This is a genomic window from Methylobacterium sp. P5_C11, assembly GCF_054049775.1.
Window position 1 is genome coordinate 1 of sequence record NZ_JBFULS010000012.1, and the last position, 56,511, is coordinate 56,511.

Here is a 56,511-nt window from a genome sequence, read left to right on the forward strand (position 1 = left end):
GGACGGCCCTCTACGCGGCCATGCCGATAGAAGTGACGCCTGAGCGCCCGTTCTCCGCGAAGATGGCTAAGATCGCCGAAATAGTTCCTGTAAAAATTCGGATCGAATTCACTTTTTGCGTGCCCGAGACTTGCTAATTGTTCTGCTAGATCTGCCCAAGTGCGCTTAATTTTCCTGGGTAGTCGTGGCATAGGTGGTTCCTAGATATCAGAGAAGCTTCAAAATCGAATAACACCGCCTTCGGGGGCCGTCGGCGAAGAATTTGTTTGTTCAAATTCAAATTCTAATTTAATTCTTCTCCTGAGATGTTCATTATCTGTCCTTTCATGGGTTTCAATATTCTCTTGGTTCGCGTTCCGACTGAAGCCTCGGGCGGACAGAGCTTGGGTAGGGTTTTGCGGACTTGCGAGCGACTGGCCGACCATCCGGACTTCAGGCAATCCTCTGCGTTGCTGAGGAGCGCTTTCGGAAAGACGGGCTGAGGCGATCGTTAGGTGACCGTCTGATGAAGCACTATATCTCTGGCTGTCATTTTGTTTGCTCCGGATGGCGTGAGCGGTGGGGACGCCTGAGGTTGCACCGCTCCCACTTATGAGCCTCTGGATCCTGGGTTGCCCTGTTTACGTATATCGTGGGCGGGGTGCTACAGGGTGGGCACGTGCTCCGCAATACCCCCGATATGCAGCCCTTGGGTGCGCAAAATTCTCCTCGTCCTGCTCGCCGCTTCGGCGATGTCGGGCTGCACCTACCTGCCTGCGGCAGGTGCGATTCAGGCGGGCGCGGAGGTGGTCACCGCCGGCGGCGCCGTGTTGGCACGCTACGAGATCATCGAGGTTACGCCCGCCGTGGGCGAGGCCCTGCGCAGCCGGCCGCTCGACAGCCTGCTCGTCTCCTTCGACCACCGTCCCTCGTCCGAGCGGGTGATCGGCATCGGCGACGTGGTTTCGGTCTCGATCTGGGACGCCGGGTCTGGCGGCCTGTTCTCCGGACCGCTGGTCGCTGACCGCTTCTCGGCCGGGTCCGGGTCCGGCCTCACCCCCGACTTGACCCGCCCCGGCTGCTTTTGTGGTGCCAGAAGATTATTTGGTCGGGATGAACTCTGCTGTTTACTTACTTTTTCGATGAAAACAGACCCAAGTGGCATTAGAAGCGCTTGACCGCAGTACGCTCTTTAAATCCCCGCCTGCCAAGCGCCGGGTCCAGCCCGTAATAGTCGCGCATCAGGTCGCCGTATTCGGCGGCCAGGATCGGCCCTTGGCGCCGCCCGTTCGCCGTGATGTCGACGGCCAGCAGCCGGTCGTTGCAGGCGGCGGGGTCGCTGGCCAGCGCGTAGGGCAGCAGATGGCCCCTGTGGTCGGCGCGCAGCCGCTCGCCCGGGGCGCCGAGGTCGAAGGCCGCCACCGGCAGGCCGGTGCGCAAAGCCAGGGTCAGCGTGTACGAGTAGGTCTCCGGCCAGATCGCCGGGAGCAGAACCAGATCGGCCGAGACCCGGCCCACGAGGTCGAGGGTCTCGTCGTCCGCCCAGTGACAGCCGGTCTCGGCAATCTGGAGGGCCGCCCGCGCGACTCGGTCGAGGGTCGGGTCGTCGGCGGAGTTCCGCCCCGTCTCGGCGACGCCGGCCCGCTCCAGGCTGCCCGTCAGGGCGGGGTCGGAGTAGCCCACGATCGAGAATTTTAGCGGCAGGTTCCGCTTACGTGCGTCCGAGGCCAGAGCCTGCAGCAGCAATCCGCCCTCAGGGAGGCTGATGCCGCCGAGCACCGCGACGCGGCGGACGCGGCCGGGCCGCTGCAGCGCGGTCGCGCGCACCGCCCGCTCCGGCTCCGGATGCGGCCGCACCGTGACCGCGAGATCCGGGTACACCGTTCGGATCCGGTCCGCCGTGTCGCAGGACGGCGCGAACACCCGTGCCGCCCCGGAGAGGAACGCCCCGAACGCCGCCCGCCGCTCGCCCGGATCCGGCTCCTCGAACCCGTCCGCGTCCACCGCCAAGCACGACCGGCACTCGGTGACCGGCGCCAGGCCGCAGTAGCGCCCGTCGGGCTGGACCAGGTGGTTGCGGTGGCACACCGGCGAGTAGTCGTGCAGCGTCCACGCGTAGGGACGCCCCGAACCCGCCACCACCTCCATCAGCGCCCGCGCCGCGCCCCAGCGCAGCCCCGCCAGCGAGTGCACGTGGATCAGCGCCGGCGCCAGCTGGGCGACGAACCCGGCGAGTTCCTCGGCGTCGCGCGGCAGGTACAGGCTGTCGAGATTGGGCAGGTACAGGAACTCGGGGCTGCGGTAGGAGACGTGAACCTCGAGGTTGCGGGTCCGGTCGATCTGCAGCAGCACCACGCTCAGGCCCTCGGCCCGGGCCTGGGCGATCATGTCGTCGATGTGCCGCTGGATGCCCCCGCCCCAGGAATGGGTCACGTACAGGAGCGCCCGCCCCGAGAAGTGCCGGGCCAGCCGCGCCCGGTCGAGCCGCCCGCGCCCGCGCCGGCCGGGATCGGCCTGGACGAACTGGCCGACCCGGGCCGGGTAGTCCGGGTGCTTGGCGAGCAGSGCCGCCTGGCCCTGGACGTACTCGCCGCCYKCGTCGAGCCCGAACGAGATCTGGCCGGCATGGTGGACGAACACGTCCTCGGCCAGGAGGTTGACGAAGCCGGCCTTGATGGCGCGCAGGCACCAGTCGTTCTCCTCGCCGTAGCCCTTGCCGAAGGCCTCGGCGTCGAGGTCGCCGACGGCGTCGAGCGCGGCGGCGGTCATGTACATGCAGAAGCCGACGCCGGTGGGCACGGGCACGGCTTGGCCGCGGTTGATCTGGGCGGCCATGCGGTCGAGATCGGGCCGGGCGATCTCCAGCGGCATGGTGTTGTTGGCGTTGAAGCGCGGGTAGGAGCAGATCGTGGCGTTGTTGGACAGCGGCGTGACGCTGCCCACRGGCGGGCGGTCGSCGCCCTGCGCGACCTGGGCCGCGGGTTCGGCATGGGCCACCARCCGGTCGAGCCAGTCGCCGAAGACCTCGGCGTCGGAGTTCAGCAGGACGACGGCGCGGCCCTGGCGGAGGCTGAGGGCGCGGTTGACCGAGCGGACGAAGCCGAGGTTCGTTGCGTTCTCGACGAGGTGGAACAGGCCGCGTCGGGCGAGGGCGGCCAGCTCCGCGGCGAGCTCCGGGTCGGGAGAGCGGTCGTTGACGGCGAGCAGGGTGAAGGGGGTGGCCTGGGGCTGGGCCAGGCAGGCGTGGATGGCGCGCAGGGTCTCGCCGCGGCCCTTGTAGACCGGGACGATGACGACGACGCGGGCCTGCTCGATCGGCAGGGCCTGGGGAAGGCCGTCCCACGCGTGGGCCGCGGGGGCTTCCATCGGCGGATAGGTGCCGAGATCCTCGGGGGCGGCCATCAGCCCGGCGGCCCGGCCCGTGCGCACGTAGTGCAGGAACGGCGACTCCCCCGGACCCAGGAGATGGCCGTAGGTGTCCCTGTAGAAGGCGACGGAGAAGTCCTTGCTCGGATCGCGCCCCTCGTGCTGGCCGTAGGCGACGAAATGGGCGAGCGGGCCGCCGGGGGCTCGGGCGGCGTCGGGGTTGCGCTCGGCGTAGAAGGCCGCGTCGAAGAACGGCGCGACCGCCCGGGCCTCGTCGGCGAGGGCCGCCTCCCGCGAGTCGGGCGTGCCGTAGCGGGGATGGAAGGCGCCGGCCGAGAGGTCGGTGCCGTGCAGGAGCGCCGTGGCGAGGAAATGGGCGAGGGGCGCCAGCCCGGTCTCGCGCACGCCGCCATGGGCGTCGCAATAGGCCTGTCCGTCGAAGTCGGGTCTGGGATTGCGGCCTTTCCGCCAGCCGGTGTCGCAATAGTCGCGCACCGCGTCGTCCGCCTCGGACAGACCGTAGCGCGCCCGGTAGAAGGCATGGTCGAAATGCCCCGCCACCAGCCGGGCCTGCAGATCCAGCAGCCTCGCCCGCGTCGCGGTCTCGCGCCCGATCGCGCCCAGCCAGCCGGTGTCCTCGACGGGCGCCCGCGCCGGCCGCAGGCCGCAGACGCCGAGCAGCGCCGCCAGGGTCGAGCGCCCCGGTCCCGGATCGCGCAGCTCCCGCCAGCCCGCCTCGGCGAAGTGCAGGTACGGCTCCCGCCCGCCCACGTCCGGGTAGGTCGCCCGGTACCAGGCCGCGTCCACCGCCGGCAGGTTCAGCCGGTGCGGCCCGGCGAACGGTTCGGCGCCCGTCAGCCGCGCCTCGGCCACGACGCGGAAGAACGGATCGTCCGTGACCGCCCGGCTGCCGGCGCGGGCCTGCACGAAGCCCGCCGGGTCGAAGTCGGGCCGCGGGCTGACCCGCGCCCGCCAGCCCTCCGCCACGTAGTGGCGCAGCAGCGCGTCGTCYGAGGCGCCGGCCAGCGCCTCSGCYTGSGGSCCRGGCAGGYGCYGCCGGTAGTGGGCGGCGTCGAAGTAGGGGGCGAGCGTCKCSAYCCGCAGGGCGAGSGCSGCGTCCGGGTCCGGCCGGGCGCGTCCGCCGTGCAGGACGTAGTGCACCAGCGGGTTCCGGGTGGCGTAGGTGATCCCGYGGGTCAGGCAGTAGGCCAGGGTGTCGAAYTGCGGGGCCGGCTCGCGGCCCTCGCGCCAGCCGGAGGCCATGTAGTGGTCGGCCGGGTCGACGCCGGCGGCGGCGATGTCGGGATTGTTCGCGCGGTAGAAGGCGCCGTCCACGAGGCGGCGGGCGAGGCGCTCGGCCGCGGCCGTGTCGGRGGGCGGCAGCGCCCGGCCCTGCCCGGTCTCGCCGTGCCCTGCTTTGCCCCGCCGGCGGGCGAGGGCGTGCAGGAGCGGGTTGATGCCCGCGCGCGCGAGGTGGGGATGGGCGGCGAGATAGTCGGCCGAGGAGAAGTCGGGCCGCGGATCGCGGCCCTCGCGCCAGCCGTGGACGAGGTAGTCGCGCACCGGGTCGGCCGTGATCCCGTACCAGCTCGCGTAGAACGCCGCGTCGACATGCGGGGCCAGCGCGGCGACCTGAGCGTCCGCGGTGATCACATCGTTCGCCGCCGGAAGGCCGTTGCGCACCACCAGCCGGAACAGAGGATGGCTGCGCGCGCGAACAGCGTGCCCACGGGCGCGGCGGTACAGGCCGACGATCCGCTTCAACGCGCGGCTCGCGCTGCGTCGCGCGCCGCGCCTGCCTGTCGGCGATCCGCGGCCTCCAGCACGATGCGGGGCGCCTGACCCGAGGCGCCTCTCGCCCCGGCGGCGCTTGAGTCGAGACCTGAAGCTCGGATGAGCATGTGTTCGCGCGGGCTGATTGCAGACGTGATCGAAGGCGTCCCGGCGTCTCGAACGAGGCGCCGGATCGACGGTTTACCGCCCTAGCGGAACAGGCGCACTGGGTAAACAATGGGCTGCCGCGTTCGCTGCGCAGAACCGGTCCGGGGTGCGGAGTGGTTGCCCTTCCCCTGTTTCATCGCTGGTCGGATCAGATCAGGTCCGCACGCCACGTCACGTTCTCGCGCACGATCCGCGCGGGATTGCCGGCGGCCACGCAATGGGGCGGCACCGTCCCGGTGACGACGGCGTGCGCGCCGATGATCGCGTTGTCGCCGACCACCACGCCCTTGAGGAGCGTGGCCTGATTGGCGATCCAGACGTGGTTGCCGACCCGGACGGGCTTGGCTGGATTCAGTCGCGCGCCGGTATCCCGGGTGATGATCGAGTGGAAATCGCTCGTCGTCATCCAGACGCCCGACGCGATGGAGCAATCCGTTCCGATCTCGATCGCCCTCCCCTCGACGGGGTTGAGATGGACGAGCCCGGTGAAGCCGGTCCTGTCGCCGATGCGCAGCATCGAACCCGGGCCGATATAGATGTTGGCCATCGACAGCCGGACATCCTCTCCGACATCGAATCGGCAGTTGGACTCGATCACGATGTGCATGTCCTTGTCGGACACGCAGCCCCTGCCTATGCGGATGTAGTTGTTGTCGCCGTTGATGTAGATCTTGCCCGCTTGGCTGTGCTGATCGCGGGGGTCGACATCGACGACATTATTCTCCCCCTTGTCGAAAATATTCAAAGACATAATTCGCTCTGCGGGATCTATGAATACCCCTGGGGGCGACGCGGCCGACGTCCGGAAGCGGACGGACGCGCATCGAACCCGCGGAAGAATGCTCGCCGTCCGACATGACCATGACCGTATCGGCGTGCCGAGATCGGGATCCGTCGACATTCGGCGGATGCGCCCATGACCCCGAGCCGGCAACGGCGTTTCAAGATGTCTCTAAGCCATCGGGCGCCGTCCTCACAACTCGCGCGGGCGGATCGGGCGCTCCTGACCGGGCCGGTCGGCGCGGCTCCGCACGGCTGTTGACGCCGGAAGGGTCCTATGACGTATGCCGTCAGCCAACGAAATCATGCAATGAGGCCGTCCGGTGGCTGAGGACAACACCCTGACGAAGGCCCTGGTCGACGTGCGGGCGCGCAGGGCCGCGCTGCAGAGCGACTACGACCTGATCGCGGCCGAGCTGACCAAGCTCCGGGCGGCGGAGGCCGCGCTGACCGCGATCGTCGAGGGAATCCCGCTGGACGCCTCCGGTCTTCACGCGCCCGAGGGGCTGCGGGCCTCCGCGGCCGAACGCGCCGCGCCCGCCTCTGGCAGACGGCGCGGCGCGCGCGGCCCCCGGGCCAACTCGGCCAAGGGGCGGCTCAAAGCACTGCTCGGCTCGGCCGGCCCGCAGGGCCTCTCGCATGCTGAGATCGCCGAGCGTCTCTCGGACGTCGCACCGAACACCCTCAACACCTATCTCAGCATGCTGGTGACCGGCGGCGAGGCGATCCGGAACGGCGAATTCTTCACCGCCGCCGCCGCGCCCGACGAGGCCGCGGACGATGAGACCGAGGCCGATCCGGACACGGATGCCGAGATCCGGCACGACACCGCCGCGGAGTGAGGCCGGCTCCGGGCGACGGCGTCGGTGCCGTCCTCAAGGGCAGGGCGACGCCATCCAGGCGACACCACGAAAACCGAGGGCGCGCTGTCCCGGCTCACTGTGCCGCGCGCAAGGAGGCGGCGCGGCGCATGGCTCTGTCGAAGGCTGTCTGAAGGAGCCGGCGCGCCTCCCGATCAGGCGGCCGCCGACATCCGCCGGATGATCGGCAGCATGAGCGCGCTCGGCGCGGCGGCCGGCACGGGGAAGATCGTGGCCGTCTGGTCGGTCTTCACCCGGGGCAGACGCTCGATCACGGTCCGCAGGTTCGGAAGCGTGCGCCCCAGGGTCGCGGCCAGCGTCTCGCCGGCGATCTTGGCCATGACGTATTCCAGGGTGTCGCGGGGCGCCTCGTCGATGGCGCTGGTCGACGGGTAGAAGGCCGCCACCGCATCGCTCCGCCCGAGGCAGAACTGGCTCAGCTCGTAGAAGGCGGTGTTGTAGACGCGCATCATCTCGTCCAGGCAGGCCGGCTCGAAGGGCGCGCGCTTCTGGCGAAAGATGCGGGGCGTCGCGAAATGGTAGAGCTGCGACGGGCGCATCGCCAGCGCCGCGAGCTGCGCGGCGGCCGGCTCGGCGGCGTCGTAGCGCAGAACTTGGCAGCGCCCGCCGGCGTCGCGGATCTCCCGGGCGATCGTCTCCGCCTCGTCGGCGCCGGACGCGTACGTGATGCAGGCCGCCCCGCCTCCGGCGGCGATCAGCTTGGCGGTTGCGGCGCCGAGGCCCCGCGATCCGCCGACGATCAGCGCGGACACTGCGGCGAAGGCGCCGGGTTCCACCAACGCCGCGAGGTCCTGCAGACTCTCCTGCTCCACTGGCCGCGGGCGGACGAAGCCCTCGACCCGGGCGACGAGGCCGGGACCGACGGCGTCCAGCGTCACCGATTGCAGCATCGGTTGGAACCGCTTCACCGCGTAGCCGAGGCTCGAACCGGTGCCCCCGTCGGTGACGGTCACGTCGATCTTCGAGAGGATCGAGTGGAGGCCGGGCACGAACATGCCGACGAGGGTCGAGAGGCCGCCCAGGGCGGCGACCCGGCCGGGGCCGAGGGCGCGGGCGAGGCGCGGCGCCAGCGCGGCGATCGCCGCCGGGTCCGGCAGCGTGAAGGCGCCGGCCAGCCCCGTCGGGGCCGCCGGATCGCGGGCGACCGGCTCCGCGGGGATCGCAACCGGCGCCGTCTCGACAGCCTGAGCCGGGGCCCGCTCCGCCGCGAAGGTCGCCTGGATCGTCAGGGTGCGGACGCCGTCCACCGCCAGGGACAGGCGCAGGTGCCGCGCGTCCGCCGCGTGGATCGTCAGCACGGTGCAGTCCCCGACCAGCACGAAGCGCTCGAACCGCATCTGCAGCGTCGAGAGCCGGTCGAGGGGATGGGCGTCCGCACAGGCATCGAGAGCCCAGAGGGCGGCATGAACGCCGTGGACGGCCCGCTCGCCGGCGAGCGTCCGCCGGGCCATCCGCGCGTCCATGTGCATCGGGTTCACGTCGCCGGTCGCCCGCGCGAAGGCGGCCTGGTGCGCCTCGGTCCAGGTCCGCGTCGTCGCGGCGGCGTCGTCCGAACCGGATCCGTTCATCGCGCAGCTCCTCCTCGGCCGGCCCCCGCCCCGGCCGGGCTGGCCGGCCGCCGGATGCCCGGCCCCTTGCTTTATGACACGCGATCTCGCAAGAGGGCGGCGCTCGCACGCACGGAAAGGGGCCGGTCGATCGCCGGAGGGCAGGCATCCGCAGGGTGTCGCAGGGACCGGTATCGAGGATGACCACGGCTCGCGCCCTGTCGATCGGTTTCGTCGGAAACGTCGTCACCAACCCGTTCGGGAAGGTGGCGGGCCGCCTCGCGGATCTCGCCACGGTCTCCTGCGAGCATCTCCCCATCGGACAGATCGAGCAGGTGCTGGCGGGTCCCGCCGCCGCCGACGTCCTGATCGTGCATCTCGACCACCGCTGGTTCTTCGACGTCGCCCCGGACGAGGCGGCCGTCGACCGCGCGCGCGGCCTCGCGGACTTGGTCTCGGCGCGGCTCGCCCGGGCGCCGGGGACGATCATCCTCAACACCGTGCCGTTCGTGCCGGTCTCGTCCGTCGAGAGCGACCTCCACGACCAGCTGGCGGCGCTGGCGCGGGTGAACGCGGTGCTGTTCGACCTCGCCCGGGCGCAGGAGCGGGTCAGCGTCGTCGACGCCGCCGGCGGCCTGGCGCTGCTCGGTTTCGCCAACGCCTTCCGCGAGCGCAACCGGTACATGTACCAGATGCCCTACGCCCCGGCCGCCGTGGACGCGCTCAACGAGCGCTACGCCGACGCCGTCGCGGCGCGGCTGCGGGCGCGGCGCAAGGTGGTGGTGGTCGACGCCGACAACACCCTCTGGGGCGGCGTCGTCGGCGAGGACGGGGTGGAGAACCTGGAGGTCGACAGCGACTATCCGGGGATCGTCCACACCCAGCTCCAGCGCCAGCTCCTGCGCCTGAAGGACCTTGGGATCTTGCTCTGCGCGGTGACGAAGAACAACGAGGAGGATTTCCGCGCGGTCTTCGCCCAGCGCGCGATGCCGCTCCGCCTTGACGATTTCGTGGCCTACCGCAGCAACTGGACGGAGAAGAGCGAGAACATCCGCGACCTCGCGGCGACCCTGAATCTCGGCCTCGACAGCTTCATCTTCCTCGACGACAACCCCTTCGAGATCGAGGAGGTCCGCGCCCGGCTCCCCGGGGTCGAGTGCCACCTGTTCGACCGGACGCGCCCCGAGCAGGCGCTCACCCTGCTCGACGGGATCGCCTCCTTACGCGCCCGGAACGTCACCGCCGAGGACTTGGCCAAGACCGAGCAGTACCGCGGCGAGGCGCAGCGGCAGGAGCTTCAGCGCTCGGCCGCCTCGATGGACGACTACCTCGCCTCCCTCGAGATCCGGGTTCATATCGCCCGCAACAACCCGGGCTCCCTGCGGCGGGTCACGCAGCTGATCAACAAGACCAACCAGTTCAACCTGACGACCCGGCGCTACACCGAGGACGAGGTCGCCACCGCCATGCAGGAGGGCGGCGTCTACGCGGCCCGGGTGGTCGACCGGTTCGGCGACATGGGAATCGTCGGGGTCGCCATCGTCCGGGGCGGCGAACTCGAGACGTTCCTGATGAGCTGCCGGGCGCTGGGACGCCGCATCGAGGCCCAAATTCTGCGCCACGTCTGCCGGCAGGAGGGTGATCGGAACCTCAAGGCCCAGTATCGCCCGAGCGCGAAGAACCGGATGGTCGAGACCTTCCTCGACGACAACGGCTTCGAAACCCTCAGCGCTAGCCCCGAGGGCAAGACGTACCGACTGACACGAGGACCGGATGACACCCCCTACATCCACATCGTCGCGGAGTGAGCGCGGCGCCGTCGAGGCGGCGGCCCGGGCCACCTTCGCGCGCCTCGTCGAGACCTGGGGGCGCCCGGAGCTGGAGAATCCCGGACCCGAGGACGACGTTTACGAGCGGCTCGACTCCTTCGCGGTGGTTGAGCTCCTCCTCGAGACGGAATCCGAGATCGAGCGGACGGTCGGCCGCTACGTGCCCCTCGCCAACGAGAGCATCCTCGACAGCACGAAGTCGCCCCTCCGCCGCTTCCAGGGCTGGATCGACTACGTCGCCGAGACGGTCGAGCATGGCTGACCTGCGGTTCTCGCGCGCGACCCTCGCTGGGCTCGTCACCACGGTCGGCGCGCGCGTCCAGGCCTTCGACGACGAGGCGGCCGCCCTGGGGCTCGCCCCCGAGGAGGCGGAGCGCCTCAAGCGGGCCATGGGCTTCTCGACCCGGCACGTCGTCGCCGATCCCGGCACCACGACGGCGGATCTCTGCCTCCACTCGGCGCGCCATCTCCTGGGCGGACTCGGCCTGCAGCCCGACGCCGTCGACGGGCTGGTCCTGGTCACCCAGACGCCGGATTACAGCTCGCCGTCGACGTCGATCGGGATGCAGCACCGCCTGGGCATGCGGACCGACACGCTCTGCTTCGACATCCGCCTCGGCTGCAGCGGCTTCGTGTACGGGTTGTCGGTCGCCTACAGCCTCGTCGAATCCGGCCTGAACCGCGTCCTCCTCTGCGTCGGCGACGTCGCGAGCCGCATGGTCGCGACAGGGGACCGGTCGATCACCCCGATCATGGGCGATGCCGGCGCCGCGGTGCTGATCGAGCGGCGGGAGTGCGAGAGCTTCTTCCAGCTCCACAGCGACGGCTCCGGGGAGAAGGCGCTGTTCATCCCCCATAGCGGCTTGCGGGCCGACGCGGACGACGCGGACAAGCCCGCGACCATGCACATGGACGGGGCGCAGGTCTTCAACTTCACCCTCAAGCGCGTCCCGCCGCTGATCGAGGGCATCCTGGCCTTCTCGGACACGCGCGCCGAGGACGTCGACTTCCTGGTCCTGCACCAGCCGAACAAGTACATCCTCAAGAACCTCCAGCGCCGGCTGGGGGTCGACGACAGCAAGCTTCCGACCGGCACCCAGTCGGTCTACGGCAACCAGAACTCGGCCTCGATCCCCGGCACGATCTCGGGTTTCCTCGCGGAGGCCTATGCGGGCCGGCAGGTGCGGTCGCTGCTCGCCGGCTTCGGGGTCGGCCTGAGCTGGGGGGCCTGCACGATCACCACCGACCGGATCTTCGCGCCCCCGGTCCTGACCTACGAGGAGACCACCCGATGACCGAGGGCGCATTCCTGGATGAGCTCGGCACGATCCTCGATCAGCCGGGACCGCTCGCCCGCGGGCAGAGCCTCGGGGCGATCGAGACCTTCGACTCGTTGGGCATCCTCAACATCATGGCGCTCTACGATACGCTGGGCCTCGAGGTGGATCCGCAGCGGATCGCCGGGGCGGCGACCACCGACGATCTGATCGCGCTGGCCGGCGCGAAGCTGCAGGCTTAGGCGATGGCGGGGCCAGGGGGGCACGTCCTCGTCGTCGGGGCCAGCAGCGGCATCGGCCGCGCCGTCGCCGAGCGCCTCCACGCAGGCGGAGCGCGAATCACCGCCCTCGCCCGGCGGGCGGACCGGCTCGCGGAGCTGGAGGCGCTCGGCTGCGCCGCGGTCGCCGCCGACGTGACCGACCTCCCGGCGATCGGCGGCGTGCTGCAGGCGGCGGTGGCCGAGCGGGGGCTTCTGACCGGGCTCGTGTACTGCGCGGGCGTTCAGATCATCAAGCCGATGCGAAGCCTCGGCGTGGAGGAGGTCGAGCGCCTCTACCGCACTAACCTCATTGCGCCGACCCTGTTCGCGGCCTCCTTCGGCAGCGCCCGCGTCTCGGCCCGGGACGCGGTGTTCTGCGCGGTCTCGTCCGTCGCCGCGCAACGGCCCGAGCCGGCGATCGTGCCCTACGCCGCCTCCAAGGCGGGACTCGACGCCCTGATCAAGGGACTCGCCCGGGAACTCGCCCCCCGGCGCGCCGTCGGCGTCGCCCCCGGCTGGCTCGACACCGAGATGACCCAGGCCCATGCCCGCCTGTACGGCGCGGAGTTCAAGGAAGCGCTGGACAAGCGGAGCCCCGTGGGCGCTGCGACCGTCGAGTCGGTGGTCGACGCCATCGTGTTCCTGATGTCGCCCCAGGCCCGGCACGTCACCGGTGAGACCCTGCGGGTCGACGGCGGGGCGATGCTGTGACCGGGCCGGCGCAGCGGCTCGCGCTGATCGGCGGCGGCGGCTTCTCCAAGGAGATCGCGGAGGTCGCACGTGCCCTCGGTCACACGGTCGAGGCGACCTATTCCACCTCTCCCGAAGTCCAGGTCGGCCAGTACCGCGGTTATCTCGACGCGTTGCTCGCCGACCGGGCGGAGTTCGATGGCGTCCTCCTGGCGGTCGGCGGCGTGAGCCGGCGCGCGATCCGGGCGCGGGCCGAGCTGATTGCGTGGCTCGACCGGCACGCCCTCCCCTGCCCTGCCCTTGTCTCGCCCCGCGCGATCGTGAGCCCGGACGTCGCGGTCGGCGTCGGCGCCTTCGTGGCGCACGGGGTGATCGTCAATGCCGATGCCCGGCTCGGGCGCTTTTGCGTGCTGAACTCGGCGGCCATCGTCGGCCACGACACGGTTATCGGCGACAACACCACGATCTCGCCCGGCGCCTTCATCGGCGGCCGCTGCGCGATCGGCGCCGACAGCCTCGTCGGGCCGCTCGCCAAGGTTCTCCAGGGGCTCATCCTCGGCCAGGGCGTGACGGTCGGTATGGGCTGCAACGTCCTGCGCGCGCTGCCCGATCACGCCACGATCTGGCCCCGACCGGACATCGCCGCGCCGGCTCCGAAACCGGCCGATCCGGCCTGATCGAGGTTCGATTGCTGGGCACGGTCGGCCACTCTAAGCTATTCGTTTCACGATGATCGGGCTGCTGTCCGTGCATCGGCAGGAGTCATCATGAGTGCGCAGCCGCGGCCATTTGAGCAGCCGATCTACGTCACCCGCCCGATGCTGCCGGAACTCGCCGTCTTCACTCGGCATCTCGAGGCGATCTGGAGCAGCGCCGTTCTCTCGAACGGCGGCCCGCAGCACGTCGAGCTCGAACGGCGCCTCCAGGCGCATCTGGGTGACGGCCACATCGCGCTGTTCAACAACGGCACCAACGCGCTGATGACCGCCGTCAAGGCTCTCGACCTCGCGGGCGAGGTGATCACCACGCCGTTCACCTTCGCGGCGACGCCGCACGTGCTCTCGTGGCACGGCATCGATCCCGTCTTCGTCGACATCGAGGAGGGGTCCATGACCCTCGATCCGGAACGGATCGAGGCGGCGATCACGCCGCGGACCACGGGCATCCTCGCCGTCCACGTCTACGGCAATCCCTGCGACGTCTGGACCATCGAGCGCATCGCCCGCAAGCACGGGCTGAAGGTGCTGTACGACGGCGCCCATGCCTTCGGGACCAAGGTCGAGGGGCGGGCGATCGCCGCTTATGGCGACGCCACCATGTTCAGCTTCCATGCCACGAAGCTGTTCCACACCGCCGAGGGCGGGGCGATCGTGATGAACGATCCGGACCTCAAGCGCCGCATGGAACTCCTGAAGAATTTCGGCATCGCCAACGAGGTGTCGGTCCCGGCGGTCGGCATCAACAGCAAGATGAACGAGTTGCAGGCGGCCCTCGGCCTCTGCCTCGTCGATGCCGTCGCCGGGGAGAAGCTGAAGCGCTTGGCAGTGGCGGAAGTCTACGATCAGCACCTCGCGGGCCTGCCCGGCGTGACGCGGCCCAAACTGGCCGATCCGGCGGTGGACAGCCTTCAGTATTACTGCCTGCGCATCGACCCGCGGGAGGCGGGCATCACCCGCGACGCCGTGTATGAGGGGCTGAAGCACTACAACGTGTTCGCGCGCCGCTATTTCTACCCGCTGTGCAGCGATTACCTGCCCTATCGGCCTCTGCCGAGCAGCGCCCGGGAAAACCTCCCGGTGGCCAACCGGGTCGGCGAGCAGGTGCTGTGCCTGCCCCTGTTCGGCGATCTCGGCGTGAGCGCCGCCGAGCAGATCTGTGCCGCGCTCCGCGCCGTGATGACGGGGCCGGACCGGCGCTGACCGGGCCGTCTCGAGGCGGGCTCGCCGGTCCCGCCGATCAGGCCTCGCGAAAGACCTTCAGCGCGTCTGACAGGTACGCCGGATCGACACTGAAGCTGCCGTGGGAGACGTGCAGCGGTGGGCGCCGCACGTCCATCCCCGCCTTGAACTGCGGGTGCGTCCCCGGCAGCGCATAGTACCGCGCGCCCGCGAAGTCAGACAGGCTCTTGAACAGGGACATCTGGACCGCGAAGGGCGAGACGATGCCCAGGATCTTCGTTTTGGGCGTGCAGAAGATCAGGTTCGAAAAGGCGGCGCCGACCGGACCGGCGATATGGGACGCGGTCGCGAAGGTAACGACCTGCTGTGCGAATCTCATCTTGGCCGTGTCGACGATCTCGAACCCGTTTGCCCTGAAGAACTCGGTGATCTCCTCCGCGTTCTCGATGTTCCGGCCCTGGAACCGCGCCAGAAAGATCTTCCTGTTCCGCGGCGTCCCGGCCGGGATGGCGATCTCCGCCAAGACCCGGTCGCGCAGCCAGGCCAGGCTGTCATGGTTGACGGCCGAGACCTGCCAGAACGGCGTCTTGGGGCAGTCCGGCACGTACGTCATGGTCGACGGCACGTGCAGCCTCGCGACATCGATCCGCGTCCCGCGCCTGTGGCGCACCAGCGCCCGGCCCGGAAAGACGATCTCCAACAATTCCAGCTGCTGCGGATACAGGTCGTCCGGGACGATCAGCGGCAGGTCGTCGAGCTCCGCGATCTGCTCGACGATGTAACCCTTGGTGACGTACTCGATCAGGAAGTGGAAATAGTTGACGCCGCAACGGCCGCCGAGGAGGACGGCTTCCGGAATCGTTGCCTCGGCGGTGGCGGGGCGCTTCGCGAAGATCGTCTCGGTGGACCGGATCAGATTGAGCGGATGGGCCGTCACGAATTCGTGCTGCCCGGCCACGAAGCTCATGCGCGGGTCCGCCGCGGGCTCGGAGACCAAGAACGCGTCGCCGACCGCGATCTGAAGGGATCCGAACAGCTGGGCCTGTTCGAGGGTGGCGCACCACAGGCTCGGGCGCTTCACCTGCCTGTTCCGGGCCGCCTGTCCGGACAGGATCACCTCCGGATCCGTAAACGCGAAATCCCCCTCGGGGGCGATGATGCGTCGCGTGCCGGCATACGGGGCATCTGCGTAGATCCGGGCGATCCTCATGGGCTGCCCGACCTCCGCGGCCTGCAGGCTCGCGTAGAGGCGGAACACGAAGAGGTACAGGAACGGGCGCACGCGCCGGCCGCGGCCCTGCAGGATGATGATCTGCTCCCGCAGGAGGTCGAGGAAGTCCGACCGGACGACGCCGAACAGGAGCGCGACCGTCACCAGCACCCCGGAACCGGCGAGCAGGAGCTTCTCGAACCGCTGGCTCGGCGACCGCATCGGGACGCGGAACCCGTACTCGGCGAAGTGGGACACCGGATCGACCCCGGCCAATGCGACGTCCCGATACCGGCTCAGGTAGAATTGCCGGTCGACGAGCGCCCGGGCCAGCCAGATCTTCAAGGGTGTGGGTGCTTGGCTCATCGGAGTGTGTCCTGCATCCCGTTCAGCGGCGTGCCGATCCGGCGTGACACCGGACCGGCCCGCTACAGGATCGCTCCATGGTGCCGGACCACATCGCCCTTGTCCGCCAGGAAGCGGGCGTAGCGCTCCCGCTCGAAGACGAAGTAGAAATTATCCGCGTCCTCCGACACGATCGTCGCGCCGGTGCCGACGTGAAACCCGATGACCTTCGTGTTGCCCTTCCGGACATCGAAGTGGCTCTGATCGAACCCCAGGCCCGAGAAGCCGATCTCGTAGATGGCAAGCGCCGAGTAGCTGGCGAGGCCGGGAACCGGCGGCGGGGGGATGATCCAGCTGCCCCAGGAGAAGGAGTCGCGTCCCTCCTCGCTCCGGATGTCGTAGAGCCGGATCAGGCCGCGCCGCTGACCCTCGTGCATGATGACGAAGTAGAAATCTTCGCCGCGCTGCTCCCGGGATTTGTACGCCTCTATCCACTGCGCCTGTTCCGCCACCGAGGGTGCGGGCCTGTTGAGATAGCGACCGATCGCCGCGTCCTGCCTGAGGTCGAAGATGAACGCGGCGTCCGGGACGTCGACGAGGCGGAAATGCGTACGCGCCCGCGGATCGAGGGCGCGAAGATGTCCGCAGGCACTGAGATCTCTGCGTGGGCTGTCCATGCTGCGCTCCGGCCCCTGCGGCCTCGCCGATGTTGGTCCTTGCGGGCACGCGCCCACCTGCCCGGGACGGTGGGGCGTCCCGGGCACGGTTTCCGCCTCGCGGGCGCGGATCAGCGGGCCGCCTCGCGACAGGCCGCGACGACGTGCTGGACCTCCTCGTCGCGCATGTGCGGGCCAAGCGGCAGGCTGAGAATCTCGCGGCCGAGCGTCCGGCCGAGATCGCTCGAGCCGAGCTTCGGCGCATCGCGGTAGGCCTCGGAATCCGCCGGCGCGATCGGATAATGGATCTGCGTGTCGATCCCGTCCTCCTTCAGCCGGGCCGCGAGGGCATCGCGCCGCTCCGTGCGGACGACGAACAGGTGCCAGACCGGCTCGGTGCGCGGGTCCACGTGCGGCAGGACGAGACCGCAGCCCTCGAGGGACTCGCGGTAGGTCCCGGCGATCGCCCGGCGGCGCGCGTTCCAGGCATCGAGATGGCGCAACTTCACACGCAGAATCGCGGCCTGGAGTTCGTCGAGGCGCGAGTTCAGGCCCCGCTGACGGTGGACGTACTTCTCGCTCGAGCCGTAATTCGCGAGTTCGCGCATCCTGTGCGCCATCGCGCTGTCGGACGTCGTGATCGCGCCGCCGTCGCCGAGGGCGCCGAGGTTCTTGCCCGGATAGAAGCTGAAGGCCGCCGCATCGCCGAGGCTGCCGGCCGGGCGACCGTCGAAGGTCGAGCCGTGGGCCTGCGCGGCGTCCTCGATGCAGAGGAGCCCGTGGCGGCGTGCGAGGTCCCGCAGGGCCGCCATCTCGGCCGGCTGGCCGTAGAGATGGACCGGGATGATCGCCTTCGTGCGCCCGTTGATCGCCCGCGCGGCGGCCGCCGGATCCATGTTGTACGTGGCCGGGTCGGGCTCGACGGCGACCGGCGTGGCGCCGACCTGGCTGACGGCGAGCCACGTGGCGATGAAGGTGTTCGACGGGACCAGCACCTCGTCGCCGGGACCGATGTCGTTGGCGCGCAGGATCAGGTGCAGGGCGTCCAGGCCGTTCGCGACGCCGATGGCGTGCTCGGCCCCGCAATAGCGGGCGAATTCGGCCTCGAAGGCCTCGACCTCCTCACCCAGGATGTAGCGCGAGCGGTCGAGGATCCGGTGCCACGTCGAGTCGAGATCGGCGCGGATCGTGTCGTGCGTCCGGCTCAGGTCGAGGAACGGAACCTTCATTGCAAACCCTTGGCGCGGAGGAACGCGTCATAATCCCGGTAATAATCGCTCTCCTCGTATCGCTCCGAGGCGAGAGCAAGGCAGACCGCGCCGCCCGAGAACTCGTCGATGTCGCGCCAGGTCATGCGTGGAACGTAGAGGCCCACGTTGGGGCGGCTCATCCGGAAGCTCTGACGCTTCTCTCCGTCATCGAGGTGGACCACGAAGCTGCCGGATACTGCAATCAGGACCTGATGCAGGGCCTTGTGGCTGTGTCCGGCCCGCATGGCGCCGTCGGAGACGTCGTAGATGAAGTAGACGCGACGGATCGGGAACGGGATGTCCGCCTCCGCCTCGATCGGCGTCAGGGCGCCGCGGGGGTCCCGGATCTGCCTAAACTCGATCAGATGCGGCGCGTCGGTCAGTTCCATGGGAAACTCCAGCTCAGATCCTGCGGGTGCCGAGGCACGCGGCGCGCTCGATACGGCGCCGGAAGGACCTGATTGTGGCTTGTCTGCGAAGACAGGCACGGGTCGCCTCGCCGGGCCGTCCTAAGCCGACCGGACCCGGTCCGCAACGGGCGCTCATGAATCCGCCCGATTGGCGAAGGGCAGCGCCCGGATCACCCGCCTGAAAAGCGAGGCGTCGGCGGAGGGCACCGCGGGCGGCGCTTCGGGGGCGGGGGCCGCTGCGGGCCCGGCAACGTTGCCCGCGCGAGGGGCAGGCGCGAGGTTCGCGAGGGCCTCCGCGACGGCCTGGGGCGACACGCGATAGTTCGCGTGGAAGGCGTGACCGTCCTCGTTCGTCGTCTGGCCGCGCAGGAACGTGATCTGCGCGCCGCCGGCCTCGATGAAACTCGTATAGCCCCGGAAGTTGAAGCTCAGATTGGCGTGAATCAGGCCGAGGATCCGGCAATCCGGACGGCAGAACAGTCCATTGGTGAGCGCCGAGCTCGACGAGCCGACGATGATGTCGGCGGCATGGAACGCGTCGACCTGTTCGAGGAACGTCATCGTTTCCGGCGTGATGACCTCGAAGCCGTGCGGGCGGAGCGCCTCGGCGATCTCGACCTCGTTGACGAGCTGGCGCTGCGCGAAGGCCTTGCGCGAGATGAACAGCCGCCGGCCGATGCGGCCGCTCAAGGCTCCCCGCTCGCGGGCGCTGTCGAGGATGCGCGTGCGCACATCCACCAGAATATCGGCGGGCCAGATCGTGTCGTAGACGCGCTGTCCCGGCCGCATCTCGAACGGAAAGAAGGCGGGCACCGGCGCGAGGCCGAGCCGGCCGAACGCCACCGGCCGGGGCGGGAGCTTGATGATCGGGCGGTCGCGGGTGTCGAGGAGCCGGACCACCTCCTCGTGCGTCGCCGGCATGTGGTCGTCGATGCAGAGCGGGATGCCGTCCGGGCACCGCGGGTCGTTGTACGCGAGCATGCGTGGGACGAACTCGCAGAACCAGTGGCCATAGTTGCGGCTCTGGAGCCCGAACATCGACAGGCCGGCCGCGATGGACAGGCTGTCCTCCGGAACCTCGACGAGGGCTCGCCGGTCCCCGAAGGCCGCCATCACGATCTGGTCCGGATTGACCCCGTCCTGGAGCAGCACGTCCCGCCGGCGGGGATGGGCCGCGAGGTCGTAGATCAAGTGGCCGTCCTTCACGACGAGGTTACTGCGCGGAAAGGCGTGGCAATCGTCGACGAACGTCAAATACTGGCTCGGCGCCTCCAGGTCCCCCGGTTCGGAGGTGAGGTGCTGCGGTGGCTCGGTGAACTTGAGCTGCGGTGCCTGGATCGGCCGGGGCGGCCGCAACTCGGCGTAGTCGATGCCGGGCCGGCCGGCCAGGGACGCTGCTGTGACCATGTCGTAGCAGGCCAGGGGGCCGGCGCCGATCAGCCGGCGGGTCGTCTCGTGCAGGGCGACGGCCGCGTCGAAGGCGCCGGCCTCAATCAGCGCGTCGAGCTGGAGCCGACGCAGGTTCTTGATCTTCTTGGCGAGCGGGTCCCCATCCCGCGACACGAGACCGGGCGCGCCGCCGTTGAGTTCCTGCGCGAGGCGGTAGCACTGGACGCTCTCCTCGGCCTCGCCGCGCAGCTCCAGCAGCCACGCCCTGTCGATCAGGTCCTCCATAATCCGCGGCCGCAGCCGGTTCGCGTCCGAGGCGCGCAGCCGCCCGATGACCGGATCCGCCTCGGCGAAGCGTCCGCGGGCGCAGAGGTCGCGCAGGCGCGCCTCCGCGGCAGCCCGTGTCCAGCGGCCGCCGTCGCGGCCCGCCAGGGTGGCTGCGAGGTCGTAGGCCTGCGCCGCCAGATCGGGCGCACCGCCGCCGTCCAACCGGAATGCCAGGGCGTCGAGATGGCGGATCATCATGCCGGGACTCGTTCCCGCCGCCTCCGGGTCGGCCGCGAGTGCGCCGAGCCGCGCGATCAGGTCGGCGCGGCCGCCACGATGATCTCTGATCAGGTCCAGGAATTGTGACATGTTCCGTGCGTTCGACCGGCCCAGTCCCGGCATCGACGCGATGCGAGCCTTGAATGGCCGCCGCCAAGGAGCGTGGCCGCGCATCGGGCGTCGTGGCAGGAGCCCACCCTTAGCGTCCCGCCGCGGAACTGGTAAATCCCCGTCCCGAACCGGTCGGCCAGGGCTTCGCGCGCCGGCCGCAGGCCGCGGCGTCGGGCTGACGCGGGCGGGAGAGAGGAAAGCCTTCGGATGCCGGAGTCGGGGAGCCTTGAGATCGACGGTGACCGGATCGCGTCGGTCCGGACGCTGGCGGCCGGCCGGCAGGCGGGACGCGACGGGGCGCTGTGCGCCATGGAGGCGGTCGCCTATCTCGCCGGCGAGCCGCTCTCGGACCGGCCGGCCTGCGCGTCGCCCGTGATCGCCGCCTTCGTCCGCACCTGGAGTGACGGCCTGCCCCAGGCGGCGCGCGACGGCCTGATCCTCCCGCTACTTCCCCGCCTCGTCGGGACGCGCGGCCCGGAACCCGTCGAGCGGCGCCGGGCCGGGATGGTGGTCGATTGGCTCGTCCGCGTTCACCTGCCGGCATGGTTCCACCTCGCCAAGCTGAATGTCGAGGCCGACGTGCTGGCCGGCCTGCCCGAGATCCGCGACCCGGGAGACCTCGCCGGGCTGTGCGACGATCTCCGTCGCGCCCGCAAGCGGGCGGCGATCGCCAATCTCACCCTGCGGCAGACCGGCCCCTACGTGCGGGCGGCGGTCTGGGACGCCGCCCAGCGGGCGGCCTGGGCGGCGATCCGGGACGACCTGGAGGCGGCCGGCGGCCCCATCCTGGCCGCCGGCTGGGACGCCGCCTACGCGGCGGCCTACGCGGCGGCCCGCGCCTCCGGAAAGGCGCCCCTGGAGCCGACCCGGCGCGCGCTGGAGGACACAGCCCGGATGCTGCTCGAGCGCCTGATCGCGGCGGGCGAACCCGGGTCCGAAGACGCCCTCCCCGCCGATCCGCGGCCATGAGCGGCGACGCCGCCGACGAACCTCCAGCAGGGCTCGCGGGCGCCCGCTGCCTCGTGCTGGGCGGCGGCGGGTTCCTCGGGCTGAACCTGTGCAACCGCCTCGCGGCGGCGGGCGCCGAGGTCACCTGCTTCAGCCGCAGCCACCCGCAGGCCGAGGTCCTGGACCGGCGCGTCGCCCGGGTGTCCGGCCAGTTCTCCGACCGCCTCGCCCTCGCCAACGCGGTGGAGCGCCAGGACGTCGTCTTCCACCTGATCGCCGGCTCGATCCCCGAGAGCTCCAACCGCGACCCGTCGGCGGAGCTCTCGGCGGCGCCGATCGCCACGCTGCACCTCTTGGAGATCTGCCGCTCGGCCCGGATCGGGAAGCTCGTGTTCGCGTCCTCCGGGGGCGCGATCTACGGGATTCCGGCCGCCATCCCGATCCGCGAGCGGGCGCCGACCGACCCCATCTCGGCCTACGGCATCAGCAAGCTAATGATCGAGAAGTCGCTCCACCTCTACCGGCACCTTCACGGGATCGACTACCAGATCCTGCGGATCGCCAACCCGTACGGCCGCTTCCAGCTCGGTACCAAGCACCAGGGCCTGATCGGCAGCTACATCCACCGCGTCCTCACCGACCAGCCTCTGGAGGTCTGGGGGACCGGCGCGGTGGTGCGCGACTTCCTGCACATCGACGATGTGAGCGATGCCTTCCTCGGGGCCGTCGCGTATCGGGGGCCGCACAAGGTGCTGAATGTCGGCAGCGGCCGGGGCCTGAGCGTCAACCAGATCATCGCCGAGTTGAAGGCGGCCTTCGGGCGAGACCACCTCCCCTGCGTGCATCGGTCGAGCCGCGCCGCCGACGTGCCGGCCAACGTGCTCGACACCGCGCTGATCCGGTCAGAACTCGGCTGGCAGCCCCGCGTGCCGCTGCAGGCCGGGCTCACCGGGACCATCGCGTGGATGCGCACCCATCTGGCCCAGTCGCGGGCGGCGGGCTCGCCCTTCGCCCCCGGCTGACCGACCTGAACCTCACGCCGCCCCGGAGCGGCCACGTTTGTCGGCGAAAGCGCGCGGCATCGATCCGCGAGGAGACCCCATGTCCTTCCTGCACGATCTGCCGATCGCCGACCTGATCGCGCATTACGGCTACCTAGCCATCTTCGTCATCATCACGCTGGAGAGCGCCGGTCTGCCCCTGCCCGGCGAGACGGTCCTGCTGACCTCGGCGGCCTACGCGGGCAGCACCGGCAACATCAACATCGCCGTCGTGGTGGCGATCGCCGCGACCGCCGCCATCCTGGGCGACAATGCCGGCTACTGGGTCGGCCGCCGCTGGGGCCTGCCCCTGCTCCTGCGGAAGGGGCACCTGATCGGGCTCGACCACGGCCGGCTCAAGCTCGGCCAATACCTGTTTCGCCGGCACGGCGGAAAGATCGTGTTCTTCGGCCGCTTCACCGCGATGCTCCGGGCCTATGCGGCGGTCCTGGCCGGCGTGAACAAGCTCGACGCACGGCGCTTCTTCGCCTTCAACGCCCTCGGCGGCGTGGCCTGGGCCTCGATCATGGGGTTCGGCGCCTACCTGTGCGGACGGTCGATCGAGAACGTGATGGGGCCGGTCGGCCTCGGGCTGCTGGCCTTCGTCCTGCTCGGCGCCGTCGCGCTATGGCTGTTCATGCGCCGGCACGAGGCGCGTCTGATGGTCGCCGCCGAGGCTGAGATCCCCGGTCCACTGACCGAGCAATTGGGCGAGGCGCGGCCACAGGCCGAGCCCGTCCCGGAAAATGGCGCCATAGACCCGAATAGTCCGCTCCAGGCTGACTTCCAGACTCAGGTCGAGGCGCTCCTGGCGAAGCGGGACCGCGCGGCGCCGCAGCCCGCCGCGCAAGCGACCCTCCAGACGCGCCGCGCGCCCTGGCCCCTGTGGTTCAAGATCGCCGTGCTCCTCGTCGCCGCCGTCGCCGGCATGACGGTGATCTCCTGGCACGACGGCGTCACCGGTGGCCTCTACGGACGGCTCATCGGGCATATCGGGATCCTCGGCATCGCCGTGATCCTAGTCCTCTCGATCGGCCTCCTGCTGGTCATCGGCCGGCGACTTCCGCGTCTGGAGGTCGAATCAGACGAGGAGTCGGAAGAGGCCATCAGGCTGGCAGCGTGACCGTTTGCCCGGTTTGGGCCGCGCTCCGGGTGCAGGGTTGACCGGTCCCGGAGCCGATCGTACAGCCCCCTCCTACCCGACAGGGGCGCCCCGTCGCGCCGGCCTCCGGTCGATCCCGCCGGCGGCCGCGTGCTCAGGACCCATCGGGCTCAGCGACTGAGACGGAGCCGACCTTGGGCGAGGACGTGGAAGCGCTGCGGGCCGAACTCGCGGAGACGCAGGCGCGCCTCAAGGAGGCGCAGGGCGAGCTCGCCCGTCTGGTGCGTCTAGCCGAGGCCGACCTCCAGCGCCGGCGCCCAGGCGAGCAATCGAGTGTCGTCGCCTCCTCGGTGCGCCGTCCCGCCGCCAAGGAGGTCGCGGCGCGGATCGCGCGGTTCGCGCATCTCTATCGGGAGGCCGCCGCAGCGACCCCCGACCGCGCGCCCGTCGTCCCCGAGGCGACGCTGCTCGGATGGCTCGAGACGTCCGGGCTGTTCGATCGCCAGTTCTACCTCGCGTGCAACGACGACGTCGCCAATGCCGGGGCCGATCCGACGCACCACTATTACAACCACGGCTCCGAGGAAGGGCGGCTCCCCAGCACCCTTTGAGGGCATGGTCTGGGACAGCGGCCCGCTGACGCGCGTTCAAGGGATCTGATCGATGCAGGACGGTGCAGGAGAGGCCGCGCCCGCGCTCGAGCCGTGGCAGGACGATTTTGCCACCATCTACGCCAGCGGGCAGTTCGACCATATCGGTTACGCGACCCGCTACCCCGATGTCGGCCTGACCGACCTGTCGCCGCTCGAGCACTACGTGAAGTACGGCGCCCGGCTCGGCCGCCGGCCCCGGGCCGACTTCGCCGCGCCGCCGGACGAGACCTTCGACGGCAGCTTCGTCAATCCCTTCGCGGCCATGATCCGGGCGCAGGCCGAGACTCAGCCCGCGCCGGCCTGGAACCGGCCGGTCGTCTCGGTCCTGTGCATCACCTACAACCAGGCGGCGTTCATCCGGCAGACGCTCGAGAGCATCCTCAGCCAGGCCACCGATTTTCCCTTCGAGCTGCTGGTCGGCGACGACCGCTCCACCGACGGAACCGCCGAGATCATCGCCGAATACGCCGCGCGCCACCCCAACCTCGTGGCGGTCCTGCGCACCGAGAACCTCGGCCCGAACAGGAACTTCGCCGACCTGACGGAGCGCTGCCGCGGCGAGTTCTTGGCGATCTGCGAGGGCGACGATTACTGGACCGACCCGCGCAAGCTCCAGCGGCAGGTCGACTTCCTGCGGGCGCGCCCGGAATTCACCCTCTGCTTCCATCGCGTGCGCGTCGTCTACGAGGACATGCCGGGGGTCGAGGAGCTCTATCCGAAGCAGTGCAGCGCGCAGCCGTCCCTGTCCGACCTCGTGGCCCACAACTTCGTCCAGACCAACAGCGTGCTCTATCGCTGGCGCTACCACGGCGCCGAGGCGTTCGCGTTCGACGAGGGCATCGCCCCGGGCGACTGGTACGTCCACCTGATGCATGCCGAGGTCGGGCGCATCGGCTTCCTGCCCGAGGTGATGGCGGTCTACCGCAAGCACGCCGCCGGGATGTGGGCGACCTACGCCACCGAGCTCGCCCGGCACAAGAAGCTCGGCAATTCCGAGATCGCGTTCTTCCGCAAGCTGCGCGGCCATTTCGGCGGCCGCTACGCGGCGGGCTACGAGGCGGCGCAGAAATCGATCTTCCGGCGGCTGGCCGAGGCCTATCTCGACGAGGAGGACGTGCCGAGCCTCGGACGGCTGATCGAGGCCAATCCCGACATCGCCCGCGCGGCCCTGCGCGACATGGGCCTCGACGCGCCCGAGGCGCTCACCGGCGAGCCGGACGCCCTGCGCGCGTGGCTGATGGAGCAGCTCACCGTCAGCGTCATCGTCACCGCCTACAACCACGCCGCCGATATCGGCCGCTGCCTCGACGCGGTGCTGGGCCAGCGCGGCCTGTTCCGGCTGCAGGTCGTGATCGGCGACGACAAGTCGACCGACGGCACCGCCGAGATCATCGAGCGCTACCGGGCGCGCGATCCGGAGCGGATCGTGGTGCGGCCCCGGCCTCAGAACCTCGGCATGCTGCGCAACATGCAGGATTGCCTCTCTGCCTGCACGGGCCGGTACATCGCCTTCTGTGAGGCGGACGATTACTGGCTGTCCGACCGCAAGGTCGCGATGCAGATGCGGATGCTGCGCAACGACCGCGCGCTCGACATGTGCTTCAATTGGGTGCTGCTCCATTACCCGGCGACCGGCTCCTACGTGCCGCACGACGAGCAGGGCCGCTATCCCACCGGCACGATCAGCTTCCCGGTGCTGGCCAATTCGCCGCTGACCGCCAACTTCTCCTGCTGCTTCTACCGCGCCGAGGCCCTGCGCCGGGTGCCGGAGGCCTATTACGCGAACGCATCGGCGGCCGACTGGCTGATGAACCTCTACGTCGCCGACGAGGGCCGGATCGCGTTCCTGCGGGAACTGCTCTCGGTCTACACGGTCCAGGAGAAGGGCCAGTGGTCGGGCCTGCCGGAGGAGATCAAGAACGCCCGGATCGCCCGGTACCAGAAGGAATTCGCCGGCATCTTCGGCGAGGGGCGCGGCTTCGAGAAGTACGAGGTCGGCTGCACCGTGGCCGAACTCGACGGGGAATTGCCGGATTCCTTCGCCCGCGCGAACCTGGAGGCCCCCCAGGACCGGGTCTGGGCCGAGATCCAGGACGGGCAGGTGGTGCTGGCCGGCTGGGTCGTCTCGGCGAGCCGCGCTAAGGCGACGCTGATCGTGGAGGTGGACGGCGAAGTCCAGCGTATCCCCGTCGACGTCCACCGGCCGGACGTGATCGCGGCGGTGCTCGGCGACATGCCCACAACCATGGAGGAGGCCCGCTGCGGCTTCCGTTTTACCCTTCCCTACGCGCTCCACCTCGAGGTGCTGATCTCCATCGAGGTCGAGCACGAGGTCGTGCCCTGGCTGTCGGTGATCTTCACCCACCGGGTGAAGCGGATGGCCGAGCCGGGCTGATCGCGAGTCGCGCGCAGCGGACCGAGCTTGGCCGCCTGAACCAAACCAAACGGCCTCCGGAAAACCCGGGGCGGTTCACACAGACAGGGGTAAATGCCTGAGCAGGTTCCTTCCCCCCCAACGGGCTACCCGCAAACCCGTCACACGCGGCGCGGGACTGGCTCTAGATGCCAGTGGCCGATCGGACACGGTGCAGAGCTCTGGCCCAATTGAAATCCAGTGCCTTGCGCGCCTTAAGGGCGATATTGATCCGCGCTGCGAGCTTACGGGACCCATCGCCGTCAGGATACAGGTGATCGGGATCCCCGAAGTCACTCCACACAAACGCGGGATCGTCGAAGGTGTCCACCAGCGGCACACCGGCTCGCATGCAGATGGTCTTCATCTTGCCGAACAGCGTGACACCGGGCAACACCGCGGCGTGGTAGTCGGAACGCACAGGCGGGATCACGACCACGACCTGATCCCCGCGCCGCCTCGCCAGCACCATGATGGCGTGCAGATGGGCGAGCTGGCTTTCACCGCGGTCGCGCACTTCACTCAGTTCCATGTGCCTGGCCACGCGACGCGCGACAAATCCCTCTTCAACTTCGAAGAACGACACTCCGTTCGAGCGCGCAAAGCCTCGGTCCATCGGCGGCAGTGTATGCGGATGGTTCGGCCATCGTGTTTTGAAATCGATCGGCCAGAGCGCGTCATCCAAGTCTCGCGACCACCGGAAGCCGAAGGCGCGGCGCAGAAACACACATCGCGCGTGATCCGCACTACGCGCACAGTCGAATCCGTAGGAGAACAGCGAATAGACTACGATGACGCGCCGCAGCCGCCTGTTTCGGCGTGCGGCCCAGGCGTACATCATGGCGCTCTGCCGCATATCTTGGCTAGCCGTGCAGAGATTGAAGCTGCCCGCGATGTGCGCAGGGTCAACACCGTAGTCGCCGTGAGACGATCCAACGATGACCGTGTCGATCTCGGCGCGGCCGTCCATGAAGGCGTCGCGTTTCGCCTCAAGGACCGCAAAGTAAGCATCCGGATCGAACGGCAGGGACGGAGGCATGTCAGGTGACTGTCCGCATTGCGGGCGTGCCGTTACCCACTAGCTTGCAAACCCTGCCAAGCCCAGCGCCGCGGCCGGCTTTTTAGTGCGCGGCCGTGTCCCGGAACGTCCTGGCGGTTCCCGGTAGCACGGCCCGCTAACCGCCGTCGGCCATCCTGTCTCCAAGCCACGTTGCGTATCGGCTCTGCCCACACGCTGAAGACATCAGGCGCCCCCCCGCCCCATGAGCAGATCGGGGCACGGCCGAGCGGACGGTTAGCGGAGCCGCAACCACTCGCCGTACCCCGCCGACATGTCCGACATCCCTTCCACCGTCGCCTCCTGGCGCGACCAGATTGAGCGCCTGTCCCAGCACGCGTCGCCCTGCCGGTATCTCCTGCCGGCGAAGTGGGCGAACGCGTTGGCCTTCATCGACCAGTTCGGCGTCAAGGCGCACCGGCTCAGCTGGACCGCAGAGCTATTGTTCGGCGTCCATGCCCAGCACGGATTTCTGCGCGTGGAATATGCCGGCACCCTTATGGTCAACGGCAGCACGGTGGTCGCCGTCGATCCCAACCGGATTATGATAGGACTTTGGCACCGTCCTCGCCGCGTTGTGCTGCGCGCTGGCGCGTGAGCCGGTGTTAATGACGTCCGCCGACCAAATCCACTGCACGAAATGGCGCTTGGTCCAACCAGCTTAATGGACCGGCGCCTTCTACGCCGCCGCTTAGCTCGCCAAGCTCACGTTGAGATCCGCTGGACCGTACGGGGCCATCGGCCACCGCCGAGGAAGCGCCGCAGGCGTTCGAGTGGTACCGAGGACCGGGCTCTGTCGAGGCCGCCTGCCACTTCAGCCGCTAGCCGCGCAGCGACGATCTCGCGGGCCAGATCGTCGTAGTGGACGATGTCGTAGAAGGTCCCCTCCTCCCGATCGCGGAAGATGCCGCTGAGGTCGAGGGCCGTGAAGGTCCGCCGGTACGGGCGCCGCGCCGCGAGCTGCGCGGTGAACGCCTCCAGCTTGGCGTACTGACGGTCGAGATAGGCCAGGAACGCCCCCGAGGCGACGCCGCGCTCGGCCTCGGTGAGGTGGCGCTTGCGCAGGATCGTCGGCTGCAGGACGCTGATGATCGGCACGCGGTGGTCGTGCGACAGCTTGGTCAGCCGGTGGGCCGCCAGTTCGTAATGGTGGACGATGGCGTCCTCCCAGCCGGGGCTCTGCCAGCCGACCTCGGCCCGCAGCCGCTTCAGCGCCTCGTAGATCAGCGTGATCAGCGCGTCGTAGGACAGGCCGTCCTCGCGGGCTCGGGGGTCGTGCGTGTCGAAGAAGTGGTCGTAGAGCCGCTCGGTGATGAAGGCGTTGTAGGGGTGGCCCGGCCGCGGATCGTAGGTCCAGGGCTGGAAGAGATCCGTGCTGCCGCTGAGCACGACGATCGCGTCGGGGCTATAGGTGACGAGCCGCGACCAGATCAGGTGGGTCATCTGCGTGAGGCAGCTCGACATCACCCCGAAATTGTAGACCTTCGCGCCGTCGAGGCCGTCCGCCCGCAGGATCCGCTCGATGCGGCCCGGCAGGGTGTTGGCGATGTCGCCGCCGTCGATGGTGGTCGAATCGCCGACGACCAGGATCCGGGTCTCGCCCTCCGGCTTGCGCGCGATGATCGGGGCGGCGTTCAGGAAGCCGTCGGCGTCGAACGGGACGCCGTAATGGCTCGCGCCCGGCTTGCCGGCGAACTGGATGAACGGGCTCGGATAGCGCGTGTTGGAGTCGAGATAGCCGAAATGATGCAGGAACTTGCGCCGTCGCGCCGCGTCCTCGCTCTCCGGGGGCGGCCAGATCGGCTCCAGATCCGGGACCGTCAGGACCGCCAGCGTCGCCGCCTCAAGCGCCGCGAGTCCGGCCGCGTTGAGGCCGATCCCATCGTCGCTGTATTCGGGCCGGAGCGCGCCCGTCTCCGTGGCCAGGACGGGATCGTAGTCGATGAAGTGGGCACCGTATTCCTGCACGTGGTCGCGCAACCACGCGTTCACCCCGCCGATCAGCGCGACCGGCCGCCCGGCCGCCCCGAGCGCGTTCGGATCGACCGGCAGGATCGAGCCGACCCAGGTCCGCACGTAGAGGTCGCTTGTGTCCCGCAGCATCGCGGCGATGTCGGTCACGATGCCTTCGAGTGTCGGCGTGCGCGCGCCGTCGAGGATGTCGTCGCGGCCGCAGAGCAGGTGCAGGCCCTTGGCGCCGTAGAGGGCGATTTCCGAGCGAAGCCGGCGCGCCGTATCCCGGACCGACTGGCCGGCGATGCCGCGGCCCACGGCCTGTGGTCCGGAGAACAGGGGCGGGTTCTGCGCCGTCCACCCGGCCGTCACCGAATCGCCCAGGAACAGGAAGGGTCCGAACGGGAACTGCGGCTTGTCCTGCATCGCCCTGCTCATGCCGTCGCGATCCGGGCGGTCTCAGTGCGCCGCGAAGATCTCGATACCGTCGAGGTGCAGGTACTGCTCCTCGTCGAGGTCGACCTTGAGGTAGCGGAACCGCGCGGTGTCGAACCGCAGGTGGAGGGGCAGGCCAGGATGACAATGGGCGTCCACGGCGTCGAAGACGAGGCGGTACGCATCTTCGGTCTCGCCCAGCCAGACCCGCATCAGCTGCGCCCGCTCACTGAGCTGCCCCCAGCGATTGTAGATCCGGATCTCCGAGACCCGCTCGACCGCGCCGAGATCGAGGACGAACCAGGGGTTCCGGTCGAGCCCGGTGTGGAAGAAGAAGGACGGGTCGCCGGTGGTGCGCGCGCCGTAGGTGCCGGTAGTCCCGGACCAGGGCGAGGCGGAACTCGCCGTCCAGGTCTTGCCCAGGGCGATGTTCTCGGAGGGGCGCGTCGCGACCAGCGTGTCGGTCTCCAGCTCCTCGATCAGCGTCCGGATCTGCTTCGAGGGCTGCCGCAGGGGCGGGATCTCCAGGTCGAGCTTGTAGATCAGGTTCGACAGGATGCTCTGGTCGAAGCGGTGGTCGATGAAGCCGTCGAGATCCGGCAGCCCCATCTGGTTCGGGATGTCGGTGACGACCCGCGGATCGCCGGCGTAGCGCAGCCATTCGGCGACAAGCCGGCGGGTCGCGGGGCTGACCATGAAGGCGATCCAGGACGCCTGGATCTGGTCGGCGTCCCAGTATCGCGCCGAGTCGCAGTCCATCAGCACGAAGCAGTCGCGCTTGGTCCAGGCCCGCTGCGGCTTTCCGTGGAGCACCCCCACGGCGACCCGGCGCTCCGAGCCGTCGAGCCAGGTGAGCAGCGGCGCCACCGGCGGCAGCGGATCGTCGCCGACCGCCTGCATGCCGGTGTCGCTGAAGACGATGAAGTCACCGTCGCGGCGCTTCTCCAGAGCCTCGGCGATGACGTAGGGCTTCCAGGCCCAGTTCCCCGCGCCCCGGGACCGGTCGAGGATCTCGCGGTGCGCGCGGTAGAACGGCGTCTCGCGCAGGCGGTCGGGGGACCAGCTCTCGATCGTGTCGAAATCGCCCGTGGCGGCGGCCGCGGCCAGCAGTCGGTGCTGGCTCTCGACGTAGTGATACTTGGCGGCGAAGCTGACCAGGGTCGTGTGGCGCGGCCGGAGCCGGCGCCGTTGCATCATCAGCACCTCGGCCCGGTGCATGTCGAAGGCGTTGACGCGCAGGGCCTCTGAGGATGGGTCAGCGCTGGCCAAATCTGTCCTCCGGCGGTGGCTCGAGGGCTTGTCACCGGTTTTGCCGGCTTCGGCAAGGCACCGGAACGCGGCCGGGTTCAGGTGTCGTCGAAGGCGAGGTTCCCGGCCGGGTACTCGAGCATCAGGGCACGCCGCTCGGGCGAGTTGTCCCATTCGCCGACCTTCGTATAGCCGCCGCCGACGTCTACTACCTCGACGACCCGCCCGATGGTTGGGATGCCCTTGAAGTGCTGCGGCCAGCCGGAGGCGAAGTAGTAGACCTGCTCGACATGCTCGGAGAGCTGGCAGACCCCCGGTCCGAAGGTGCCGAGCCCGAAGACGAGGTAGCGCCCGTTCATCAGCGCCGCGACATCGTCGATGAGGGTGCCGCTCTGCGTCGACAGCGGGATGCCGAGTTCCGCGATCCAGGCTTCCAGCACCGGGATCACCGGGTTGAGCCGGTTCTCGAACACCATCTTGATCCGGTTGACGCGGCCCTCCGCCAGGAGCCGCCGGATCACCATCTGGTAGAAGGCGAGCGGCGGCTGCGGGTAGGTCGGCGCCACCCAGGTGCTGAAGATGTCCCCGGATCGGATGTGAATCAGCAACTCGTCGTCGGGCTTGGCCGGAATGTCCCGCGGCAGCCGGCTGAACAGCGGCCGGATGCAGGTCCGCACGATATCCCGGGTCTCCTCGGGGCCGAGGGTGCCGGCGAGCCGCTGGATCCCGAGATCGAAATACATCCCCGACAGGAAGGCGCCGTCGTCCGGCAGGGGCGCAGAGCCGGGGATGAAGGTGATCCCGCCGCAGGTCAGCGGGCCTGTCAGCCCGATCACCTCGCTCCGGTCGGCGGCGGGGAGCTTGATGAGTTTCAGGTTCAGGTTGCGGGCGATGCCGATGGCGAGCAGCAGCTGGATCAGGCAGTTGCCGAAGGCGCCGCACTCGTAGAGCGCCAGCCCCACCAGGGCGCGGGAATGTGGTCGCTCTGCGCTGACGAGGCGGTAGGAGACGTAAGGATTCGCGCCTGGCCGCTCGTCGGCCATGTCGAAGGGCACGTCGAGGACGCGCCGCAGTACGATGAGGTCGAAATCCGCCTGGTCGCACAGGACGTGCATTGCCGGCGGGTCGCCTCGGACGAGGCCGTCCATGAGGACGCGGACGTGGCGCGCCCACGCGCTTTCTCCCGGGGCGAGCACCAGGGCATCAGCCCCGCTCCGGGGCGCATCGAGGTCGGGCTCGCGCCAGACCTGCCCGTCGTCGGAGACGGCGAGGCGCGGCGGCTCCGCGGAGGCGGTCGCGAACGCGACGCGGCGGACCGGGCAGCGGAAGCCGAGATCGACCTGAACGCCGGGTGGCCCGGCCGGGCCGTCGGTCTCGCCGGCCGCAGCCTCCACGTCGTGCCAGAGCCGGCCGAAGGCCGCATCGATCAGGTCGCTGTTCATCGCGTCTCGCGGTGCGAAGGGAGCGGTTCGAGGCCCGCACCCCGAGGTCTCCTCTTCGCCGACCGAGCCCCCCTCTGTCGAGGCGGGCGTCAGGGCTCTGTCACCGCGTTGTGCGCAGACAGGGACCGGCGCCCGTGCGGCTAGCCGTCGAGCCCGAGCATCAACCCGAGATTCTGCACGGCCGCCCCGGAGGCGCCCTTGCCGAGATTGTCGAGGCGCGCCACCAGCACCGCCTGCCCGTGCTCGGACGAGCCGAACACGCGCAGCTCCAGCCGGTCGGTGTCGTTGAGCTCTTCCGGCTCGATCTTCTCCCGGTGCGCGCCGGTTCCGGCGCCCGGAACCACCTGCACCAGCCTCTGCCCGGCATACCAGTCGCGCAGCGCCGCCTCGAGGTCGGAGACCGTGGGCCGGCCCGGCAGCGTCTCGAGGTGGAGCGGCACGCTCACCAGCATGCCCTGCCGGAAATTGCCCACCGACGGCACGAAGATCGGGCGCCGGGTGAGCCCGCTGTAGCGCTGCAACTCCGGCAGGTGCTTGTGGGCGAAGCCGAGGCCGTAGAGCTGGAACGGCGGCGCCGTGCCCTGCTCGTAGGCCTCGATCATGCTCTTGCCACCGCCGCTGTAACCACTGACCGCGTTGACGCTGATCGGGTGGTCGGCCGGGATCAGGCCGCCCTCCACCAGCGGGCGCAGGAGCGCGACACCGCCGGTCGGGTAGCAGCCTGGATTGGCGACCCGCCGGGCGCGGGCCACCGCCGCCGCCTGCTCCCGGGTCAGCTCGGGGAAGCCGTAGGTCCAGCCCTCCGCGACCCGGTGGGCGGTGCTGGCGTCGAGGACGCGCGGGCCGCCGCCGGGCAGGCTGTCGGCCAGCGCCACTGTCTCCTTGGCGGCCTCGTCCGGCAGGCAGAGCACGACGAGGTCCACCTCGGCGAGCAGCGCGCGCTTTGCCTGCGGATCCTTGCGGTGCTCTGGGGCGATGCTGCGCAGGGCGACCCGCCCGTCGCGCTCCAGGCGCTCGCGGATGCCGAGACCGGTGGTGCCGGCCTCGCCGTCGATGAACACGGTGGGCTTCGTCGCGCCTGCGCCAGACATCGTCCGTCTCGCTCTCTCGAATATGCCGTGCCGCCCGAGTCGGGCGCCGCGGCCGGGGATCAGGTGCGCGCGGTGCGGCAGCCTGTCAACGGCCGTGCCGCGGCCTGAAAACGCGAAAGGGCGGCTCCCGCAGGAACCGCCCTCTCCGTGACACCGGTGTGACCGGATATCAGCGCTTCGAGAACTGGAAGCTGCGGCGGGCCTTCTTGCGGCCGTACTTCTTACGCTCGACCACGCGGGCGTCGCGGGTGAGGAAGCCTTCGCGCTTCAGCGGCGCGCGCAGCTCCGGCTCGTAGTAGGTCAGCGCCTTCGACAGGCCGTGGCGCACCGCGCCGGCCTGGCCGGAGAGGCCGCCGCCCGCCACCGTGACATTGATGTCGTACTGGTCGACGCGGCCGGCGATCTCCAGCGGCTGGCGCAGGATCATGCGCAGCACCGGACGGGCGAAGTAGACCTCCACCGGCCGCTTGTTGACCGTGACCGTGCCGTTACCGGGCTTGATCCAGACGCGGGCGACCGCGTCCTTGCGCTTGCCGGTGGCGTAGGCACGGCCCTGGGCGTCCAGCTTCTGGACGTGAACGGGGGCTTCGTTGGCGGGGTCGACCGCACCGGCATTCGCCCGGTTGAGGTCGGCGAGGGACTGCAGGGTCGCCATGATCAAGCGCTCACGTTCTTGCGGTTGAGGGCGCCGACGTCGAGCGCCTGCGGCTGCTGGGCCTCGTGCGGATGCGCGGCACCCTTGTAGACGCGGAGGTTGCCGAGGATCTGGCGGAAGAGCGGGCCGCGGGGCAGCATGCGCTCGACAGCCTTCTCCACCACGCGCTCGGGGAACCGGCCCTCGAGGATGAACTTGGCCGTGCGCTCCTTGATCCCGCCCGGATAGCCGGTGTGGTAGTAGTAGCGCTTCTGGACGTACTTGCGGCCGGTGAACTTCACCTTGTCCGCGTTGACGACGATGACGTGGTCGCCGCAATCGACGTGGGGCGTGTAGGCGGCCTTGTGCTTGCCGCGCAGACGCATCGCCACGATCGACGCGAGGCGGCCGACGACGAGGCCCTCCGCGTCGATCACGATCCACTTCTTGTCGACCTCGGCGGGCTTCAGCGAGGTGGTCTTCATAGCCAAATCCCAGGGGTTCCGACGGACCGGACCCCGACGCGTCGGGATCCGCGGACATCGGGGTGCCGAAAAACGAGCCGCCGCGTGGAGCACACGCGGCGGCGGTGGCCGGTGCTTAGACGGCCCCGGAGGTCCGGTCAAGAAAGAAATGTGAAATCGGGAAAACGCGATATTCGACAAGGATTTATGGATCACGGTATCAGAATACCGCTACGAATCTCCGCGACGGCCGCGCTCCGCGATGGTGAGCCTCTGAACGCCCCGGCCCGCGAGCACCGGCTTCTTCGCGCTGAGGATGCGGGAGTTCACGCCGGTCCAGCCGATCTCGCCGGAGAGCCGCCCGTACTCGATCTTGGGGCAGCGGTTCATGATCACCGTGAGCCCGCGGGCCTCGGCGCGGGTGGCGGCGGCATCGTCGCGCACGCCGAGCTGCATCCAGATCACCTTCGGCGGCGGCGTCAGGGCCAGCGCCTCGTCGACCAGCGGTCCGGCGGCGGCGGAGTTGCGGAAGATCTCGACCATGTCGATCGGCTGGTCGCCCAGGGCCTCCTGGACCTCGGCCAGAGAGGCCGCCACCCGGCGCCCGAGCAGATCCTGCCCGGCGAGGCCGGGATTGACCGGCGTCACCGCGTAGCCCCGGTCGAGGAGGTATTTCAGCACGATCCAGCTCGGGCGCGCCGGGTTGGCCGAGGCGCCCACCAGCGCGATCGTGCGCGTGGCGTTCATGATCGCGCGGATCTGCGCGTCGGGGTAGCGGGCGTGGCGCTCCGCGAGCGCCGCCGCGTCGATGGGCGCGGGCGGCCGGTGATCGTGGCCCGTCTCGTCCATGGCGTGTTTCCTCGTCGTCCCGATGATCGTCGTCCGTGCCGCTCCTCTGGCCGGCGGCCCGGCCGTCACAGCCGCCAGACCTCGTAGCCCAGCCGTTCGAACGCCGCCTTCGCGTAGAGTGCCGCCACGTCGACGATCAGGCCGCCGGGCTTCACCCGGGCGGCGATCGCCTCCGCCCCGAGCCGGGCATAATCCCGGTGCGGGACCGCGATCACGGCCGCATCCGCGTCGGCGGGCAGGTCGTCCCAGTCGACGAGGGCGATGCCGTACTCGGCCCGGGCCTCGGCCTTGCCGGCGCGCGGATCGTGGACCGACACGGCGCAGCCGAATTCCACCAGCTCCCGCACGAGGTCGGCGACCTTCGAGTTGCGCAGGTCCGCGCAGTTCTCCTTGAAGGTCAGGCCGAGGACCACGACCCGCGCCCGCCCGGTGTGACCGCCCCGCCGGACGATCCGCTTCACCGTGCTGCGGGCCACGTGGGCGGCCATGCTGTCGTTGATGCGCCGCCCCGCCAGGATCACCTGGGGATGATAGCCGATCATCGCGGCCTTGTGGGTCAGGTAGTAGGGATCCACGCCGATGCAGTGGCCGCCGACCAGACCGGGGCGGAACGGCAGGAAGTTCCACTTGGTCCCCGCAGCCGCGAGGACCTCCTGCGTGTCCAGGTCGAGCTTGTCGAAGATCAGCGACAGTTCGTTCATGAGCGCGATGTTCAGGTCGCGCTGGGTGTTCTCGATGACCTTGGCGGCCTCGGCCACCCGGATGGACGAGGCGGCGTGGAGCCCCGCCTCGATGATCGACCCGTAGAGGGCCTTCAGCCGCTCCAGGGTCTCGGGGGTGTCGCCGGCGACGATCTTCACCACCTTGGCGAGGCTGTGCTCCCGGTCACCGGGATTGATCCGCTCCGGCGAGTAGCCGACGGAGAACTCCGCCTTCCAGCGCAGGCCCGAGGCCCGCTCCAGGACCGGGATGCAGACCTCCTCGGTGGCGCCGGGATAGACGGTGGATTCGAACACCACGGTCGCGCCCGGCCGCATGTGGCAGCCAACGAGGTCCGAGGCCCGGACCAGCAGCGCGAAATCGGGGCTCTGGGCCGCATCGACCGGGGTCGGGACCGTGACGACGATCACGTCCGCCGCGCCCAGCGCGGCCGGGTCGTCGGTGATCGCGAGGTGCGCCGCGGCCCGGAACGCTTCTGGGTCGATCTCCCCGGCCGGGTCGCGCCCGGCCCGGTAGGCCGCCACCTTGTCGGCCGCGTGATCGTAGCCGATCGTGGTCCGTGTCCGGCCGAAGGCCAGGGCGAGGGGGAGCCCGACATAGCCGAGGCCGACGATCGCCACGCTGTCCGCCAAGTCGTCTGCCACGCCGGATCCCTCTGCGGGCTCGGAAGGCGCCGATGACGACCCGGCCGCCCGGCGCGTATAGGGGCGGTCCGCGCCGGCGTCGACTCGATGCAGGTGCTGTCGGTCGCGGCGGGCTGTGAACCGGCCTACCCGAATCGCGCATAGGGGGCGTGACGATGCCTGACCTCCGCTGGACCGAAGGCCCGGTCCGCTGCACCGACCTTGTGGACGGGACCGGCAAGGTGTTCGGCTATATCGGCCCCTGCGCCGCGGGCACGCGCGGCTACGTCGTCCAGTCCGGCTCGGAATGGCCGCCGCGCCCGGCCGCCTTCACCGATCATCCCGCGGCCGCTGCGGCCCGCGCCTGGGTCGAGGCCGAAGTGGCGGCCCGAGCGTTCCGGCCGGTGCGCATCATCCGCGAGGCGGACGCACCGGTACTCTGACCGCCCAAGGGGGATCCGGGCACGCGTCCGCTCCGCGGTGCTGTGGTCCGTCCCAGCGCCCAGGCGACCGGCGGACGCCACCGGCATCTTGGCGTTCAGACCGGGCGACGGATTGCCCCCACGATGGGTACGGTGGTGCCGGACCTGGCAGGTGAGGCCGCCGCCGCGTTCGGGCTCCGGGACGCGACGTGCTATGAGCCGCGATCGCCCTGTCGTGGGCAACGAGGTCGACCAACATGCGCCTGTTCATGCTCGCCGTCGCCCTGCTGGCGCTGCCGGCGCCCGCCTCGGCGCTGTGCCGCTGCACCTGCATCCGCGGCGAGATGAAGGCGATCTGCCAGGAGACCGACCTCACGGTTCCGATCTGCCAGGGGCTCTGCGAGACGACGATCCGACCGGATCGCGTCATCGTTCCGCTGGCCGGCGGCCGCCAGGCCTTCGAGCCCGCTCAGTCGACGAACCCTGCGCCCGGCGGCCTCGTGTCGCCCGATCTCAGCCTGGACAGCAATCCGAACGGCACCCAGCTCGGGACGCCGAGTCAGCTCTCCGGCAGCGTGGGTTCCAGCCTGTCCTCCGGCAGCGGCCGCTGAGCCACGAAAAAGCCCCGCGCGGCGAGTGCCGGCGGGGCTGAAGGTTGTTGACGCCCGGTGCGTTACGCCGAGCGACCGCTGCTACAATAAGCAAACCGCGCGCAATCGGAAGATCTCGCGATGACAATCGGGTTCTATTATCACGTCAAGAGTGTAAAAACATGAGGAAAGCCCCGCCGCGGCTAAGCCGAGCGGGGTTCGAGTTGGCAATAATAGGGCGAATGTTTTTCTTGCCTGCTCCGAGATCGGGTCGATTTAAGATTGAGTTTCGAGGTAGGCGATCACGTCATTGATCTTCTTGTCATCGGTGATCCCCTGGAAGATCATCTTGTTGCCCGGTACCTTCGCCTTCGGGTTCTTCAGCCACTCATGCAGGTTGGCCTCATCCCAGGTGAGGCCGGAATTCTTCAAGGCCGCCGAGTAGTTATAGCCTTCGTAGGTGCCCGCCTTGCGACCGACCACACCCTTCAGGTCGGGACCGACGCCGTTCTTCTGGAAGTTGTGACACGCCTTGCAGGGGGCGAACGCCTTCTCGCCCGCAGCCGCATCTCCGGCCTCCTGGGCCTGCGCCGCGAGAGGGATGAGAACGGTAAAGACGGCACCAAATGCGAGCAGACGCATGTATACACCTCGATACAAAAGATAATTTTGCGCATTTCCCGGATCAGGCGCCCGATCGCGGCGGGACATCAGGGTGCCAGCCCGGATCTCCTTAACTGTTGCATCAGGCGGTCCTGCCGAACTTCATGCCATGCTTCCGTCGCGGTTCGTCGGCCGTCCGAAGACACCTTGCGGCGCGCGCAGTCTCCCGGGCTGAGACGCGGGATCGGAGCACGGCGGAACGGAGCGTGCGTTCAAGCTTGGCATGTCGGGATATTGACGTACGCCGAGGCGCCCTAATCCGCCCGGCGCCGGAGAATGAGGCTCGGCCTGTGAACGTGTGCGGCGACGCGCACGAAATCGCCTGCCGCGGCGCGTCGGGCGAGCCGTGTGAGTCGTGGCTGACGGACCGCGGCGGCGCTAAGCGGCGAGCGGCAGGTTGATCACTGGCTGACGGATGTTCAAAGCCTGGGCGCGGACCAGCGCGGTGCCGGCATCCCACGCCGCCATGGCCTTGATCCGGCCGAGGAGGACCGTCGTCTCCAGGGTGCACGGCGTTGCCGTCAGCGTCTGGGGCATCGTCAATGGTTGGCTGGGCATGACGGCTCCGGCGGCGGCTGCAGAGGCCATGCGCCGGAATGGTTACCGCCCTGTCTATGCAGGCCCCGCACGCGCGGATGTGATGTGGCGGTCCGTGCCGAGCCCTCGTTCCGGGTCGTCGCGGGCGCTGGTACGTGCGTCTCAGGGTCCCGGCCCACCTCGTCACCACGGTCGGCCAGCAGCATCTCGTCAGGGCGCTCGACACGGACAGCGAGACCGTTGCTCGCGAGAGACGGTGGGTGGCGCTGGCGCTGCTCTGGGACTGGATTGGCACTCAGACCGTCTCAGACGGTTGGGAACCGGCTTGGGCGGCTGGACTGACCGGCTCGCAACGGTGCTCCGACTATCGAACCCAGGATCACACCGATGCCTCTCCCCACAATGGGGGCGATCCTACGGGGCAGCCGACGCGCCAGTCTCGACGCGGATCAGGGGACCTGCACTTGCGGCGGAACGAGGTGCGGCGGGCCTCGTTTCTTCCCCACCTGATGTTTCGGAGCTACGCAATGCGCTTCATCACTGTCGCTTCTGCCCTTACTCTTACAGCCATGCTCGGTGTGGGACAGGCCGAGGCCAGAGGCTGTCTCAAGGGTGCTGTCGTCGGCGGCCTCGCTGGGCATATGGTTGGGCACGGGATGGCTGGTGCCGCGGCGGGTTGCGCCGTTGGGCATCATCGCGCCAACTCGACCGTGAATACGAATGGGTCGGTACCCACCAAGACGGGGGCGACGAGCCCCGCCACCACGTCGCGCTCGTACTGAACCTCGTCAGCGCACCGTCACCGGGGTCCCTGACTACAGGCGCAAGCCCTGGATTGCATCCGGGGCTTGCGTGTTCTGTGTGGTCTGAACAGTCCCAGTTCAACGTTGAGGTGGAACAGGCAGTCATGTGGTGGCAGGTGCGCAGACTGCGGCCCAGGTTGTGGGTTACACCTGGGCGCTGACTACGTCGCGGATCGAGTTAGCGGCACGACATTGCCTGCTCGTGTGGAGATCGCGACAGCCGAGGCGGTTCTCTCGACGGCGAGGAGGAGCACTGCGGGCTCATAGGGCTTTGAGATCAGCGGGAAGCCCTCCTTGATCGCATTGGCGGCCTGATCGCTGTAGCCCGTCGCGAGCAGCACCGGCAGAGCGGGCCAGCGGCTGCGCACATGCTGCGCCAGATCGAACCCGTTCATCTCTCCTGGCATCACCAGATCGGACAGGATCACGTCAAACGGTTGCCCCGAGTTCAGGAGGTGCAGGGCTTCCGAAGCGTTGGCGCTGCTTACGACCGTGTGGCCCCGCTCAGCGAGGATCGAGACCGCGACTTCCGCCACCTGTGCATTGTCCTCCGCAAGCAGAACGCGAAGTGGGCGCACGACCTCGTCAGGATCGGGGCAGACCCGTTGAGCCTCCGCGACCTGAGCATGAGAGCGCGGCAGCGAGATCGTGAACGTCGTGCCATGGCCGACTTCACTCGTGATGCGCACCGCGCCGCCCGACTGCTGTGCGAAGCCATAGACCTGTGGCAGCCCGAGGCCCGTGCCCTTGCCGACCTCTTTCGTGCTGAAGAACGGCTCGAAGGCGCGGGCGACCACCTCGGGCGGCATGCCGGACCCGGTGTCACTCACCGCAATCGCGACGCTCTGTTCGAGTTCGCTGCCGGGAGCCGTGACGTTCTCCGTTCTGATCCGGAACTGCCCACCTCGGGGCATGGCGTCACGTGCATTCACCGCGAGGTTGATCAGTGCGATCTGAAGCTGAGACGGATCAAGCTCGACGGGCCATAGCCCTTCCGCCAGATCGAATTCCGCGCGGATGTCTCCCCGCAGTGAGTGCCTCAGCATGTCGTCCATGCTGAGGATCACTCGGTTCAGGTCGAGAACCTCCGGCTGGTGCAGGTGACGACGCCCGAAGGCCAGCAACTGCTGCGTCAGCTTTCGGCCCTGCTCCACGGCCTGTACCGCATTGTTGATCAGGCGCTCGCGGCGCTGCTCAGGCGCACGGCGAAGGAGATCGAGGTTTCCGAGGACGACCGTCAGGATGTTGTTGAAGTCGTGCGCGATGCCGGAACTCAGGCCCCCGAGCGCCTCCATCTTCTGCGCCTGGAACAGGGAGGCGCGCCCCTTCTCCAGAGCCTCCTGCGCATTCTGCCGCTCGGTGATGTCGCGGGTGACCTTGGCGAAGCCGACAAGCTGGCCGGTATCGTCGCGGATCGCGTCGATAACCACGCTCGCCCAGAAGCGGGTGCCGTCCTTGCGCACCCGCCAGCCCTCTGTCTCGAACCTGCCCTCCCGACCCGCCGTCTCTAGAGCCCTGGCAGGCACGCCCGCGGCCCGATCCTCCTCGGTGTAGAACCGGGAGAAGTGCTGCCCGACGATCTCGGCCTCAGCGTAGCCCTTGCTCCGAGCCGCTCCGGCGTTCCAGTTCGTCACCACGCCGCCAAGGCTCAGCATGAAGATGGCGTAGTCCGTCACCCCCTGCACGAGGAGCCGAAACCGCTCCTCGCTCTGGCGTAGCGCTTCGCGCGCGATCTTCTGCGCGCTGATGTCCCGCGTGATCTTGGCGAAGCCTATGACCGTGCCGGACGCGTCGCGGATCGGGTCGATGACGACGTGTGCCCACATCCGGGTGCCGTCCTTGCGGACGCGCCAGCCTTCCTGCTCAAAGCGCCCCTCGTTGACCGCGGTCGCGAGTGCCCGCCGCGGCAACTCGGTCTGCCGGTCCTCCTCGGTGTAGAAGTGGGAGAAGTGCTGACCGATGATCTCGGCTTCCGTGTAGCCCTTGAAGCGCTCCGCCCCTGGGTTCCAGCTTGTTATGATGCCGGTGGGATCGAGCATGTAGATGGCGTAGTCGGTCACCGACTGGACCAGAAGCCGGAAGCGTTGATCGTCTGCGTTCTCAGTGGCCGACCCAAACTGGGATGCCATGCCTGTTCCTTCCTACGCGGGCAGCCCTGACGGGAGGGGGCTGCCCGAGCTAAGCGTGTCGCTCTTACGCAAGGTAGTGTATCTGATTTTGGTTCCTGTGCTCGGCGCACGTGCAGGGCGGAAGATGCGAAAGCGCCACACAAGATTTCCGCGCCGTATCTGAATGAAAACTAAAATCTGTGCTTGAATGCATCTAAAACATCACCCTCGATAACCTTGTCGAGGGCGTCGATTGCTGTGCGTAGTTGGTCCGGCACAAGCCCAGAGGAATAAACAGCTAGAGCAAGTGTCGGTTTCGAGTGACCCATAAGCTCAGCAATGACACTACTGTTGACCGCCAGCGAGCGGGTTGAAGCACGCTCAAGGTACGTTGCAAACGACCTTCTGAAGCTGTGGAAATCGACTTCGGTACTGGGTCCGAGGACCTTCTGACGGAAGGTGGCGAACCGCTTCACGACGATCCAGCTTCGCTTCCCGTCAGGCCCTCCGGGGGTCAGACCTGAGATAAGCCACTCGTCCGTGGAGGCACTTAGGCGGCGTTGGATGATGGGCCACGCATGCCGATGGACTGGCATGAGGCGTCGAGCATTCTCCGTCTTGCCGTCCGGAATTCGGAATGCCCGCTGCTCGATGATTACGTCACTGCGGCGAAGCTGGCAGAGTTCACCGATCCGGCAACCTGTCAGTAAGCCGAGCCGCATGAGGTCGAACAGAACAGTCCCGTAGCGTTCGCCCATCTCCGCAACGGGATCAGCCTGGAGCAACGTAACAAGCTCATGAGCGCTGTACGCCCTCTTCGGGCGCTCGCGCCTCCTCCCATTGGAGAAGCTACCTTGGCCTTGCCAAGGGTTGTCGTTGACGAAGCCGCGCTTGCGTAGCCAGCGCCACATCGAAGAGAGGGAACTGATCTTCCGGTTGACGGTCTTCTGGCTGACACCTGACTGCAAGAGCACGTCGCTGACGAACTCACCGGCTTTCCGGCGGTCCACCTTGAGCACGCCGAAATTTGGCGGCTGAGTGTGAGCGAACTCCCTAACGGCCAACGCGTGCTGCAACATGGACTGCTTTTTCTGGACCCCCTCAATCTCCTTCAGCCATTGTTCCATCAGGGCCAAGATGGTCTGCCGCTGCTGCTGCGTTCCTGATCCGCGTTGAGAATGGGACGAACGCTGTCCCTTACGATCAGCCACATCATGGAAAGAAGGTTCGGGGTGACCGTGGGCTCGATTGTCGGAGCACCGTCGCGAGCCGGTCAGTCCAGCCGCCCAGGCAGGCTCCCAACCGTCTGAGACGGTCTGAGCACCGATCCAATCCCAGAGCAGCGCCAGCGCGATCCACCGCCGCTCGCGGGCAACCGTCTCGCTGTTAGTGTCGAGAGCCCTGACGAGATGCTGCTGGCCGACCGTAGCTGTGAGGTGGGCCGGAACCCGGAGCCGCACGTACCAGCGTCCACGGCGACGTTGCAGGTACTCCGCCCGGCGCACCGCTGGCCTCGCTCCCTCACGGCCACGGGGACACTGTGTCACCACGTGGGTTCAAAGCGAGAGCTAAAAAGCCTTTATTGACAGTGACTTATAGGTCGTTGGCGGAGGGAGCGGGATTCGAACCCGCGATACGGTTTCCCGTATACACACTTTCCAGGCGTGCGCCTTCAACCACTCGGCCACCCCTCCGGCCGCGAACCGAGCGTCCGGGCGCGCCCGTGGGGACGCCGGACGCAGCCAGGGCCGCGCAGTGCCGTGCTGTTAGCCGGGTGCGCCGTCCGGCGCAAGGCGCAGACGGCCGGGGGTTGAGAAAACCGCCCGGCCGCGTCCCTTACCCCTCGGCGTCGTCCAGGTGGAAGCGGACATGCTCCACGTTCGCCCGCTCGAAGGCTTGCATCACGTGCTGGTAGGAGCGCTCCATGGCGTTGTCCTCGGTCCCGGGGCTGTCCTCGGGCTTCAGCACGAACATCAGCAGCGAGCGGCCTGTCACGGCGTAGCCGGTGCCGAACTTGAAGCTCTCCACGTCCTGGCTGTCGGGCAGGTTCGTGTCGAGCAGCCGCGTCCAGGCCACGCCCCCCACCGACTCGGGCAGCGTGAAGGTCACGAGGTCGTGGTAGGCGTTGAACATGATCAGAAGGGTCGCATCGCCGCCCCGGCGGTGCAGGCCGGTGGCCTGGGCACGCCCGTCGAGCTGGACCGCGAAGGCCCGGGCCTCGCCGTCCGACCAGTTCTCGCCCGCCATCTCGCTGCCGTYCGGGCGCAGCCACGTCACGTCCTTGACGCCGAACTCCTCGTCGTACTGGCCGGTGAGGAACCGGCCGCGGCTCAGGATCGGCAGGGCGTTGCGCAGGATGATCAGGCGCTGGGTGAACTCGGCGAGGTCGCGTTGCTCCTCCCCGATCGCCCCCCAGTCGAGCCAGGAGACTTCGTTGTCCTGGCAATAAGCGTTGTTGTTGCCGTTCTGGGTCCGGGCGAACTCGTCGCCCGCGAGCAGCATCGGCGTGCCCCGGGACAGGAACAGCGTCGCCAGCATGTTGCGCATCTGGCGCAGGCGCACCGCCCGGATCTCAGGGTCGTCGGTGGGACCTTCCACCCCGTAATTGTACGAGAGGTTGTGCGAGTGGCCGTCGCGGTTGCCCTCGCCGTTCGCGTCGTTGTGCTTGTCGTTGTACGAGACCGTGTCGTGCAGGGTGAAGCCGTCATGGGCGGTGAGGAAGTTCACCGAGGCCCAGGGCTTGCGCCCGCGCTTGTCGAACTTGTCGGCCGAGCCGGCGATCCGCGCGGCCAGATCCGGCAGCAGGCCGCCGTCGCCCTTCCAGTAGGCCCGCACATCGTCGCGGAACCGGTCGTTCCACTCGGCCCAGCCGGGCGGGAAGCCGCCGACCTGGTAGCCGCCCGGACCGCAATCCCACGGCTCGGCGATCAGCTTGACGTTGTTCAGCACCGGATCCTGCCGGCAGGTGTCGAGGAAGCCGCCACCCTCGTCGAACCCGTAGGGCTCGCGGCCCAGGATCGTCGCGAGGTCGAAGCGGAACCCGTCCACCTGCATCTCCTGCGCCCAGTAGCGCAGCGAGTCCGTGACCAACTGAAGCACCCGCGGATGCGACAGGTTGAAGGTGTTCCCGGTTCCGGTGTCGTTGATGTAGTAGCGCGGCTCGTCGGGCAGCAGCCGGTAGTAGGAGGCGTTGTCGACCCCCTTGAACGACAGGGTCGGACCCTTCTCGTTGCCCTCGGCGGTGTGGTTGTAGACCACGTCGAGGATCACCTCGAGGCCGGCGCCGTGGAAGCGCGAGACCATCTCCTTGAACTCGGAGAAGGCGAAATCCGGCACTGCGGCGTAGCGCCGGGCGGGGGTGAAGAACGAGATCGTGTTGTAGCCCCAGTAATTCACCAGCCCCTTCTCTTGCAGGTAGTCGTCCTGCACGAAGGAATGCACCGGCAGCAGCTCCACCGAGGTGACGCCGAGGCTCTTGATGTAGTCGAGCACGTCCCGGGTCCCGAGGCCGGCATAGGTGCCGCGCAGCTTCTCCGGCACCCGCGGGTCGAGCTTGGTCATGCCCTTGACGTGGGTCTCGTACACGATGGTCTTGTCCCAGGGCACCTGCGGCTTCTGGTGCCGCCCCCAGGTGAAGGCCGGGTCGATCACTCGCGAGCGGCGGGTGTAGGGGGCGCTGTCCCGCTCGTCGAAGGTGAGGTCGTCGCCCGTCTCCATCTGGTAGCCGAACAGGGCCGGGTTCCAGGTGATCGAGCCGACGAGCCCCTTGGCGTAGGGGTCGATCAGCAGCTTGTTGGGGTTGAACCGGTGGCCGGCCTTCGGCTCGTAGGGGCCGTGGACGCGGTAGCCGTAGATGGTGCCGGGGCGGGCGTCCGGCAGATAGCCGTGCCAGATCTCGTCCGTGTACTCCGGCAGCTCGATCCGCTCGATCTCCCGCTCGCCCTGGTCGTCGAACAGGCAGAGCTCGACCTTGGTGGCGTGGGCCGAGAACAGCGCGAAGTTGACGCCGAGCCCGTCCCAGGTGGCGCCGAGGGGGTAGGGTTGGCCTTCCTGGATGCGCGAGCGGGCCGCGCGGGACTGCGATACGGGACGTCGGGAATCGGACATGGAAACTCCGGAACGCGACCCGCCGGCCACGTGCCGTGGCGGGGAGCCCCTGGTGAACGTGCCGGATACAGCGAAGCTCCCGCGATGCCGCAAAAATCACGGGTGCGGCGCGGCGGGGCCAAACCCGCCGCTCGCGCCAAGCCACGGAGGGACCGCGTGCGCGAAACTCGGAACGATTGGAACCGCACCGACACGCACACGTCGCTTGTCTGCGCCTCCGCCATCCGTCCGGGACTGACGACGAGGCAATCTGACGGTTGCTTGATGGGCCGAGAGTACGAATGATTAAATCGGATACGCAGTAATGAGCGCCATGAAATTACCGTCGTCTATCAATTTACAGACTGACCTTACGCGATGCCTCGATCCGTCGGGCATCGGCATCATTCCTTCGTGAATGTGCTTGACGACAAATTTATTCTTTGCGGTTGCTACAAATGTATCGCTGCTCCCATGCTCGAGGAGCGTAGCGATGAAAGGGCGGGTATCCTCGCGCGTAAAGCCACGGGAGAGAAAAGACGCAGCCTTGGGTCCGCCCTCGGCATGATGCTCGTCGAGGAGATAGCCGCCGATCTTGGAATCCGGGATGCAAGGTACAGGCACCCGGCTGCCGGGCGGTGACATCGAAGTCAGGCAGCCGTCAGAGCATCGGCCAAGATCGTTGCATTTCCGACAACTGACCCGGCAAACTCCAACTCGTAGGCCTCGCCACTCGCATAGACTTCCACGATGGTCCCGCGCGCACCGGCGGGCACGGGAAGTCCGTCGTCTGTCATAACGTCGCGCAGGGTCGCGACCACGCTCAGCTCTGGAAAAAGCGGCGTGGCCTCGGGCGACCTGCGCGGAGTGTGCATCGTCTCGAAAGACATAGGCGGAATGTCGCGTACGGGTGGCCCTTACGCAAACCTCTCGAAGGTCCATGTCGCTCTGCCGTGCGCGTCGGCGGCGACCCAGATCAGGGAGGGGCCGCGAACGCCTCCGCCAGATAGGTCCGCACGAACCCCGGCATCCGCGCGGTCTCGATGTCGTCCGCGCCGCGCACCACGTGCATCCCGGACAGTTCCGGCTCGGCTTCGCCGCGGAGATGCGCCTCGATCCGTGYCGCGAGCGCGGCGGCCGGCTCCGGGAAACGCACCGGGCGCAGGAAGGCGAGCTGGCCCTCCCCCTCCAACAGCATCCAGGCGGTCCCGGCGCCCTCCGGCAGCACCAAGCCGGTCTCCTCCGTGAGTTCCCGGGCGGCGCTGCCCGCGAGGTCGACGCTGTCCCCGCGCACGTCGTCCAGGTCCGGGGTGCCGCAGGGGAAGTAAAGCTGGCCGGCATTGGCCGTGTGGACACCCATCGCGCCGAGCAGGACGGCACCGTCCGCACTCCAGGGCACGATCGCCGCGAAGGCGTTGGTGACGCGCGGGTCCGCCTGCGGGCGGGCTCGGGCGTAGGCGAAGGTCGCGTAGCGCGTCGCGAACAGGTCGAGCCGGGCGATCCCGTCGACGACGGCGTGGTCGCAACTCAGGAGGACGGTGCCGTCGAACAGGCCGGGGCTGCGGGCGACCCGGGCCTGCCAATGCGCCGCGATGGCGTCGGCGTTCTCCCGGGGGAAGGCCCAGTCGTGATCCACCAGCCGGGCCGTGACGTCCGTCAGCCGCGTGATCCGGAACCCGCCGGAGACGCCGTCAGACATGCAACGCGCCGTCCGACACGATCACGGCGGCGCCGCCGATCTCCACCGCCCGCAGGGCGCCCGATTCGATCGTGACCTGCAGCGCGATCTCGCTCGGCCGGCCCATGGCCTGACCCTGGCGGATCGCCACGTCGTGGGTGCCGTCCCCCATCGCCTCGAACTGCATCAGCACCCCCGCGAAGGCGGAGGCCGCCGAGCCGGTCGCGGGATCCTCCGGAACGCCGAAATGCGGTGCGAACATCCGCACCCGCCAGCTCCGGCCGGAGCCCTCGGGATCGGGGGCGTAGAGGTAGAGTCCGTCGCTCGCGTCGGGCGCCTGGGCCGGCCGGGCGGCGTCCAGGGCCGCCACCTTGCCGACCGGGACGCAGGTGAAGCTCGGGCCGACGCCGTGCCGGCTCGGCCCGTGCCGGCCGGTGCCGATGTCGCCGGGCTCCAGGCCGAGGAGCCGTGCCAGCACCGCCGGCTCGGGCCCCGGGCCGAGATAGTCCGGCAGGACCGGCAGCCGGAACCGCGCCCGGCCGCCGCTGCCGTCCGCGCGGGCTTCGACCACGCAGGGCACGATGCCGATCTCCTCCTCCAGCCCGAAGGCCCGGGCATCGCCCCCGGCCGGTTCCTGCAGCGCCAGCAGCACCGCGGTCCCGACCGTGGGGTGGCCGGCGAACGGCAGCTCGCGACCGGGGGTGAAGATGCGCAGGCGTGCCCGATGCCGGGCTTCCGTGGGCGGGAGCACGAACACCGTCTCGGAGAGGTTGAATTCCCGTGCGATGGCCTGCATGGCGGCCGTGTCGAGGCCCTCCGCGTCGAGCACCACGGCCAGCGGATTGCCGGCGAGCCGGTGTTCGGTGAATACGTCGAGGGTGACGAAGCGGCGCGCCATCGTGTCGGATTTCCCTGTCCTTCGCCGCCACCTGACGGCCGCTCGGCTGTCGCTTTCGTTGATTCCTCGAGCCTTCACTCGTAGCCGACGGTCTGGTTCAGGTCACGCCTTGCAGCGGCGCGGATATCGCTGATACGACGCAGCCGCCCCCGGCCGGGGATTGATGTCGCACAGGTCTTCACCATCGTGCGGGCAACTGGCGGTTCGGCAACGGCCGCATGCTGCCGAACCGGCCGGCGGTCGAGCATTGGCCTCAGAAATCCGAAGTCGACACGGCCGCGCCAGCCTTCACGGGGGCGGCGGCCGGCGCGCCACCGGCGGTCCCATCGGATGCGGCGGGCGCCACAGGCAGGCCGCCCTGCTGTTTCATACGCTGCTCCGCCGCGCCCATGGCCCGGCCGACCGAACCGGCATCCGCCGCCCACCGCTGGCTCCAAGCGACGGCCACGACCTGCATCTTCGCCTTCGACCAGGGATGCTCCCCGCGCCACGAGAGGATCTCGGTGGCGCCCTGCAACTGCAGATCCGCGGCCTGAGCTCTCACCTCCTGATTGAAGGCGTCGAGATTGAAGCTCTGGGTCGCACCGTCTTTCATCTCGCGCTTCTCGTAGGCCTCGTCGGTCTTGGTCCTGGCGACTACGCGCTCGCTGACGAAACGCTGGATCGCCGCCATGGCGGCCAAACTCGCGCGGCTCTGATCAGCGGGCATCAGGCTCGTCTGAGGCGCGACGCCGAACCCCACCACGACGCGTTCGCCATTCTCGTCGGTGAAGACGCGCGCCCCGAGCGTATAGGCCAGCCAATCCGGGTTCTCGGCCTTGATCGCCTCGAACTGCTGCCGAACCGGCGCCTGCGGCGCTTCCTTCTGAAGCGTCAACGTCGAGTTCCAGATCGTCTCCGCAATTCCGGCCAGTTTCGGCGTCCAGATCAGGCCGGTCAGCACGTGGTACTTGCCGCCATCCTCCTGGCTCGGTCCCTCGCACTGAACGACCGTGAAGGCACCTGAGGCGAACATCTCGGCGCTGCGCTCGATACTCTGATCGATCCGCAACTGCTCGGTGGCGAGTGCCGCGCGCCGCTGCGCCTCGGTTCCCCCCGCCCATTGAGGGTCGAATTTCTTGATCTCGGCATCGAGAGCCTTGTCGGCGAGCACGCGCGACTTGTCGACGATCGACAGCCGCTCGACGACCGGCCGCAGGGACGGCGGAGCCTCGTCGCCGCCGAACATTCTCACCGCCGCGGTCCGGCTCGACCGCATGGTCGAGCGCATCGCCTCCGCGAGCGCCTGTCGGGCACTGATCTCCGCATAGGTGAAGGCCGCATTGCGCCCCACGAGCCAGTTCCGGGACCCCGGAGGCTCGTCGACCGAAGCCTGCTTGTGGGCGACGTAGACGAAGTAGCCGTTCTTCTTCTCGTTCTTGCCGTCCTGAAGATTCTCCTTCGCCTTCCAGGCCGCCCAGCACGTCTCCACAGAAGCGGGCTGCGCGCCTGCGGAGAGATGGGCGCCGCCGTTGAGCGCCGCCGCAGCTTCCACGGTTCCGGCCGGTTCTGACGACTGGGCGGCGGCAGCCCCGCTCATGCCGGCGAGCATCAGGGTAGCCAGACCGATGGCATGGCGGCGGATCGCGGTCATCCGAGTTCTCCCAATCAACGCCGGCCGATGCCGCCGAGGGCACCCCCGACGATTCCCATGAACGCGCGCGCTGCCTGCTCATTCTGAAGGCGTTGCTGCTCGGCCTGTCGCTGGCCTTCCAGCAGGCGTTCGACTGCCTCGGCCGCATCGCGGTGTCCCATCGACGCCGCGCGCTTGAAGAGCCGAAACGCCTCATCGGGACCAGATCCCTCGACCCGGCCTTTCGAGATCATCGTCGCCAGGCTGACCATGGCGTCCGGATCACCCAGGGTGGCACCCTGCCGGAAGCTCGCGACGGCCCCCGCCACATCATTGCGGCCGACCCGGGTGTCCAGAAGAGCCCAACCGAAATTGTCGTAGGCTGCACGGTAGTTCTGCCGCATCAGCACCTGCAGCAGAGGCAGCGCCCGTTTCGGATCCGACGTCTGGTAGGCCCGGGCGAGCTGGTAGCGATAGCGCCGCTCCTCAGGGTACTGCCGGGCGGCAATCTCGCAGGCTTCGATCGCCTGGGTACCCGCCCCCTTGAGGACATCCCACGAAACTCCCGGCAGCGCCCTCGGGCGATCCTGATCGTACAGGCCTGCCGCAGACTGGTCGCACAGATCGCCCGCCCGCGCGATCTTCGCTTGGCGCTGGGTTTCCGCCTCCCGCTGGGCGGCCTCGCGTTGGGCACGCTCCACGGCCTCCCGCTTCGCCCGTTCGACGCTCTGCCGCCACTCCGTCACGACCTTTCGATCGACGATGAGCAGCTTGTCGCCAGTTCGCGGGTGGAAACCAGAATTGTCGAAGAATTCGTACGCAAGACCGTCGCGCCAGTACCAGACCCGCGGTTGCCCGGTGACGGGATCGAACCAAGCCGCGCTCGTCGGATCCACGGGTTTCGGCGGCCGCAGGCGTCGATCCGCGCGCTCCTGCTCTTCCTTCTTCGCGGCCTGCGATTTCGGCACGCAGACCGTTACCTCGGACTTGATCGAGAGGGAGCCGCCGGCATCACCATCCTTCCGGTTCTCGTCGAGAACCTTCAGCCGAACCAATCCGGCGAGATTGGTTTGCTCGAATTGCTTGAAGCGCTGCTCGGCATCACTGTTCACGATCTCCGCGCGGTTCTCGCGTGACGACTTCACCTCGAACCCGATTACTTGGCCGATGGCGATCTGATTGATGCGGTCCAGGGCGCGCTTTCTCGCCGCATCCATGTCGGACCATGTGCCATAAGCCTCCTCGACGGTGACCGGAACCGTCTCCTGCCGGACGCACTCGCTCTCATCGTAGGCATGGACGGGTCCGATTGTGAGGAGCAGTGCCCCAACGCCCGCCAGCACCAACGGGGCGCGGCAAGTCAGCTTTCCCGCAGCTTTGTTGCGGCCTGGAACGGCGCGCGTTTCGCTGATCTGCGTTTGGAGTCTGAGCACGTTCGCGCGGCCATCAACGAAAAACCGTATCCGCGACTTCTGCCATGCACTTGCCCGCAGGCACGACATGTTCTTCTCGGTAAGATTGGATTTTCCCCAGTAATTACCTTAAGGTTGATGCCAGGTCGCCGGGCTCAAACCAGCTCGACCGGAAACCGCGCGGTCGGGTTCACGAATTCGTCCTGCGCGGCCACCGTCAGAATCTCCCGGGACCCCGCCTCGGCGGTGCGCTTGAGCAACCCGTAGACCGAAGCCGCCGCCGCGCCGAGGGCCGCCTCCGCCGAGCCTGTGCGGGCATAGTGCACCAGGAACAGGGCCGCGATGCAGTCGCCCGCCCCGTTCACCGCGAGGTCCAGCCGCGGGGTGCGGACCCGGAACACCCGGCCCTCCGTGCCCGCGAGCAGGTCGATGCTGTCGACGGGCGTGTCGGCGCAGAGCGCCGAGGTGACCAGGACAACCCGGGGGCCGCGGGCCTGGAGCGCCGCGATCGCCGCGGCGGCCTCGGCCAGCGTGCCGCTCGGCAGACCGGTGAGGCGGCCGAGTTCGAACTGGTTGGGGGTGAGGATGTCGGCCTCCGGCACCGCGCGCTCGCGCAGGAATGCCTCGATGCCCGGACGCACGTAGACGCCCTCCTCCACGTCGCCGATCACCGGGTCGCAGCAATAGAGCGCTTGGCGGTTCGCCGCGCGGACGGCGGTCACCGCCTCCAGGATCGCGGCCCCGATCTCGGCCGACCCCATGTAGCCCGACAGCACCGCGTCGCAGGTGGGCAGCATCCCGCGCTCGCCGATGCCCTGCACCACGTCGCGGATCATCGCCGCATCGAAGACCGGGCCGCGCCACGACCCGTAGCCGGTGTGGTTGGAGAACTGCACCGTGTGGACCGGCCAGACCTCCACCCCGAGCCGCTGCATCGGGAACACCGCGGAGGCGTTGCCGACATGGCCGTAGGCGACGTGGGACTGGATCGACAGGACGTTCAACGCCGGACTCGCTCGTTGTCCCGCTACGGTTAGCCGGTTCCCGCGCCGCCTGCACCCCTATCCCTTGCCGCCCTCCCCCGCGCGCCTCAGATGGGACCGACCCTTCTCCCACCCGCCGAGCCCCATGGACATCGAAGCCCTGCGCACCACGACCCTCGCGTTCATCGAGGCGCACAAGGTCTGGACGCCGTTCATCGCGGGCGGACTCGCCTTCTGCGAATCGATCGCGATCCTGTCGCTGTTCGTGCCGGCGACCGTGATCCTGGTCGGGATCGGCGCCCTGGTGGGCGGCGCCGACATCCCGTTCTGGCCGGTGGTCCTGGGAGCCGCCCTCGGGGCCGCGCTGGGGGACTGGATCTCCTACGAGGCCGGGCGCTGGTTCGGGCCGGGGGCGAAGACCAAGTGGCCGCTGCGGCGCTATCCCGACCTCATGGCGCGGGCCGAGGCCTTCATCGGGCGCTGGGGCATCGCCGCTGTGGCGCTCGGGCGGTTCTTCGGCCCGGCCCGCGCCCTCGTCCCGCTCTTCGCCGGCATCCTCGGCCTGTCCCGGCTGCCGTTCCAGGTGGCCAACGTCGCCTCGGCCCTGGTCTGGGCCTTCGTGCTCCTGGCCCCCGGGGCCGGCCTGCTGACGTGGCTCGATCGATGATCTGGCTCGATCGATGATCCGGCGCGACCGCTGATGCGCCGCTTCCCGCCCGAACGGATCGTCTGCCTCACCGAGGAGACCGTCGAGACCCTGTACCTGCTGGGCGCGGAGGACCGGATCGTCGGCGTCTCGGGCTACGCGGTGCGCCCGCCGCGGGTCCGCCGGGAGAAGCCCCGCGTCTCGGCCTTCACGAGTGCCGACATCCCGAAGATCCTGGCGCTGGCGCCGGACCTCGTCCTCGCCTTCTCGGACCTCCAGGCCGACATCGTCGCCGACCTCGCCCGGGCGGGGGTGGCGGTCCACCTGTTCAACCAGCGCGACGTGGCGGGCTGCCTCGCCATGATCCGCACCCTCGGCGCCCTGGTCGGGATGCCGGGGCCGGCCGAAGTTCTGGCGGCCGGCTTCGAGGCACGGCTGGCGGAGGCGGACGCGGCGACGCGGAACCGTCCGCCCCTGCGGGTGTACTTCGAGGAATGGGACGCGCCGATGATCTCCGGCATCGGCTGGGTCTCGGACCTGATCGGCCTCGCGGGCGGCCGGGACGTGTTTCCGGATCTGAGCCGGCAACCGGCCGCGAAGGACCGGATCGTCACGTCCGAGCAGGTGATCGCGGCCGCGCCCGAGGTGATCCTCGCCTCCTGGTGCGGCAAGCGGGTCAACATCGCGCGCATCCGATCCAGGCCCGGCTGGGATTCGATTCCGGCCGTGCGCGACGGGCGCATCCACGAGATCAAGGCGCCGCTGATCCTGCAGCCCGGCCCGGCCGCGCTCACCGACGGATTCGATGCGATCCGGGCCTGCCTGGCGTGACGGGGCCGGGGTGATGCCGCGCCGCAGGTGACGGATGGCGCCCGGATTGGCAGGATGTCCCGATTCGGTACAGACGCATCCCCCGAGATTGATGTCCGCTTCCCTCGGCCTTCCCGACAGTGCCCCCCCGGCCGTCGAGGCGCTGCTGCCGCCCGACCGGCGGCAATCGCCCACGGCCCTGCGCATCCAGCGCGGCGTGCGCCGGCTGTTCTCCGAGATGGGCTGCGTCACCCTGCCGGAATTCTCCCTCGTCAACGGCCGCCGGGCCGACGTGATCGCGCTGTGCGGCGCTGGCAAGCTCACCATCGTGGAGATCAAGTCGAGCGTGGCGGATTTCCGCGCCGACCGGAAATGGCCGGATTACCGCGACTTCTGCGACCGCTTCTTCTTTGCCATCCCCGAGGACGTGCCGGAGACCCTGATCCCGGAGGAATGCGGCCTGATCGTCGCCGACGCCTACGGGGCCGGGATCCTGCGGGCGCCACCCGAGCATCCCCTGAGCGGCGCCCGCCGCAAGGCCGTGACGCTGCGCTTCGCCCACAGCGCGGCGCGCATCCTCCACGCGCTGGCCGATCCCGGCGCGGTGCGGGAGGGGGCGCTGTAGCGTGCCGCGTTCCGACGCCTTCGGTCCCTGACTCGATCGGAGGTGGGAGGCGGCCGCGAAACCCGGTCCGTCGTCGCGTGCGGCCGGGTGCTGCGGTCCCGCCGGCCTCAGGGCGTCGTGAGACCCGCGCGTGGAGCGCCCCGGCCCGGTGTTCATCGGGGCGTAAAACGTCCTAGAACGGCCGCGCTTGCCGGAATTCCGGCGCCGGGACTGATCGATCCATGACATCCGTCGCCCTGTTCGAACTGATCCTCGGTCTCCTCGGGGCAGCCCTGCTGTTGTCGCTCGCGGCCGGGCGCCTCGGTTTCCCGCCGGCCGCCGCCCTGGTCGTCGGCGGCATGGCGCTCGCCGTGGCCCCGGGCCTGCCGGCCTTCGATCTCGACCCGGACCTGATCATGGTCCTGTTCCTGCCGCCGCTCCTGCTCGAATCCGCCTACTTCACCGTGTGGCGCGACTTCCGGGCGAGCCTCGGACCGATCCTGTCCCTGTCGCTGGGCGCGGTCGTGTTCACGACGCTGATCGTCGGGCTCGTCGCCCACGCGGTGATGCCGGCGCTCCCCTGGGCGGCCTGCTTCGCCCTCGGCGCCATCGTCTCGCCGCCGGACGCGGTGGCCGCCAAGGCCGTCCTCGCCCGGGTCGCCCTGCCCCGCCGGATGATCACGATCCTGGAGGGCGAGAGCCTCGTCAACGACGCCTCGGGCCTCGTCCTCTACCGCTTCGCCGTGGCGGCCGCGCTCACGGGCAGCTTCAGCGCCTGGGCCGCGGCCGGCAGCTTCGCGTGGCTCGCGGTGGCGGGTATCGCGGTCGGGCTCGCCTGCGGTCTGGCGGTGAACGCCGGGATGCGGCGGCTGCACGACGCCAATGCCATCACGGTGCTGAGCTTCCTCGCCGCCTACGTCGCCTACCTTCTGGCCGAGGAGGTCCACGCCTCCGGCGTCCTCGCCGTGGTGGCCTGCGGCCTGATGATGGGCGGCCGGGAGCACGAGACCTTCGACGCCCAGGCCCGCCGCCATTCCGTGGCGGTGTGGGAATTCGTGGTGTTCGTGCTGGAGGCCCTGGTCTTCGTGCTGATCGGGCTGGCGCTCCGCGGCGTGCTGGCCCGGACCGGCGGCGCGCTCGGATCGCTCCCGGCGGGGTTGCCGCTGGCCTTCGCCGTCACGGCGGCCTGCGTGGCCGCCCGCTTCCTGTGGGTGTTCCCGGCCGTCTACCTCCGCCGGATCCTCTCGGCCCGGGTGCGGGCGCGGGAGGCCGCCCCGAACCCGGCGGTGCCGCTGATCGTCGGCTGGGCCGGCATGCGCGGGGTCGTGACCCTCGCGGCCGCCCTGGCGCTGCCGGCGGACTTCCCGGGCCGCGACGCCATCCTGGTCGCGGCCTTCGTGGTGATCCTGTTCACCGTGCTGGTCCAGGGCACGACGCTCGGGGCGCTGATCCGCCGGCTCCGGCTCGATCCGGCGAGCCACCTGCCCGACGGCCATCTCGACACGCCGATGGCCCGCGTCCTCGTGAACGAGGCGGGTCTCGCCGCCCTGGAGGGCCTGGTGTTTCCCGAGACCGGGGCGCTCCAGCACCCGCGCCTCGTGGAGGAGTACCGCCGGAGGGTC

48 protein-coding genes, 1 tRNA gene and 3 pseudogenes (1 of these 52 only partly in view) are annotated in these 56,511 nt (G+C 69.1%); 22 read left to right on the top strand and 30 right to left on the bottom strand.

Features of this window, described 5'->3' with window-relative positions; all coding sequences use genetic code 11:
• Nucleotides 1-731: 731 nt before the first annotated feature.
• Nucleotides 732-1,043 (top strand): annotated as a pseudogene (locus ACXJKQ_RS08920) (polysaccharide biosynthesis/export family protein); the annotation flags it as partial.
• A gap of 100 nt (nt 1,044-1,143) precedes the next feature.
• Here ACXJKQ_RS08920 and ACXJKQ_RS08925 read toward each other — a convergent pair.
• Together ACXJKQ_RS08925 and ACXJKQ_RS08930 are read right to left on the bottom strand one after the other, a co-directional pair.
• The gene (locus tag ACXJKQ_RS08925) at nt 1,144-5,109 is read right to left on the bottom strand and encodes a glycosyltransferase (protein WP_457105406.1); all 3,966 of its coding nucleotides are present in this window, start codon (nt 5,107-5,109) and stop codon (nt 1,144-1,146) included.
• A 325-nt stretch (nt 5,110-5,434) separates the two neighbouring features.
• Entirely contained in the window at nt 5,435-6,037 is a 603-nt protein-coding gene (locus ACXJKQ_RS08930) for an acyltransferase (RefSeq protein WP_457105407.1), read from the bottom strand.
• A 352-nt stretch (nt 6,038-6,389) separates the two neighbouring features.
• On the opposite strand from ACXJKQ_RS08930, the gene ACXJKQ_RS08935 reads away from it, so the two are divergent.
• Nucleotides 6,390-6,908, top strand: coding sequence for a hypothetical protein (locus tag ACXJKQ_RS08935; RefSeq protein WP_457105408.1), 519 nt, complete (start codon nt 6,390-6,392; stop codon nt 6,906-6,908).
• A gap of 173 nt (nt 6,909-7,081) precedes the next feature.
• Here ACXJKQ_RS08935 and ACXJKQ_RS08940 read toward each other — a convergent pair whose 3' ends face one another.
• On the bottom strand, nt 7,082-8,515 hold the full coding sequence (locus tag ACXJKQ_RS08940) for an SDR family NAD(P)-dependent oxidoreductase (protein ID WP_457105409.1): 1,434 nt from the start codon (nt 8,513-8,515) through the stop codon (nt 7,082-7,084).
• Nucleotides 8,516-8,694: 179 nt separating this feature from the next.
• Here ACXJKQ_RS08940 and ACXJKQ_RS08945 point away from each other — a divergent pair, with 179 nt between their 5' ends.
• The 7 genes from ACXJKQ_RS08945 to ACXJKQ_RS08975 all read left to right on the top strand — a co-directional run bounded on the left by ACXJKQ_RS08945 (nt 8,695) and on the right by ACXJKQ_RS08975 (nt 14,469).
• The gene (locus tag ACXJKQ_RS08945; RefSeq protein ID WP_457105410.1) at nt 8,695-10,302 is read left to right on the top strand and encodes an HAD-IIIC family phosphatase; all 1,608 of its coding nucleotides are present in this window, start codon (nt 8,695-8,697) and stop codon (nt 10,300-10,302) included.
• Nucleotides 10,268-10,585 carry a hypothetical protein gene (locus ACXJKQ_RS08950; protein ID WP_457105411.1) on the top strand — a complete coding sequence of 106 codons (318 nt, stop codon included), beginning with the start codon at nt 10,268-10,270 and terminating at the stop codon, nt 10,583-10,585. The genes ACXJKQ_RS08945 and ACXJKQ_RS08950 overlap by 35 nt, the downstream gene beginning before the upstream one ends.
• Nucleotides 10,578-11,618 carry a 3-oxoacyl-ACP synthase III family protein gene (locus ACXJKQ_RS08955; protein ID WP_457105412.1) on the top strand — a complete coding sequence of 347 codons (1,041 nt, stop codon included), beginning with the start codon at nt 10,578-10,580 and terminating at the stop codon, nt 11,616-11,618. Before ACXJKQ_RS08950 ends, ACXJKQ_RS08955 begins: the two co-directional genes overlap by 8 nt.
• Entirely contained in the window at nt 11,615-11,842 is a 228-nt protein-coding gene (locus ACXJKQ_RS08960; protein WP_012318193.1) for a hypothetical protein, read from the top strand. The genes ACXJKQ_RS08955 and ACXJKQ_RS08960 overlap by 4 nt, the downstream gene beginning before the upstream one ends.
• Nucleotides 11,843-11,845: 3 nt before the next feature.
• Complete coding sequence (locus tag ACXJKQ_RS08965) at nt 11,846-12,571, top strand: SDR family NAD(P)-dependent oxidoreductase (protein ID WP_457105413.1); 726 nt, start codon at nt 11,846-11,848, stop codon at nt 12,569-12,571.
• Nucleotides 12,568-13,227, top strand: a complete 660-nt coding sequence (locus tag ACXJKQ_RS08970) for an acetyltransferase (protein ID WP_457105414.1) — start codon at nt 12,568-12,570, stop codon at nt 13,225-13,227. The genes ACXJKQ_RS08965 and ACXJKQ_RS08970 overlap by 4 nt, the downstream gene beginning before the upstream one ends.
• Nucleotides 13,228-13,317: 90 nt before the next feature.
• Nucleotides 13,318-14,469 (top strand): DegT/DnrJ/EryC1/StrS family aminotransferase, encoded by a 1,152-nt coding sequence (locus tag ACXJKQ_RS08975; protein ID WP_457105415.1) that lies wholly within the window; start codon nt 13,318-13,320, stop codon nt 14,467-14,469.
• A 37-nt stretch (nt 14,470-14,506) separates the two neighbouring features.
• Here the strand turns inward: ACXJKQ_RS08975 and ACXJKQ_RS08980 are convergent, their stop codons facing one another.
• From ACXJKQ_RS08980 to ACXJKQ_RS09000, 5 genes are all read right to left on the bottom strand, one after another.
• The gene (locus tag ACXJKQ_RS08980; RefSeq protein ID WP_457105416.1) at nt 14,507-16,024 is read right to left on the bottom strand and encodes a glycosyltransferase family 61 protein; all 1,518 of its coding nucleotides are present in this window, start codon (nt 16,022-16,024) and stop codon (nt 14,507-14,509) included.
• A gap of 62 nt (nt 16,025-16,086) precedes the next feature.
• A complete protein-coding gene (locus ACXJKQ_RS08985) occupies nt 16,087-16,680 on the bottom strand; it encodes a GNAT family N-acetyltransferase (RefSeq protein WP_457105417.1) in 594 nt (197 codons plus the stop codon).
• A 110-nt stretch (nt 16,681-16,790) separates the two neighbouring features.
• Complete coding sequence (locus tag ACXJKQ_RS08990) at nt 16,791-17,888, bottom strand: DegT/DnrJ/EryC1/StrS family aminotransferase (RefSeq protein WP_457105418.1); 1,098 nt, start codon at nt 17,886-17,888, stop codon at nt 16,791-16,793.
• The gene (locus tag ACXJKQ_RS08995; protein ID WP_457105419.1) at nt 17,885-18,298 is read right to left on the bottom strand and encodes a sugar 3,4-ketoisomerase; all 414 of its coding nucleotides are present in this window, start codon (nt 18,296-18,298) and stop codon (nt 17,885-17,887) included. The genes ACXJKQ_RS08990 and ACXJKQ_RS08995 overlap by 4 nt, the downstream gene beginning before the upstream one ends.
• 153 nt (nt 18,299-18,451) lie before the next feature.
• Entirely contained in the window at nt 18,452-20,344 is a 1,893-nt protein-coding gene (locus ACXJKQ_RS09000; RefSeq protein WP_457105420.1) for a glycosyltransferase family 61 protein, read from the bottom strand.
• 228 nt (nt 20,345-20,572) lie between these two features.
• Here ACXJKQ_RS09000 and ACXJKQ_RS09005 point away from each other — a divergent pair, with 228 nt between their 5' ends.
• The 5 genes and pseudogenes from ACXJKQ_RS09005 (at nt 20,573) to ACXJKQ_RS09025 (ending at nt 26,503) form a co-directional block, all read left to right on the top strand.
• Nucleotides 20,573-21,334 (top strand): hypothetical protein, encoded by a 762-nt coding sequence (locus ACXJKQ_RS09005; RefSeq protein ID WP_457105421.1) that lies wholly within the window; start codon nt 20,573-20,575, stop codon nt 21,332-21,334.
• Nucleotides 21,331-22,335 carry an NAD-dependent epimerase/dehydratase family protein gene (locus ACXJKQ_RS09010; protein ID WP_457105422.1) on the top strand — a complete coding sequence of 335 codons (1,005 nt, stop codon included), beginning with the start codon at nt 21,331-21,333 and terminating at the stop codon, nt 22,333-22,335. Before ACXJKQ_RS09005 ends, ACXJKQ_RS09010 begins: the two co-directional genes overlap by 4 nt.
• A 79-nt stretch (nt 22,336-22,414) precedes the next feature.
• Nucleotides 22,415-23,053: pseudogene (locus tag ACXJKQ_RS09015) on the top strand (DedA family protein); the annotation flags it as partial.
• 596 nt (nt 23,054-23,649) lie between these two features.
• Nucleotides 23,650-24,066 (top strand): hypothetical protein, encoded by a 417-nt coding sequence (locus ACXJKQ_RS09020; RefSeq protein ID WP_457105423.1) that lies wholly within the window; start codon nt 23,650-23,652, stop codon nt 24,064-24,066.
• Between the two features lie 52 nt (nt 24,067-24,118).
• The gene (locus tag ACXJKQ_RS09025; protein WP_457105424.1) at nt 24,119-26,503 is read left to right on the top strand and encodes a glycosyltransferase family 2 protein; all 2,385 of its coding nucleotides are present in this window, start codon (nt 24,119-24,121) and stop codon (nt 26,501-26,503) included.
• Nucleotides 26,504-26,666: 163 nt separating this feature from the next.
• Here ACXJKQ_RS09025 and ACXJKQ_RS09030 read toward each other — a convergent pair whose 3' ends face one another.
• Nucleotides 26,667-27,560, bottom strand: a complete 894-nt coding sequence (locus ACXJKQ_RS09030) for a hypothetical protein (protein WP_457105425.1) — start codon at nt 27,558-27,560, stop codon at nt 26,667-26,669.
• 292 nt (nt 27,561-27,852) lie between these two features.
• Between ACXJKQ_RS09030 and ACXJKQ_RS09035 the strand changes: the two genes are divergently transcribed.
• Complete coding sequence (locus tag ACXJKQ_RS09035; protein WP_457105426.1) at nt 27,853-28,176, top strand: hypothetical protein; 324 nt, start codon at nt 27,853-27,855, stop codon at nt 28,174-28,176.
• 107 nt (nt 28,177-28,283) lie between these two features.
• Here the strand turns inward: ACXJKQ_RS09035 and ACXJKQ_RS09040 are convergent, their stop codons facing one another.
• From ACXJKQ_RS09040 to ACXJKQ_RS09075, 8 genes are all read right to left on the bottom strand, one after another.
• Nucleotides 28,284-29,969, bottom strand: coding sequence for a GDSL-type esterase/lipase family protein (locus ACXJKQ_RS09040; protein ID WP_457105427.1), 1,686 nt, complete (start codon nt 29,967-29,969; stop codon nt 28,284-28,286).
• A gap of 21 nt (nt 29,970-29,990) precedes the next feature.
• Entirely contained in the window at nt 29,991-31,235 is a 1,245-nt protein-coding gene (locus tag ACXJKQ_RS09045; protein WP_457105428.1) for a hypothetical protein, read from the bottom strand.
• Between the two features lie 77 nt (nt 31,236-31,312).
• A complete protein-coding gene (locus ACXJKQ_RS09050; protein ID WP_457105429.1) occupies nt 31,313-32,656 on the bottom strand; it encodes a coagulation factor 5 8 type domain-containing protein in 1,344 nt (447 codons plus the stop codon).
• A gap of 140 nt (nt 32,657-32,796) precedes the next feature.
• Nucleotides 32,797-33,747 (bottom strand): N-acetyl-gamma-glutamyl-phosphate reductase, encoded by a 951-nt coding sequence (gene argC, locus ACXJKQ_RS09055; protein ID WP_457105430.1) that lies wholly within the window; start codon nt 33,745-33,747, stop codon nt 32,797-32,799.
• A gap of 169 nt (nt 33,748-33,916) precedes the next feature.
• Nucleotides 33,917-34,402: a 30S ribosomal protein S9 gene (gene rpsI / locus ACXJKQ_RS09060; protein WP_457105431.1), complete on the bottom strand. Its 486-nt coding sequence runs from the start codon at nt 34,400-34,402 to the stop codon at nt 33,917-33,919.
• A gap of 2 nt (nt 34,403-34,404) precedes the next feature.
• Entirely contained in the window at nt 34,405-34,866 is a 462-nt protein-coding gene (gene rplM, locus ACXJKQ_RS09065; protein ID WP_457105432.1) for a 50S ribosomal protein L13, read from the bottom strand.
• A 210-nt stretch (nt 34,867-35,076) separates the two neighbouring features.
• Nucleotides 35,077-35,694, bottom strand: coding sequence for a CoA-binding protein (locus ACXJKQ_RS09070; RefSeq protein ID WP_457105433.1), 618 nt, complete (start codon nt 35,692-35,694; stop codon nt 35,077-35,079).
• 65 nt (nt 35,695-35,759) lie between these two features.
• Nucleotides 35,760-37,058, bottom strand: a complete 1,299-nt coding sequence (locus ACXJKQ_RS09075; protein ID WP_457105434.1) for a nucleotide sugar dehydrogenase — start codon at nt 37,056-37,058, stop codon at nt 35,760-35,762.
• Nucleotides 37,059-37,213: 155 nt separating this feature from the next.
• Between ACXJKQ_RS09075 and ACXJKQ_RS09080 the strand changes: the two genes are divergently transcribed.
• Together ACXJKQ_RS09080 and ACXJKQ_RS09085 are read left to right on the top strand one after the other, a co-directional pair.
• Nucleotides 37,214-37,480: a hypothetical protein gene (locus tag ACXJKQ_RS09080; RefSeq protein ID WP_457105495.1), complete on the top strand. Its 267-nt coding sequence runs from the start codon at nt 37,214-37,216 to the stop codon at nt 37,478-37,480.
• 236 nt (nt 37,481-37,716) lie between these two features.
• Nucleotides 37,717-38,070 carry a hypothetical protein gene (locus tag ACXJKQ_RS09085; RefSeq protein WP_457105435.1) on the top strand — a complete coding sequence of 118 codons (354 nt, stop codon included), beginning with the start codon at nt 37,717-37,719 and terminating at the stop codon, nt 38,068-38,070.
• Nucleotides 38,071-38,325: 255 nt separating this feature from the next.
• Here the strand turns inward: ACXJKQ_RS09085 and ACXJKQ_RS09090 are convergent, their stop codons facing one another.
• Nucleotides 38,326-38,691 (bottom strand): c-type cytochrome, encoded by a 366-nt coding sequence (locus ACXJKQ_RS09090; protein WP_457105436.1) that lies wholly within the window; start codon nt 38,689-38,691, stop codon nt 38,326-38,328.
• A gap of 399 nt (nt 38,692-39,090) precedes the next feature.
• Nucleotides 39,091-39,270 (bottom strand): hypothetical protein, encoded by a 180-nt coding sequence (locus ACXJKQ_RS09095; RefSeq protein WP_457105437.1) that lies wholly within the window; start codon nt 39,268-39,270, stop codon nt 39,091-39,093.
• Nucleotides 39,271-39,398: 128 nt separating this feature from the next.
• Here ACXJKQ_RS09095 and ACXJKQ_RS09100 point away from each other — a divergent pair.
• A pseudogene (locus ACXJKQ_RS09100) lies at nt 39,399-40,031 on the top strand (DUF6538 domain-containing protein); the annotation flags it as partial.
• 182 nt (nt 40,032-40,213) lie between these two features.
• On the opposite strand, the gene ACXJKQ_RS09105 reads toward ACXJKQ_RS09100, so the two are convergent.
• From ACXJKQ_RS09105 to pdxY, 11 genes are all read right to left on the bottom strand, one after another.
• Nucleotides 40,214-42,181: a PAS domain S-box protein gene (locus ACXJKQ_RS09105; protein WP_457105438.1), complete on the bottom strand. Its 1,968-nt coding sequence runs from the start codon at nt 42,179-42,181 to the stop codon at nt 40,214-40,216.
• 170 nt (nt 42,182-42,351) lie between these two features.
• Entirely contained in the window at nt 42,352-43,665 is a 1,314-nt protein-coding gene (locus ACXJKQ_RS09110; RefSeq protein ID WP_457105439.1) for a tyrosine-type recombinase/integrase, read from the bottom strand.
• A gap of 99 nt (nt 43,666-43,764) precedes the next feature.
• Nucleotides 43,765-43,854, bottom strand: a tRNA-Ser gene (locus ACXJKQ_RS09115).
• A 142-nt stretch (nt 43,855-43,996) separates the two neighbouring features.
• A complete protein-coding gene (glgX, locus tag ACXJKQ_RS09120; RefSeq protein WP_457105440.1) occupies nt 43,997-46,267 on the bottom strand; it encodes a glycogen debranching protein GlgX in 2,271 nt (756 codons plus the stop codon).
• Between the two features lie 285 nt (nt 46,268-46,552).
• Nucleotides 46,553-46,891, bottom strand: a complete 339-nt coding sequence (locus ACXJKQ_RS09125; protein ID WP_457105441.1) for a DUF6883 domain-containing protein — start codon at nt 46,889-46,891, stop codon at nt 46,553-46,555.
• 5 nt (nt 46,892-46,896) lie between these two features.
• On the bottom strand, nt 46,897-47,136 hold the full coding sequence (locus ACXJKQ_RS09130) for a DUF4926 domain-containing protein (RefSeq protein WP_457105442.1): 240 nt from the start codon (nt 47,134-47,136) through the stop codon (nt 46,897-46,899).
• 86 nt (nt 47,137-47,222) lie between these two features.
• Complete coding sequence (locus ACXJKQ_RS09135) at nt 47,223-47,945, bottom strand: NUDIX hydrolase (protein ID WP_457105443.1); 723 nt, start codon at nt 47,943-47,945, stop codon at nt 47,223-47,225.
• A complete protein-coding gene (locus ACXJKQ_RS09140) occupies nt 47,938-48,822 on the bottom strand; it encodes a PhzF family phenazine biosynthesis protein (RefSeq protein ID WP_457105444.1) in 885 nt (294 codons plus the stop codon). The genes ACXJKQ_RS09135 and ACXJKQ_RS09140 overlap by 8 nt, the downstream gene beginning before the upstream one ends.
• Nucleotides 48,823-49,075: 253 nt before the next feature.
• A complete protein-coding gene (locus tag ACXJKQ_RS09145) occupies nt 49,076-50,455 on the bottom strand; it encodes a hypothetical protein (protein WP_457105445.1) in 1,380 nt (459 codons plus the stop codon).
• A 14-nt stretch (nt 50,456-50,469) separates the two neighbouring features.
• Nucleotides 50,470-51,936 carry a tetratricopeptide repeat protein gene (locus tag ACXJKQ_RS09150; protein ID WP_457105446.1) on the bottom strand — a complete coding sequence of 489 codons (1,467 nt, stop codon included), beginning with the start codon at nt 51,934-51,936 and terminating at the stop codon, nt 50,470-50,472.
• 65 nt (nt 51,937-52,001) lie between these two features.
• Nucleotides 52,002-52,850 (bottom strand): pyridoxal kinase PdxY, encoded by an 849-nt coding sequence (pdxY, locus tag ACXJKQ_RS09155; protein WP_457105447.1) that lies wholly within the window; start codon nt 52,848-52,850, stop codon nt 52,002-52,004.
• A gap of 124 nt (nt 52,851-52,974) precedes the next feature.
• Between pdxY and ACXJKQ_RS09160 the strand changes: the two genes are divergently transcribed.
• The 4 genes from ACXJKQ_RS09160 to ACXJKQ_RS09175 all read left to right on the top strand — a co-directional run.
• Nucleotides 52,975-53,496 (top strand): DedA family protein, encoded by a 522-nt coding sequence (locus ACXJKQ_RS09160; protein ID WP_457105448.1) that lies wholly within the window; start codon nt 52,975-52,977, stop codon nt 53,494-53,496.
• 33 nt (nt 53,497-53,529) lie between these two features.
• A complete protein-coding gene (locus tag ACXJKQ_RS09165; RefSeq protein WP_457105449.1) occupies nt 53,530-54,306 on the top strand; it encodes a cobalamin-binding protein in 777 nt (258 codons plus the stop codon).
• A 91-nt stretch (nt 54,307-54,397) separates the two neighbouring features.
• Entirely contained in the window at nt 54,398-54,910 is a 513-nt protein-coding gene (locus ACXJKQ_RS09170; RefSeq protein ID WP_457105450.1) for an MmcB family DNA repair protein, read from the top strand.
• A gap of 221 nt (nt 54,911-55,131) precedes the next feature.
• Nucleotides 55,132-56,511, top strand: partial view of a Na+/H+ antiporter gene (locus ACXJKQ_RS09175; protein WP_457105451.1) — the 5' portion only. The gene runs 225 nt beyond the window's last position; only the first 1,380 of its 1,605 coding nucleotides appear in the window; its start codon is at nt 55,132-55,134; the stop codon falls past the right edge of the window.

Coding starts and splice junctions, on each gene's coding strand:
- ACXJKQ_RS08940 (WP_457105409.1), bottom strand. CDS start 8,515: ATGAACGGATCCGGTTCGGACGACGCCGCCGCGACGACGCGGACCTGG.
- ACXJKQ_RS09105 (WP_457105438.1), bottom strand. CDS start 42,181: ATGGCATCCCAGTTTGGGTCGGCCACTGAGAACGCAGACGATCAACGC.
- ACXJKQ_RS09070 (WP_457105433.1), bottom strand. CDS start 35,694: ATGGACGAGACGGGCCACGATCACCGGCCGCCCGCGCCCATCGACGCG.
- ACXJKQ_RS09125 (WP_457105441.1), bottom strand. CDS start 46,891: ATGTCACCGCCCGGCAGCCGGGTGCCTGTACCTTGCATCCCGGATTCC.
- ACXJKQ_RS09090 (WP_457105436.1), bottom strand. CDS start 38,691: ATGCGTCTGCTCGCATTTGGTGCCGTCTTTACCGTTCTCATCCCTCTC.
- ACXJKQ_RS09085 (WP_457105435.1), top strand. CDS start 37,717: ATGCGCCTGTTCATGCTCGCCGTCGCCCTGCTGGCGCTGCCGGCGCCC.
- ACXJKQ_RS08990 (WP_457105418.1), bottom strand. CDS start 17,888: ATGAAGGTTCCGTTCCTCGACCTGAGCCGGACGCACGACACGATCCGC.
- rplM (WP_457105432.1), bottom strand. CDS start 34,866: ATGAAGACCACCTCGCTGAAGCCCGCCGAGGTCGACAAGAAGTGGATC.
- ACXJKQ_RS09025 (WP_457105424.1), top strand. CDS start 24,119: ATGCAGGACGGTGCAGGAGAGGCCGCGCCCGCGCTCGAGCCGTGGCAG.
- ACXJKQ_RS08955 (WP_457105412.1), top strand. CDS start 10,578: ATGGCTGACCTGCGGTTCTCGCGCGCGACCCTCGCTGGGCTCGTCACC.
- ACXJKQ_RS09080 (WP_457105495.1), top strand. CDS start 37,214: ATGCCTGACCTCCGCTGGACCGAAGGCCCGGTCCGCTGCACCGACCTT.
- rpsI (WP_457105431.1), bottom strand. CDS start 34,402: ATGGCGACCCTGCAGTCCCTCGCCGACCTCAACCGGGCGAATGCCGGT.
- ACXJKQ_RS09000 (WP_457105420.1), bottom strand. CDS start 20,344: ATGTCACAATTCCTGGACCTGATCAGAGATCATCGTGGCGGCCGCGCC.
- ACXJKQ_RS09150 (WP_457105446.1), bottom strand. CDS start 51,936: ATGTCGTGCCTGCGGGCAAGTGCATGGCAGAAGTCGCGGATACGGTTT.
- ACXJKQ_RS08945 (WP_457105410.1), top strand. CDS start 8,695: ATGACCACGGCTCGCGCCCTGTCGATCGGTTTCGTCGGAAACGTCGTC.
- ACXJKQ_RS08980 (WP_457105416.1), bottom strand. CDS start 16,024: ATGAGCCAAGCACCCACACCCTTGAAGATCTGGCTGGCCCGGGCGCTC.
- ACXJKQ_RS09145 (WP_457105445.1), bottom strand. CDS start 50,455: ATGACCGCGATCCGCCGCCATGCCATCGGTCTGGCTACCCTGATGCTC.
- ACXJKQ_RS08965 (WP_457105413.1), top strand. CDS start 11,846: ATGGCGGGGCCAGGGGGGCACGTCCTCGTCGTCGGGGCCAGCAGCGGC.
- ACXJKQ_RS08960 (WP_012318193.1), top strand. CDS start 11,615: ATGACCGAGGGCGCATTCCTGGATGAGCTCGGCACGATCCTCGATCAG.
- ACXJKQ_RS08985 (WP_457105417.1), bottom strand. CDS start 16,680: ATGGACAGCCCACGCAGAGATCTCAGTGCCTGCGGACATCTTCGCGCC.
- ACXJKQ_RS08930 (WP_457105407.1), bottom strand. CDS start 6,037: ATGTCTTTGAATATTTTCGACAAGGGGGAGAATAATGTCGTCGATGTC.
- ACXJKQ_RS09040 (WP_457105427.1), bottom strand. CDS start 29,969: ATGAGCAGGGCGATGCAGGACAAGCCGCAGTTCCCGTTCGGACCCTTC.
- ACXJKQ_RS08975 (WP_457105415.1), top strand. CDS start 13,318: ATGAGTGCGCAGCCGCGGCCATTTGAGCAGCCGATCTACGTCACCCGC.
- ACXJKQ_RS09050 (WP_457105429.1), bottom strand. CDS start 32,656: ATGAACAGCGACCTGATCGATGCGGCCTTCGGCCGGCTCTGGCACGAC.
- ACXJKQ_RS09130 (WP_457105442.1), bottom strand. CDS start 47,136: ATGTCTTTCGAGACGATGCACACTCCGCGCAGGTCGCCCGAGGCCACG.
- ACXJKQ_RS09095 (WP_457105437.1), bottom strand. CDS start 39,270: ATGCCCAGCCAACCATTGACGATGCCCCAGACGCTGACGGCAACGCCG.
- ACXJKQ_RS09170 (WP_457105450.1), top strand. CDS start 54,398: ATGTCCGCTTCCCTCGGCCTTCCCGACAGTGCCCCCCCGGCCGTCGAG.
- ACXJKQ_RS09035 (WP_457105426.1), top strand. CDS start 27,853: ATGTCCGACATCCCTTCCACCGTCGCCTCCTGGCGCGACCAGATTGAG.
- ACXJKQ_RS08950 (WP_457105411.1), top strand. CDS start 10,268: ATGACACCCCCTACATCCACATCGTCGCGGAGTGAGCGCGGCGCCGTC.
- ACXJKQ_RS09005 (WP_457105421.1), top strand. CDS start 20,573: ATGCCGGAGTCGGGGAGCCTTGAGATCGACGGTGACCGGATCGCGTCG.
- ACXJKQ_RS09165 (WP_457105449.1), top strand. CDS start 53,530: ATGCGCCGCTTCCCGCCCGAACGGATCGTCTGCCTCACCGAGGAGACC.
- ACXJKQ_RS08995 (WP_457105419.1), bottom strand. CDS start 18,298: ATGGAACTGACCGACGCGCCGCATCTGATCGAGTTTAGGCAGATCCGG.
- ACXJKQ_RS09140 (WP_457105444.1), bottom strand. CDS start 48,822: ATGGCGCGCCGCTTCGTCACCCTCGACGTATTCACCGAACACCGGCTC.
- ACXJKQ_RS09160 (WP_457105448.1), top strand. CDS start 52,975: ATGGACATCGAAGCCCTGCGCACCACGACCCTCGCGTTCATCGAGGCG.
- ACXJKQ_RS09010 (WP_457105422.1), top strand. CDS start 21,331: ATGAGCGGCGACGCCGCCGACGAACCTCCAGCAGGGCTCGCGGGCGCC.
- ACXJKQ_RS09030 (WP_457105425.1), bottom strand. CDS start 27,560: ATGCCTCCGTCCCTGCCGTTCGATCCGGATGCTTACTTTGCGGTCCTT.
- argC (WP_457105430.1), bottom strand. CDS start 33,747: ATGTCTGGCGCAGGCGCGACGAAGCCCACCGTGTTCATCGACGGCGAG.